The organism is Alloalcanivorax venustensis ISO4, assembly GCF_015356855.1.
Lineage (GTDB): Bacteria > Pseudomonadota > Gammaproteobacteria > Pseudomonadales > Alcanivoracaceae > Alloalcanivorax > Alloalcanivorax venustensis.
On record NZ_ARXR01000018.1, the window covers coordinates 1 to 54505 of the forward strand.

Sequence of the window (54505 nt, forward strand, 5' to 3'; positions counted from 1 at the left end):
GCGCCGCCAGGCCGCGACCCGCGCCGGCGAGGCGCCCCGCCCCGCGTCCGAGCCCGCCGGTTCCCGCTCCTGAGTCTTCCGGTGGCGCCTCAGGCCGCCGCCACCGGGCGGCGGTCGAACAGGCGGGCCATGCCGTAGCCCACCAGGAACATCACCAGGTTGCCGATCAGGCCGGTGTAGTAGAGATCGAACGGCGCGCTCAGCGCCGCCGGCATCAGCCCTTTGTTGGTGAGCACCGTCCAGCCGGTGAACAGCAGCGTCATGCCGATGCCGCACCAGGCGGCGCGTGCGTCCCCGACGCGGGTCAGGAAGCCGAGCAGATACAACCCCAGCATGCCGCCGCCGAACAACGACACCAGAATCGTCGAGGTGTCCTGCAGGGTGTGGGTGCTGGCGCCGTTGAGCCAGAGCGCGCCGAGGATCATCAGCACCGTCACCAGGGCCGCCACGGTGCGCGCCACCGTCAGGTAGTGTTTATCGCTGAGCCCGGTGCGCAGGTGGCGCCGGTAGAGATCGACGATCGACACCGTGCTCACCGAGTTGATGCTGGAGTCCAGCGAGCTCATCGCCGCCGCCAGCGCCGCCGCCACCACCAGGCCGGCGATGCCGGACGGCAGATACTCGGTGATGAACCAGGGCATGATCGATTCGGCCCGGGCCTCGCCGGTGAGCACCGCCGCGGCGGTGGGGTCCGGGTAGTGCTGGAAGAACACCCACAGGGCGGTGCCCAGCAACATATAGAACGCCCACACCGGCAGCGCGGTGAACAGGTACACCCACAGGCCCCGGCGCGCCTCTTTCATGGAGCGCGAGGCGCAGTAGCGCTGCACGGTGTTCTGGTTGCTGGAGTATTCCGTCAGCCAGTTGGTCAGGCCGATCAGCAGCATCATGGTGACGGTCTTTTCACTCAGCGACGGCTGCCAGCGCACCGGCTGCGGCGTGCCGTCGTCGAACTCCGCGAGCGCGAACTTGCCCGCCGCCGAGGCTTCCCGGAACACCTGCCCCAGGCCGCCGGGCAGCGCTTCCACCACCACCCAGATGCACAGCAGCCCGCCGATCATCAACACCACGGTCTGCAGCACGTCGGTCCAGATCACCGCGTCGATGCCACCGATAATGGTGTACAGGCCGACGAACAGGCCGGCGCCGATGATCGCGGTGGTGGGCGTCACGTCTACCAGCTGCTGGATCAGCAACGACAACAGCCACAGGATCATCGCCAGGCGCACCAGCTGGGCGACGATGAACGCCAGGGCGCCGTACACCCGCACGCTGGGGCCGAAGCGTTGCTCCAGAAACTCGTAGGCGCTGGTCATGTTGCCGCGCCGGAAGAACGGCAGGAACACATAGGCGGCCACGAACAACGCCACCGGCAGCGCCAGGTTGGGCAGATAACGCAGCCAGCCGGTCTTGAACGCGTCCGCCGGGTAGGCCAGGAAGGTGATCGAGCTGATCGAGGTGCCCACCAGGGACAGGCCGATCACCCAGCCCCGGAAGCGCCGCCCGCCGACGAAATACTCCTCGGTGCTGGTATTGCGGCGGGCGAAGTAGAACCCGATCAGCAGCACCACCGCCAGATAGGCCAGCAGCACGCCCCAGTCGAGCAGCGACAGGGTCATTGCTGAATGTACACGTCGTCGGCCTGGTCGCCGCGTTCGGATTCGCGAATCACGAAGCGCACTCGGGTGCCGGTGCGCAGGCTGCGGCGCCCGCCGTTCCGCACCGCCTTGAAGTGGACGAAAATCTCTTCGCCGCTATCGTCGAGAATAAAGCCGAAGCCTTTATTGGGGTTGAACCACTTCACCTCGCCCTGGCGGCGGCCGTCCCGGGCGAGACGGCTCCAGGGCGCCAGCGGCAGCAGGTACACCAGCACCGGGGCCCACAACCAGGCGCCGTCCAGCGTGAACACCGGTGCCCCGTGGCTGGCCACCAGCCCGGCCAGATAGAAGAACACCGCCACATGCAGGGCGGAGCGCGTGCGGCCGCCGGCCAGGCAGACCAGATTCACCGCCGCCGCCAGCAGCAGGCCCAGGCCGGTTTGTTGGCTGAGCAGGGGAGAGACCAGCAATGTTTGATCGCCGCCGTGCACGAAAAGAATAAAGGCGTGCGGGGCGAACAGCAGCCAGGCACCGGGTAACGCAAGCAAAAGGGCGGCCAGGACGTAGAACGCCGCCAGGGGTTTTGAAACTTTCATTGATCGACTGACCTTATTGGTAACGCGAAAAAAGAGACTGCGAACAGGCGAGCGGCTTCGGGAGGCTCCCGCATTATCGTTATCGCCGCCCGGTCATTGTAACGAAGCGGCACGGTAATCTCATGTTCACGTTGGCCTCGCCTGGCCGCCCCGCGGTCAGTATCCTGTCGCCATGGAGTTTCCCTTTCTCACCGACGCTTTTCTCAACGCCCTGCAAGACACCGGCGCCGCCACGCCAAGCCGTGGTTGGGGGCCCTGTCACCTGCGTGACGGCGACGCCCTGATGCCGATCTACGCCCGCGACGGCTCGCGCGGCGAGTACGTGTTCGATTTCGCCTGGGCGGACGCCTACCAGCGTAACGGGCTGGCCTATTACCCCAAGCTGGTCACCGCGATTCCGTTTACGCCGGTGGTCGGCCCGCGCTGGCGTGGCGACTGGCGGCCCCAGCAACTGTGGGAAGGGGTGCGCGAGCGGATCCGCGAGCAGGGTGCCAGCGGCTGGCATCTGCTGTTCCCGGATCAGGCCGCGCGGGAAGCCCTGCAAGAGCTGCCCCTGGTGGAGCGGCAGGCCTGCCACTTCCGCTGGTTCAACCGGGGCTATCGTGATTTCGACGAGTTCCTGGCCGGCTTTAACTCCCGCAAGCGCAAAAGCGTGCGCCGCGAACGGCGGCGGGTGGCCGAACAGGGGCTCACCGTCACGCGCCTCACCGGCGCCGACATCGACCCGCAAAGCTGGCGTTTCTTCTTCCACTGCTACGCCAACACCTACCTGGTGCGCGGCCAGCTGCCCTATCTCAGCGAGGCGTTCTTCCGGCGCCTGGCCGAACAGCTCGGGGATCAGGTGCTGCTGGTGGTGGCCAGCGACGGCGACGAACCGGTGGCCGCCGGCCTCTATCTGTTCGACGACCGGGCGCTGTACGGCCGCTACTGGGGCAGCGTGCGTGAGTACGACGCGCTGCACTTCGAGGTCTGCTACTACCAGGGCATTGAGTTCGCCATCGAGCGGGGCCTGGCGGAATTCGACCCGGGCGTGCAGGGCGAGCACAAGATTCTGCGCGGCTTCGAGCCGGTGCTCACCTACTCTTTGCACTGGCTGGCGGAGCCCGCCTTTCAGGATGCGGTGGCGGACTTCTGCCAGCGCGAGGCGCGCCATGTGCACGCCTACCGGGAGGAGGCGCGCGGCCTGTTGCCGTACCGGACGGACGTCCTCTAAGCGGGCTGTGCGGCGAGCCCGGGCGCCTGGCCGCGCTGGATCATCAACGCCATGGTGACCGGATCGCAGGGATCGTGGCGGTCGTGGTAGGAGCACTTGGGGCCCAGCTCGGCGGTGACGTCGTCCAGGGCGTCGTCCTCCGGCAGGTCCAGGTTGGCCAGGTATTCCAGCACCCGGCCTTTCTCGTCCACCAGGGTGCCCATGTAAAGACGCTGGTCGCATTGACGCACGCTGGCGAACAGGGCGGTTTCCACACGCACGCCTTGCCGGCTCAGCCAATCGGTAAGCGCCGGGTCCAGGCGGCCTTCGCGGATAGCCAGGGTGGTTTCATGAACCGCTTGCCAGGTGTTGCGGTGGCTGTTCTTGGTGATCTCCATGGATGTGTGTCTCCCAGTGTCCCTCGTGACGGTTCCCCCGAACCGTCGTCCCCCGGCTCCCCCAGAGCCGACAATGCGAACTCTATCACAGTTTAAAAACTAGCCAACCCTGGGAGATAGCCCCCTTTCTAGCGGCTATCGTCGGGTTTGGGTATCAGCCTTTCGATGGAAAAAGCGGCGGCATGGGGCTGTCGAGCAGGGTGCACAGGGCACGCAGCAGCTCGGCCTCCGCCACCTGCACCTGGCCGTCGGCGAGCACCAGGTCGGCGGCGGCGTCGATCAGCGGCGCCTTGAGCAGGGGTGTCAGGCGCGCCAGCCGCGTGATCGCCGAGTCCAGACGGTTGGGCGTGCAGCGCTCCGGCGCCAGCAGCAGGCGGCCGGCCGGGAGGAGGCCATGGGTGGCACGCTGGAAGCCGCTCAGGGCGGTGCCCCGGGCCGAGTCGCCGGCCCAGGCCAGGGCGGAAAACACCACCTGGATGTCGTTGGCCACCGCCGCCAGGCGGTGGATGTCCGGGCGCGGCAGGGCACGGCGCGGTGCCCCCAGATGGCGCTCGGCGATGGCGGTCAGCGCCCAGCACAGCAGGTCCTGGTCGCGCCGCCGCGCGGTGAGCGTCCGCAGCTGCTTGAGGATCACCGGGCGGCGCTCCGGTGGGGCCTGGCGCAGGGTGGCCAGGGCCAGATCGAGCAGCGGCAGGCGCAGCCGGGTGCCCAGTGCCGAGACCTGATCGACCAGCGCGGCGCGGCGGCCACGGCGCAGTGCCGGTGGCGGGCGAACGTCGCCCAGCGCCAGGGCGTAGAGCACGCATTCCGCCCCTTCCTGGGCGTGCAGGGCCTGGTACAGGCCGGCGGGCAGGGTGTCCACCAGCGTCCGGGCGTAGCCCAGGTTGTCATCGTCCAGGCGGCCGATGCGTTCCGAGGGAACGGGCGCGGGTGACGGCGATGAGTCGGTCCGGGCGCGCACCCGGGCGCGGGCCGCCCAGTGGGCGCCCAGGGCATGCAGCCGCTGGTCCAGGGTGGGGTGGGTGGCGAGCAGGCGGCGCAGGCGGAACGCCAGGGTTTCCGCGAAGCCCATGTGGCTGAGGTCCTCGGCGTGCACGCTGCGCAGGTGCGAGCCGTTGCCGTTGCGGATCTTGATCAGGGCGCCGGCCAGGCCCGCCGGCTGCCGGGTGAACTGCACCGCGCTGGCGTCCGCCAGCCGCTCCCGCTGGCGGGAAATGGCCGCCTTGATCAGGCGCCCGAAAAACAGCCCCGCGTAGCCGATGGCCATCAGCACCAGGCCGGCGAGAATCAGCAGGCCGCCGTTTCGGCGACGGTCGCTGGTGGGCGACATATGAAGCAGGAACTCGCCCAGCTTGCCGACCGTGAGAATGCCGGCCAGTGCCGCCATCAGCCGCAGGTTGATGCGCACATCGCCGTTCAGAATATGGCTGAATTCATGGGCCACCACGCCCTGCAGCTCGTCCCGGTCCAGTTGCGCCAGGGCGCCCTCGGTGACCACCAGCACCGCCCGCGACGGCGTGGGCCCGGCCACGAACGCATTGATGCCGGTCTCGCCGGGCAGCACATAGGTGCGCGGCATAATGGTGCCGGCGGCCAGGCTCATCTCCTCGACCACATTGCGCAGGCGGCGCTCCGCCGGGTCGCCGCTGTGGCTGGCGATTTCCCGGGCGCCGAGCATTGCCGCCAGGCTCTCGCCGCCGTGGCGAAGTTGCCAGGCCTTACGCAGGGAACCCGCCAACAACAGCCCCAGGGTGCCCAGCGTGACCCACCAGAAGGCGTCGCCGGCGAACCAGCCGCCGGCGGCCGCCCCCGGCAGCGGCCACCATTGCCAGGCCAGCCAGCAGGCCAGGTTCACCGCCGCCACCACGGCGGCCAGGGCGAGCAGGAAGTAGAGCGCCAGCAGCAGCGTGCGCCGCCTGGCCCGTTCCTGATGTTGAAAGAAGTTCATCGGCGCGGCGTCAGAAGGTGACGTTCACCGCCTGACGCGCCCGCGGGTCGTCGATCTCCAGCAGCTCCGCTGCTCGGAACGGCCCGAACAGGCCGCTGACCAGGTTGTTGGGAAACTGTTCCCGGTAGGTGTTGTAGTGCATCACCGCGTCGTTGAAGGCCTGGCGGGCGAAGCCGATGCGGTTTTCCGTGCTGCTTAACTCTTCCATCAGATCGGCCATGGTCTGGTTGGCCTTGAGGTCCGGGTAGCTTTCGCTCACCGCCAGCAGCCGCGACAGGCTGCCGGAAAGCAGGGATTCAGCCCGCCCGAGGCGGCCGATGGCGGCGCCGTCCTCGGGGTCGGCGGCGGCGTCGCGGCGCGCGCCCTCCGCCTGGTTGCGGGCCTCGGTGACCCGCGACAGGGTTTCCCGCTCATGGTCCATGTAGGCCTTGGCGGTTTCCACCAGGTTGGGTATCAGATCGTGGCGCCGTTGCAGCTGCACGTCGATCTGCGCGAAGGCGTTCTTGAAGCGGTTCTTAAGGCTCACCAGCCGGTTGTAAATAACCACCAGCCCGACGCCGATGGCGATCAGTACGCCGAAAAACAGCCAGGTCCCCATGGTTCCCTTCCCCTTTATTTATTAGCCATGGGATTGGATACCGGGGCGGGTTTCCCGTCAAGCCGCCAGTGGGTGAACCGGGATGTAGTGGTCCACCAGCAGGGCGGTGAACAGCACGAACAGGTAGACGATGGAATAGCCGAAGGTTTTCATCGGCAGCTTCGGGTCCTTGCTGAAGCGCAGACGCACCGCGTGAACCAGGAAGATGCCGCTGAGAATCACCGCGCTGACCAGATAGATCAGCCCGCTCATGCCGGTGAGGTAGGGCAGCAGCGAGCAGATGAACAGCAGAATGGTGTAATAGAGCACCGATTCCCGGGTGAAGGGAATGCCGTGGGTCACCGGCAGCATCGGCACGTCGGCCTTGGCGTATTCGTCGGCGCGGTGGATCGCCAGGGCCCAGAAATGCGGCGGCGTCCACACGAAGATAATCAGCACCAGCAGCCAGGCGTAGGGGTGCAGTTCGTTGGTGACCGCGGTCCAGCCCAGCAGCGGCGGGATAGCGCCGGCGATGCCGCCGATCACGATGTTCTGCGGAGTGGCCCGCTTCAGGTACAGGGTGTAAACGAAGGCGTAGCCGACGAAGCCGAACAGGGTGAGCCCGGCGGTGAGCGGGTTGACCAGAAAATAGAGCATCGCCATGGACGCCAGCGCCAGCGCCACCGCGAAGGTGATCGCCGCCTTCGGCGACAGCTTGCCGGCCACCAGCGGCCGCTTCTCGGTGCGCTTCATGATCGCGTCGATCTTCTGATCCATGATCTGGTTGATCGCCGCGGACGCCATCATCGCCAGGTAGAGCCCGGCAAAGGCGGGAATAAAGGTGGACAGCGGCACCATGCCCGGCGGGTCCGTGGCCAGGAACATGCCGGCCACCGCGGTGACCATCAGCAGCATCACCACGCCGGGCTTGGTCAGCGCCAGATAGTCACGCCAGTGGGGCGTGCCGGTGCCGTTGTTCTGTTCGCTTACGGCGGATTTCTCGCTCAAAGCGCACTCTCCTCGGATTGCGGGTGGCGTGCGGCGCACTTCACATTGATGGCACGGATAAACAATACCAGCGACACCAGCAACACCACGGCGCCGAAGTTGTGGGCCACGGCCACCGCCAGCGGTACCGCGAACACCACATTACTGATTCCCAGGCCGATCTGCACGGTCAGCAGCCCGAGTATGGTGAGCGCGAAGTTGCGGAAGAACACGCTGCGCGCGCGCAGCAGGATGCGGCCCACCAGCAGCAGCCCCAGCACCGTGACCAGCAGGGCGCCGAAGCGATGCATCACATGGATGGTGGTGCGGGCGTCGTTCTGCAGCACGCCGAACTCATAGTCCGGTTTGTCGTGCTCGTGGCCCCAGAACACAAAGGCGTCCTCGAAATTGAGGTGGTCGGTCCAGCCGTCCTCGCACACCGGCAGCTCGGTGCACACCACCGCCGCGTAGTTGGCGGTGGTCCAGCCGCCCAGGGCGATCTGCAGCACCAGCGCCGCCAGGGTGATCGAGGCCAGCGGCTTCATGCTGCGCACGTCGCAGTCGTTGAGGAAGCTGGGCCAGCGGTACAGGCGCGCCGCCAACAGCGCCAGCAGGGTGAAGGTGGTGAAGCCGCCAAGCAGGTGCAGCATCACGATGGTGGGCTGCAGCCCCATGGTCACCGTCCACATGCCGAGAATGCCCTGGAAGATCACCAGCGCCACCAGGAACAGCGGCAGCTTCACCGGCTGTTTGACGCGCTTGCGGTTGGCCACCCCGAGCGCGGCGATGATCAGGATCATCAGGCCCAGGGCGGAGGCGAAATAGCGGTGCACCATTTCCGGCACGGTTTTGTGGGCCTCGCGCAGGGCGCCCGGGGCGACCTCATTCTGTTCGTTAACGTGGGAAATCGCCTTGCGCACGTCCAGATGGCCGTAGCAGCCGGGCCAGTCCGGGCAGCCCAGGCCGGCGTCGGAGAGCCGGGTCCAGGCGCCCAGGATAATCACGCCGGCGGCCATCAGCAGGGCCAGAACGGTCAGGCGGCGCATCCAGATTTGCGAGCGCGTCGGCGCGTCGTTGAGGTCGGAACGGTGTGCGTTGAGATGCATGGTTATCGGGACCTTAGATCAGGGAGCCTTTGAGGGTGCGCTCAAGATCCAGGCGGATGTTCTCCGCCTCTTCCAGGGTGGCATCCATGCTGTCGTGGGTGGGGTAGCGCAGAAATATCTGGCCGTCCGGGCTGACCACGAAGATGTCCCCCACCGGTTGCTCCGACGCCGGCGCCAGCGCTTCACGGACGGCTCGCGGGTCGCCGTCCACTTCCACGGTGCCGGCCACGTTGTCGTCCAGGAAGGCGCGTAACTCGGCATTGGCCGGCGCGGTGTGAACGACCACCCGGCGCAGCCGCTCCATATTCTCGCCCAGCGTCTGCTGGACCTGGCGCATCTGATAGTAGAGGCCGTTCTTGCAGGCCTTGCCGCATTCGGCGCCGGCCACGTACATCAGGGTCCACAAGCCGGCGGTGTCTTCCCCGTCGTAGGGCTCGCCGTCGCCGTCGCGCAACGCCAGCGTGCCCAGCTGGATGTGTGGAATCAGCAGTTCGCCCTTGTTCTCCCGGGGCAATTCCCAGGGATCCACGAAGTAACGGCCGGCAATAAAGAAGAGAACAAAGGGGCCGACGATGGCCAGCAGGGTCAGCCTGTTTTTGGTGCGTGGAGACATCAGTTCAAGCGTCCGGTTGGTGCCGACGGCGCCCGCGCAGGCGCGCGATCAGATACATGATCAGGGCGGCCACCGCTAAACCCAGCCACTGCAGCGCGTAGGCCTGGTGGCGTTGCGGGCTCATCACCGTGGTGACGTCCTGCCAGGGCCGCGGCAACGCCGCGGCGTCGCCGAGCGGTTGATCGGGGGCCACCCGTATCTCGAAGGGCGCTAATTCTACCCCAAGTCGATGGCCGATGGCTGCAAAATCCACCTTTTGTACCCGCAACGGCCACTGATTTTCCGGCAGCGGCGTGTCCTTGAGCACGAAGGTCTGCGCCGAGGGCCGGTAAACGTTGCCGGTGAGTGTCACCGGGCCGTCCACCCGGGGCACTTCGGGCAGCCGGGCGCGATCCGCGCCGCGCGGCAGCCAGCCCCGGTTGATCAGCACCCAGCGGCCCTGGTCCGTGCGCAGCGGCGTGAGCAGAAAGTAGCCGGCCACGCCCTGGTAGGTCCGGTTGTCGAGCAGCACGGAGCGCCGGTTATCCAGCTCACCGCGGACTTGGACCGGACGGTGTTGCGGATCGTCCAGGTCCAGCGCCCGCTCCAGGGAGACCGGGGCGGCCCGGGCCTTGGCCGCCTGATCCGCCAGCCACTCGCGTTTTTCCCCCGCGCGCTGCCACTGCCACCAGGCCAGGTTCAGGCAGACGACGATCACCAGCAGGGTCAGAGCCAGTCCCAGCAGCGACCGGCGCGCATTGCGGTTTGGCATATCTTTACGTGCACTCACGGGGGCGATGGCTACAATGGGCGCGTATTGTAACCGACAACCGTAGTCCGTCGAGGTGAATTATGTGGTGGGTCAAGCTGATCGTGATCGTTCTTCTTATCGCTGCCGTGGTGTCGCTGGCGCGGGCCCTGATGTCGCTGGTGCGCAACGAGGGCAAAAGCGGTAAGACCATGCGAGCACTGGCCTGGCGGGTAGGGTTCTCGGCGATGGTGTTCGTGTTCATTCTGGTGAGCATGATGATGGGCTGGATTCAGCCCCACGACGTTAATCCCACCACCCGGGGCGGGGTGCCCATCGAGCAGCAATAACGGAGCCCCCGTAAAACAAAAAGCCCCGGCTTGTGACCGGGGCTTTTTGTTTCCAGGGTGGTGTGGCGCGGGTTACAGCCAGTACACCACCACGAACAGGAACAGCCATACCACGTCCACGAAGTGCCAATACCAGGCCCCCGCTTCCCAGGCGAAATTATTCTCTTCGTTGAAGTGACCCTTGATCACGCGCAGCAGGGTCACGAACAGGAAGAGGGTACCGATGGTCACGTGGGCGCCGTGGAAACCGGTCAGCATGAAGAACAGGCTGCCGTAAATGCCAGCGTCCAGACGCAGGCCCATTTCGGTGTAGGCGTGGATGTACTCTTCCACCTGCAGCCCCAGAAAGAAGATGCCCAGCAGCACGGTGATGCCCTGGAAGGCGATCAACCGGCCGCGCTTGCCTTCCAGCAGCGCGTGGTGGGCGATGGTCAGGGTGATGGAGCTGGTCAGCAGAATGGCGGTGTTGATCGCCGGCAGGCCCCAGGCGCCCATCGCCTGGGTGGTGGTGCCGTCCGGGGTTCTCACCAGCGGCCACATGGACTGGAAGCTCGGCCACAGCAGCTCATGGGTCATGGCGTTGCTGCCGGCGCCGCCCAGCCAGGGCACGATCAGCCAGCGGGTGTAGAACAGCGCCCCGAAGAAGGCACCGAAAAACATCACCTCGGAGAAGATGAACCACAGCATGCCCTGACGGTAGGAGATGCCCAGCTGGTTGCTGTGCAGGCCGCCCACGGACTCCTTGATGGTGTCGCGCCACCAGATGGCGATGATGAACAGCAGGGTGGCCAGGCCGACGAAGAACAGCGGCATGCCCCAGCTGCCCTGGAAGGTATCCGGGTCAGTGGCCTGCTGAATGAAGTTGGCACCGCCCACGGCGGTGAGGAACAGGCCCACGGAGGCCGCCAGGGGCCAGGGGCTGCTCTCGGGTACGTAATACTTTTCCGTTGCCATGTTGAAAATGTCTCCTGTACAACCGGCCGTTAATTGTTCGTCGCGGCGACGCGGTCGGTAACGTCAAAAATGGTGTAGGACAGCGTCAGCGTATTGATATGACGCGGCAATTCCGGATCCAGGTAAAAAATCATCGGCATTTCCTTGCGCTCGCCCGCCGCCAGTGACTGCTGGTCGAAGCAGAAGCACTGAGTCTTGTGCAGGTAGCGCGCGGCTTCCCCGGGGGAAACCGAGGGAATGCTTTGCGTGATGATGTCGCTGGACTTGGGATTGCTGGCGAAAAAGTTCACCAGCGTGATCTCTCCGGGGTGCACTTCCACCCGGCGCGTCGCCGAAGTGAAATCACCGTTGACGCCCTCACCCCGCTGGGTGATGAATTCAACGGTGACGGTGCGGTCTTCCACCACCTGTGACGGGCCTTCGGTGCTCGCCGTTGTGGACGTTTTTCCATTCAGACCGGTGATATCGCAGATCACATCGTAAAACGGCACCATGGCGAAGGCGAAACCGAACATCGCCACCGCCCAGATAAGCAGCTTTCTGAGCGTGCGTTGGTTGCGCTGTTGCAGGTTGTGTTCGCTCATGGTGCCGTCCGAACTCCGTTACTTGACTACCGGCGGGGTGTCATAGGTGTGGAACGGCGCCGGTGACGGCACTTCCCACTCCAGACCTTCGGCGCCTTCCCAGGAACGGGCCGGGGCCTTCTCGCCTTTCTTCATGGCGCACAGTACGCACACCGCCAGGAACAGCAGCTGCGACAGACCGAACCAGAACCCGCCGATGGAGATCCAGAAGTTGTAGTCCGCGAACTGCAGCGCGTAGTCGGCGTAGCGGCGCGGCATGCCGGCCAGACCCACGAAGTGCATCGGGAAGAACAGCAGGTTCACGGAGATCAGGGAGCTCCAGAAGTGCAGTTCGCCGAGCAGTTTGTTGGGCATCACGCCGGACCACTTGGGCAGCCAGTAGTAGGCGGCGGCGAACATGCTGAACACCGCGCCGGATACCAGCACATAGTGGAAATGCGCCACCACGAAGTAGGTGTCGTGGTACTGGAAGTCCACCGGGGTGATCGCCAGCATCAGGCCGGACAGGCCGCCGCAGGTGAACAGGATCACGAAGGCGATGGCCCATTTCATGGGCAGCTCGAAGGTCATGGAGCCGCGCCACATGGTGGCCACCCAGTTGAACACTTTCACGCCGGTGGGCACCGAGATCAGCATGGTCATGTACATGAAGAACAGGGTGCCGGCCAGAGGCATGCCCACGGTGAACATGTGGTGAGCCCAGACCACGAAGCTGAGCAACGCGATGGAGGCGGTGGCGTAGACCATGGAGGCGTAACCGAACAGCGGCTTGCGCGCGAAGGTCGGGATGATCGCCGAGATAATGCCGAACGCCGGCAAAATCATGATGTACACCTCGGGGTGCCCGAAGAACCAGAACACATGCTGGAACAGCACCGGGTCACCGCCGCCGGCGGCGTTGAAGAAGCTGGTGCCGAAGTGACGGTCGGTGAGCATCATGGTCACCGCGCCGGCCAGAACCGGCATCACCGCGATCAGCAGGAAGGCGGTGATCAGCCAGGTCCATACGAACAGCGGCATTTTCATCAGCGTCATGCCGGGCGCGCGCAGGTTGAACACGGTCACGATCACGTTGATGGCGCCCATGATGGAGGAGATACCCATCATGTGAACCGACAAAATGAACAGATCGGTGGAAGCCGGGCCGTACTCGGTGGAGAGCGGCGCGTAGAAGGTCCAGCCGAAGTTCGGCGCGGCCGGGTTGCCGGCGCCGAAGGCGCTCATGAACACCGAGCTGAGCAGGATCAGAAACGCGAACGGCAGGATCCAGAAGGACCAGTTGTTCATGCGCGGCAACGCCATGTCCGGCGCGCCGATCATCAGCGGAATCATCCAGTTGGCCAGACCCACGAAGCCCGGCATAACGGCGCCGAATACCATGGCGAGACCGTGAACCGTGGTCATCTGGTTAAAGAATTCCGGGTCCACGAACTGCATGCCCGGTTCCAGCAATTCGGTACGGATCACCATGGCCAGAAGGCCGCCGGCCAGGAACATGGCGAAGCTGAACCACAGGTACAGGGTGCCGATGTCCTTATGGTTGGTGCTGAACAGCCATCGCTTCAGGCCTGTGGGGGCGTGGTGATGATGGTCATCGTGTGCTGCGGCGGTACTCATCGCTCTCCCCTCCCTACTCGTGGTCTTGAACGTCTTGGGGTTGAATCAAATCACCGGTGTCGTTACCCCAAGCGTTACGCTCATAAGTAACCACGGCGGCGATTTCCCTTGGCGACAGCTGGGCGCCGAAAGCGGGCATGGCTGCGCGACCGTTGATCAGCACGTCGATGTGCTCATCAAGGTGTTCTTCGTTGGTGGCGAAGTCGCTGCCCGCGAAGGCAACGCCGACACCGCCTTCGCCGTTGTTGCCGTGGCAAACGGCACAGGCGCCGGCGTAGGTCTGCTCACCCAGTTCCAGGGCCTCGTCGAGGTCGGCGAACGGGGTCAGGTCCGGTGCCGCGGCGGCTTCTTCCTTACGCTCGGCCAGCCAGGTCTTGAACTCTTCCTGGCTCACCACCTCGGCCTCGATGGGCATGAAGGCGTGGTTCTTGCCGCACAGCTCGGCGCACTGACCGTAGTAAGTGCCTTCCTTGCCTTCAGGCACGATCGCCCAGGTTTCGTTGACGAAGCCGGGGATGGCGTCTTTCTTGCCGCCGAGATCCGGTAGCCAGAACGAATGGATCACGTCCGCGGCGGTGATCAGGAAGCGCACCTTCTGGCCTGACGGCAGCACCAGCGGCTTGTCCGCCTCCAGGTTGTAGTTCTTGTCCTTCTCGGGGAACTCGCTGCCCACGGCGTCCTGCGCGGTGCCGTAGGGGAACAGACCGCCGGCCAGGACCGGGTTGTTGATCTGTTCGGTCGGCGTAGCCAGGTTGGACATATAGGACACGCCGATGTTGTTGTCGTCCTCGTAGGTGAGGTACTCGTATTCCCACTTCCAGCGGTGGCCGGTGACCTTCACCGTGAGCTCCGCCTTCGAGGAGTCATCCAGCTCGATCAGCACCCGGGTGGCGGGCACCGCCATCGCGATCAGGATCACGAAGGGCACCACCGTCCACACCACTTCCAGGAGCACGTTCTCGTGGAAGGTGGAAGGGTTGGGGTTCTTGGACCGGCGGTGGCGGATCATGGAAACCAGGATGAGCCCGAACACCAGCAGACCAATAATGGTCACAATCCACAAAACAGTGGTATGAAGGTCGTAGACTTCCTGGCTGACGCCGGTGACACCGGGTCGCAGGTTTTCGTTGGAACGTTCAGTCCAATCGCTGGCCACGGCCATTCCGCTGATCATCAGCGAAGTGAGGCCGACCGCCGCGCGGTGGAACAGAGTTGACTGCATGCGTTAGCTCCCTGTTTTCCCCAGCGTGAACCCCCCGGAAGAAGGGGCCGCGCCTATTCTTGCCGTCACCGGCACCTGGAAAGCGAGTTTCAGGAATAGGGCTAGGTAACCCTGGTGATGCCGTGGTGCCCCGCCGGGCCCTCCCCGAAACGGGCGGGCGGCCAAGGGGGTGGCCTTGAGCCCGCCTAGCTTTTCAGGAAAATACGCGCCAAAACAATCACTTACAACGAGTAAGGGAAAGGGAGGCGTGTCTCCGGACTGCGGCAAAATGCCCCACGGCATTGTGGGCGGTAACTCTAGCCATTCAAGGGGGCAAAGTCCAGCCGGAAAGCCGCCTGGAACGGGCCTTTGGGGAGATACCGCCGAGCCGAATTGTGCTAGACTGCGCGCCCTTTCAACTCTCGGTTATATCCTTGCACATGTCGAAAAGCCGTCAAATTTACAGGGTTATTTTCCTCAATCAGGGCCAGATCTACGAAATCTACGTGGGTGAGATCTTCCAAAGTGATCTGTATGGCTTCCTGGAGGTGGAGGAATTTCTGTTCGGCGAGCGGGCCCAGGTGGTGGTGGATCCTTCCGAGGAGAAGCTCAAGAACCAGTTCGCCGGCGTGCACCGCTCGTTTATCCCGGTCAATGCCATCATCCGGATTGACGAGGTGGAGAAAGAGGGGGTAGGTAAAATTACTGAGGCGGGGAGCAATGTGACCGCGTTCCCGCTGCCGTTCGGCCCTGGTGGCGGCAAAAAATAGCCCCTATATAAAAAAGAAGGGCGTCCGCTTGCCGCTGAACGCCCTGAGGGTTGCCTGATTGTACTGGGAGACTTCAGAGGTTTAGTGTTCCGCCGCGCGGGAAAGTTCCCGCGCTGTTCCAAATTCGAGGGGCGATCAGCGTCCTTGCGCTATTGAGCCGTCATCCTTAGGCATTCTCGCCCGGGCGAAGCGCATCCTGCTTCCCTGGCCGCTCCTGGTCGGCCCTTCGCCCTTGACGAAGTGCATCCTTGCTCCCTGGCCCTCCTGTTGGGCCCTTCGTCCGCTACCGACGAGTGCATCGCCGATAACGTGAAGTATGAGTGGTGACGGCCGCCGGCGTTCACCCCTCTGGAGTACGGCTGTGAACCAGCGCACGCGGGTTTTTCGTATTTAACACAATCAGCGCGAATCCCCGGGTTCCGGGCGGGTGGGGAGCAGCACGCTGCTGTTTTCCGCGACGCTGTCGCCGCTGTCGTCGTGGCGGTTTTCCTTCTGGCTTTCGGGCAACCAGGGCGCGGTGTTGCCGGCCCCGTGGGCGGGCAGCCACAGGGCGGTGGTGATGGCGAGCAGGCCTTTAATAGCAAGCTTGGTCATGGTGTCGGCTCCCTGAATCGGCGTGACGGGGCGGTGCTTCCCCATTTTGAGAACCGAATGCTGGCAGGGTTCCGCGAAACATCCATGAAAGCCGGCTCAGTTATTGAGCTGGAACACGTCCATGATGGTCTGGGTGGCGTCCAGGATGCGCACCACCTCGTTGTCGATCACCACATCGGAATAGCCGCCCGGCGTGCGCAGCACCGAATCCGGCAGCGGGTAGCCCTGGTAGTAAAGGTCGTCCGGCAGGCGCCGCCCCTCGTTGAGCTTTTTCTGCCAGCCCGGCGGCAGGGACTGTCCGCGCGCCACTTTCTTCTGCAGCCCCGGTGGCAGGTCGCCGGCGCGGTAGCGGTTGCCGAATTCCCGCAGTGCCCGCCGTTCTTCGTCGTTGAACTGCCGGTATTGCCGGTGCTGTTCGCCGCCGGCGGCGTTCTGGGAGGCTTTCGCGCCGCCGGCCCAGGGCGGCGGCGCCGCGATGGTGGACAGCGGGGTGAGTGCCAGGGCACCGATCATCAGCGCTAACGGGCGATAGTTCATAAAAGTCCCTCTTTACTGGTGTGATCCTCAGTAGACCACGGTTGGCGGCGCGGATTCCGTGATGTTATCGCGTTCGTCGCTTGCCATCTGTAACCGGACCTATACGGTAAAGGGCGCTGTTTTGATGCGTTTTCGGGACCGTAACGGAGAGTATGGGAGAGCAACCATGAGCGAAGTGATCAATACAACGGTGGACTACCAGGTGGACGGCAAGGCCTTTCAGGGCCATCTGCTGTACCGGCGCGGCGCCACGCCCGGCCGGGGTCTGCTGATGGCGCCCAATTTCTTCGGGGTCACCGAGCGGGCGCTGGACCAGGCCGAGCAGTTGCTCGACGACGACAGCGTGATTTTCGTATTCGACCCGTTCGGCGTGGAAGGCCGGCCCCAGACACCGGAGCAGGCCATGGCCGCCATGGGCGCTCTCCGGGAAGACAACGATGCCCTGCGCGCCCGGCTCGCCGAAGCGCTGGCGGTGCTGACCCGGGAAGCCGGTGCCCTGGGCGTACCCGCCGGCCGTCTGGCGGCGTTCGGTTTCTGCTTCGGCGGCGCCTGCGTGCTGGAGCTGGCCCGGTCCGGCGCGGACCTGCGCGCCTTCGTCAGCTTCCACGGCCTGCTCGACACCCCGAGGCCCGCCGCCGGCCCGATCAAGGGCGCGGTGCTGGTGCTCAACGGCGCCGACGACCCCATGGTCAGCGACGAATCCCTGGTGGCGTTCAAGAAGGAAATGGATGCGGTGAACGCGGATTGGCAGCTCACCCACTTCGGCGGGGCGGTGCACTCCTTTACCGCGCCCAACGCGGACATGCCCGGGCGGGCAATGTACGACGCCAAGGTCGCCCGCCGCGCGTTCGCGGCCATGGACGACCTGTTCGGCGAGGTGTTCGGCTAGCCCTCAGGTTTCTAGGTGTTGAGGGTCGCCATGTCGATGACGAAGCGGTACTTCACGTCGCCGTCTTTCATGCGCTGGTAGGCCTCGTTGATGTTGTGGATGTCGAGCATCTCCACATCGCAGCTGATGTCGTGCTCGGCGCAGAAATCCAGCACTTCCTGGGTTTCCGGCATGCCGCCGATCAGCGAGCCGGCCAGGATGCGCCGCTTGCCGATCAGGGCACCGGCGTGCACCGGCGGCTCCACCGTGTCCAGCAGCCCCACCAGGATGTGCTTGCCGTCGTAGGCGAGGGCGTTCAGGTAGGGGTTGAGGTCGTGGCGCACCGGCACGGTGTCGAGGATGAAATCCAGCTTGCCGGTCATTGCCGCCATCTGGTCCGCGTCGGTGGACACCACCACGTGGTCGGCGCCCTGTTTCTTCGCCTCGTCCACCTTGCTTTCCGAGCGGGTGAACAGGGTCACCTCGGCGCCCAGGGCCTTGGCGAATTTAACGCCCATGTGGCCGAGGCCGCCCATGCCCACCACGCCCACTTTATCGCCGGCTTTGACGCCGTAATGGCGCAGCGGTGAGTAGGTGGTGATGCCGGCGCACAGAATCGGCGCGGCGGCGGCCGGGTCCAGTTTTTCCGGCACCCGCACCACGAAACGCTCGCTGACCACCACCGATTCGGAGTAGCCGCCGAAGGTGACGCTCTTGTCGTGGCGGTCGCGGCCGTTATAGGTGCCGGTCATGCCTTCCACGCAGTACTGTTCCAGACCGTCTTCGCAGGCCTCGCAATGGCGGCAGGAGTCCACCATGCAGCCGACACCCACCAAGTCGCCGACCCTGAAGCCGCTGACTTCGTCGCCCACGGCGGTGACGCGGCCGATGATTTCATGGCCGGGCACCACCGGGTAAAGGGTGCGGCCCCAGTCGTTTTCGGCGAAATGAATATCGGTGTGGCAGACGCCGCAGTAATCGATCTTGATCGCCACGTCATCCGGGCGCGGTGCGCGCCGCTGGATGGACATGGGGTGGACGCCGGAATCGGCGCTTTGCGCGCCGTAGGCTTTAATCTCGCTCATGGTCCTGTCCCTCATTACGTTCTACGAAGCCCGGCTTGTGGGAGCGGGCCTCGCCCGCGAAAGGGAGCGACGCTTCCGGCAGGATACCAGAAACCTTTCTAATACCAGCCCTGAAAAGCTCTCTGGAATCCTGCCGGCCGGCTTTGCCGGCCTTTCGCTTGCAGGGCAAGCTCCCACAAACCGGGCTTCGTAGAAAGGCCCGGTAAGGAGACCCGGGCGTTTCAGGCGAGCACCTGCTTCAGGAAAGCGGCGATGTCCTGAATTTCCTCCAGGCACACCGCGTGCTCCATGGGGTAGGTTTTGTAGGTCGCCGGGTAGCCCTTGCCTTCCAGCGCCTGGGCCGCCTGGCTGCCGCCTTTTTCCGGCACCATGGGGTCAAACTGACCGTGGGCCACGAACACCGGCAAGGCCCGGTTGGCCTCGCTCAGGGCGACGCTGTCCTGGGTGGCGAAATAGGTGGACAGTGCCATCAGGCCGGCCAGCTTTTTCGGGTGGCGCAGGGCCACTTCGTAGGCCACCGCGCCGCCCTGGGAAAAGCCGGCGATGACGATGCGCTCGCTGGGCACGCCGCGCTCGATTTCCCGTTCGATCAGGGCGTCGATCTGGTCGGCGGAGCGGCGGATGCCGTCCACGTCGGTGGGACCTTCGCCGCCCAGGCCGACGATGTCGTACCAGGCCGGCATCACCATGCCGCCGTTGATGGTCACCGGAATCTGCGGCGCGTGGGGAAACACGAAGCGCGTCGGCAGGTCCGCCGGCATACCCAACTCCGGCACCACCGGCTCGAAGTCGTGGCCGCTGGCGCCCAGGCCGTGCAGCCAGATCACGCTGGCGACGGCGGGCTGTTGCGGTTCGATTTCCACACAGGGCAAATAACTCATTCTAGTCTCCGGCTACGATCACCCGCACCGCCTCCAGGCGGTAGCGGGCGTCCTGCAAGTGGGTTTCCAGGGCGGCGGTCTGCCGCTCCAGGAAGTCGATCTCTTCGTCGCGCACCAGCGGGTTCTTTTCCCGCAGCGCTTTCAGGCGGCGCAGTTCCAGGTCCTGCTGCTCGCGCATGGCGGCCAGGGCGGTCTGGATGATCTCGTCCGCTTCGCCGCGCGCCTTGTTTTCGTCGTCCTTGAGCAGCTGTTCCAGCAGGGCTTTCTGGCTGGCGACGATCTTGCGCGCCAGCGGCTTTTCCAGCTTGTGGCACTGCTTGCACAGTGCCTCATGGCTGATCGCCGCGGACAGATCCCGGCCGCGGCCGTCCACCAGCCGGCGGATGGTGGTCACCGGCAGAAAGCGGTCCGCCTGCAGGTGCTTGGGCGCCACCGTTTCCACCGTGTAGGCCAGCTCCAGCAGCAGGGTGCCGGCTTTCACCTTGGGGTTCTTCAGCAGGCTCACCGACGCCTTGCCCCGGTGGGAGCCGAGAATCATATCCAGGGCGCCGGTCACCAGCGGGTGTTCCCAGGTGAGGAACTGCATGTCGTCGCGGGCCAGGGCGGTGGCGCGGTCATCGGTCACCGTCACGCCGTCATCGGGCAGCTCCGGAAACGGCTCGCGCATGTGATTGCCCGGCTTGAGAATCCACGCCTGTTCGGAGTGCTCTTCCTGATCCACGCCGTAGTGGTCGAACAGGCGACCCAGGAACGGCCAGGGGCTGTGGGCGTCCGCCTCGCGCAGTTTGTCCTTGAGGGTTTCCGCCCGTTCGGCGTCGAACGACGCCAGCTCCAGCAGGCGGTCGCGGCCGCTCTCCAGCAGCTCGCGCAGGCGCGCCGCCTCGGTACGGGTGGCCTCGATCAGGCGCTGCCGGGTGTCGGCGTCGCCGGGCAGGGCCAGCGCCGCCTCCAGGGTGTCCTGGGTGCGCAGGCGGATTTCGTGGCCCGCCGGGTTGGTCTGCTCGAAGGCGTTCATGCCCTGGTGGTACCAGTGGAACAGCACCTCCTGGCCATGGTTCTCGAAGTAGGGCACATGGATGCGGATTTCTTCGCTCTGGCCGATGCGATCCAGGCGGCCGATGCGCTGCTCGAGCAGATCCGGGTTCAGCGGCAGGTCCAGCAGCACCAGGTGGTGGGCGAACTGGAAGTTACGGCCCTCGGAGCCGATCTCGGAGCAGATCAGCGCCTGGGCGCCGTCCTCGCTGTCGGCGAAGTAGGCCGCCGCCCGGTCCCGCTCGATCAGATCCATGCCTTCGTGGAACACCGCCACGCTCATGCCCAGCTTGTAGCCGCAGTAGGCGTGCAGGTCGATGGCGGTGTCGCGGCGCGCGCAGATCACCAGCACTTTCTCGCCGCGCTGCGCCTTGAGGAATTTTTCCAGCCAGTTGACGCGCGGGTCCTCGGCGCACCAACGATCGTCCGGGAAGCCCGCCTCCGGGTACAGACGCAGCTCCGCTTCGTCGTCGTCCACTTCGTAGTTGCCGGGCAAGGGCAGGGGATAGCCCTCGACCTTGCGCGCCGGGAAGCCGGCGATGTTGTGGCGGGTATTGCGGAACAGAACCCGGCCCGGGCCGAAGCGGTCCAGCAGCTCCGCCAGTACGGTGTCGCGGTGGTCTTCGTCCACGGTCTCGCCGGGCAGCAGGGCGGCGGCCCGGTCTTTCAGCGCCGCCGGCCAGGTGTCCCGGTCGTGCAGCTCGCCGGCCAGTTCCGCCACTTCCCGGTACTGGCCCTGTTCCTCGACGAAGGCGTCCAGGCTCGGGTAGCGGTCCGGGTCCAGCAGCCGCAGGCGCGCGAAGTGGCTCTCCACGCCCAGCTGTTCCGGCGTGGCGGTGAGCAGCAACAGGCCGGGGCTGGTGCGCGCCAGCCGCTCGACGCGCTGATAGGCTTCCGACGGCGCGTCCTCGGACCACTCCAGATGGTGGGCTTCATCCACCACCACCAGGTCCCACTCGGCGGCGGCCAGGGTGTCGATGTCGCAGCCTTCCAGGAAGGCGGTGCTGCACAGGATCAACTGCTCGGACAGGAAGGGGTTGTCCACCACTTCCGGCGCGTCCGCCTCGCCCAGCTCCTCGGCGATCAGGTCGGCGAGCATGTCCTTGACGCTTTCCGCGCTGGGTTTGCCCAGGGCTTCCAGGCGCTCTTCGTCGAAGATCGAGAAACGCAGGTTGAAGCGCCGCGCCATCTCCACGAACCACTGGTGCACCAGGGCGTCCGGTACCACGATCAGCACCCGGCCGGCGCGGCCGGTCTGCAGCTGTTGATGGAGAATCAGACCCGCTTCGATGGTCTTGCCCAGGCCCACTTCGTCGGCCAGCAGCACCCGGGGCGCGTAGCGCCGCGCCACCTGGTCGGCGATGTACAGCTGGTGGCCGATCAGGTCGATGCGCGGGCCGCGCAGGCCCTCGATCTCGGAGCCTTCGCGCTGGGCGCGGGCGCGCAGCGCCGACAGCCGCAGCTCGAACCAGCGGTTCGACGACAATTGATTGGTGAGCAAACGGTCCATGGCGCCGCTGAGGCGCAACTGATGGCCCAGCAGGGATTCCGGCACCGGCTGCACATTGTCCGGCTCGCCGGCGGGGTGGGCGTGGTACACCATCAGCCCGTTGTGATCCTCGGCGCTTTGCACCACCAGCTCCAGGCCGTCGCCGGTGGTCAGGGTATCGCCCTCGTCGAAGGTGATGCGTGACAAGGGCGCGTTGTTCTTGGCGTAGGTCCGCTCTTCTTCCACGGCCGGATAGAGCACCGTGACCAGACGGTAATCCACCTCCTTGATCAGGCCGAGGCCCAGTTCGGTCTCGGATTCACTGAGCCAGCGCTGGCCGGGGGTAAAGTCGGTCATAGATATCCTGTGGCCGGTGGATTCGGGAGCGGAATTATACGGATTCGGGGCCTTCAGTGCGATCAAAGCCGCCCGCTTCCTCGAAGAACGCCCGGGTGGCGTCGTCGGCGGGGAAGTAATGTTCGATGCGCAGCTCCTCCACCACCACGTCCACCGCGGTGCCGAAACAGGCCAGGGTGGAAAAGGTGCGCAGGCGCCGCCCGGCGATATCCAGCTCCAGGGTGAGCATCGGCTCCACGCTGGCCGGCGTGTGTTCCAGCAGGGCGTCCACGTCCGCCAGTTCGCTCAGCCGTTGATAGAGCGCGCGCAACACCGTATCCGGGCGGGTATCCAGATCCCGCCGCAGACGCCGCAGCAGGAAGCCGGCCACCGTCTCCCAGTTGGCGATGAACGGGCGGAACCCCTCCGGATGGAACACCAGCTCGACCATGTTGCCGGTCTGCGGCAGCGGGCCGCCCTCGGCCACCACCGCCTGGATCAGCGCCTGCTGCGCCGGGTTGGCGAGCAGCAGATTCCAGTGCGCATCCAGCACCGCCGCCGGATAGGGCGAATGGTTTTCCAGCATCACCTCCAGGGCCCGGCGCACCGGCGCCATGGCCGGATCGTCCAGCCGCGTTTCCGAGAAGCGCGGCGGATGGCCGGCGGCCACCAGCAGGTGATTGGTATCGCGGCAGCTGAGATCGAGCGCCTCCGCCAGCCGCTGCAACAAGCCGGCGCTGGGCTGCGCCCGGCCGGTTTCCACGAAGCTCAGATGGCGGCTCGACACCTCCGCCCGCATCGCCAGATCCAGCTGGCTCAAACGCCGGTTGCGGCGCCACTCCGATAACAAATGTCCCGCCTGCACTGTCGCCTCCCATTACCTCACGGGTAATTGTTTCGCTTCCCCGCAACGGGGATTCTGACTCTATCAGAAACCTGAAGGAGAAAGACCATGCCCTGGAAATCACTCAAACACGCCCTGCTCTTCAACGCCGTCGGCACCGCCCTGCTGGGCGCGCTGCTGATCGTCGACGGGGGTATCATCGCCGGCCTGCTCGGCGCCCACGCCGGCGCCATCCCGCCGCTGGTCTGCACCGTGGCCGGCGTCGTCTGCCTGCTGTTCGCCGCCGATCTGGCCTTCGTCGGCACCCGCAAGCCGATCCCCCAAGGACTGGCCAAGCTGCTCACCCTGGCCGACGCCGCCTTCGTGGTCGCCCTCCCCGTGGCGATGATCGTGGCGGCGCCGCTGCTCTCCAGCCTGGGCCAGTTCCTGCTCGCCGACCTGGCCCTGCTCACCGCCTTCCTGATCTGGTGCCAGTGGCGCGGCCTGCGCCAGCCCCAACCCGCCCCGGCCAGTTCCTGACCTTGGCGCCGGTTTGTGGGAGCGGGCCCACCCGATCCCGGCGCTCCTTGGGAGATTCGCCGCCAGGGTTTCGTAGAAAGGTCCGGGCGGCGTTTCTGACCCGTGGCGGTTCCGTTTCCAAGTGAGCGGGGCAATGGTGGTGCCTGGAGGGAGCTGTTTGGCCAGGGATGGCCAAACTAACAGCGGCCAGGGATGGCTTGAGCGGTCCCGGAAGGCACCACCATTGCACCGCGTCTCCGATACGGAGCACCACAGCCCGCACAACCGAATTGACACCACCCGGAAAAAATTCGAGTAACCTGTACCGGTCCACAGAAACACAAGGGTATTACCATGGGCGACGTGGTCCCCTTCCAGAAACCGGCCAAAAAGAAACCCAAAAAGGGCCTGTGCCAGCACGGCTTCCACAAATGGAAAGTGGTCAAGAACACCCGGTTCGACAGCCAGCAGGGCAAACTGGTCACCCGTTACCAGTGCGAGCGCTGTGGCAAACAGAAAGTCGAAGCGCGCTAGGAGAAACACCGACATGTTGGAAATGAAAACCGAGTGCGAACATTGCCACGACGCGCTGATCGAGCAGGGCGAAGTCTATATCTGTTCCTACGAGTGCACCTTCTGCGTGGACTGTTGCACCGCCCTGGGCGGGCTGTGTCCGAACTGCGGCGGTGAGCTGGTGCGCCGGCCGCGCCGTCCGGAAGGGGCGGAGACCGCGTGAGCGCGGCCGCCGCCGGCGCCGGCCATCAGGTCGATACCGCCAGCGGTTACCGGGTGCCGGTGACCTGGTACGCGGGCGCGCCGGACACACCGACGGTGGTGCTGCTGCCGGCGCTGGGCGTGGCGGCGCGCTTTTACGACAAGCTCGCCGCCACCCTGGCCGGGAGCGGGCTCAATGTGGCGGTGATGGAGCAGCGCGGCCAGGGCGACAGCGCGTTGCGGCCCGGCCGTGGTCAGAACTGGGGCTTCGCCGAGGTGCTCGACAACGACCTGCCGGCGCTGCTGGATTGGGCCGAAGCGCGGCGGCCCGGCGCGCCGCTCCACCTGATGGGCCACAGCCTGGGCGGCCATTTCGCCGCCATCACCGCCGGGCGCTTTGCCGAACGCATCCACGGTTTAATTCTGGTGGCCACCGGCAGCCCCTGGTGGAAAGCGTTCGAAGGCGCGCGCACCCGGCCCGACGCCAAAAGCGTGCGCCGGCTGATCCGGCTGATTCCCGCCGCCGGCCTGCTGCTCGGTTACTTCCCCGGCGAGCGCATCGGCTTCGGCGGCAACGAGGCGCGCGGCGTCATGAACGACTGGCGCACCCTGGCGCAGCACAACCGCTACCAGGCCCGGGGTCTGGACGAAGACCTGGACGCCGCCGTCGCCGCCTATACCGGGCCGGTGCTGGCGGTGCGGCTGGCGGACGACGCCCTGGCCCCGGAAGCGTCAGTGAAAGCGGTGACGGACAAATTCCGCAACGCCCCGCTCCGCCAGCAGGTGATTACCGCCGAACAACTCGGCGACCGCGCCGATCATTTCCGCTGGGCCCGTCAGGCCCGGCTGGTGGCCGATCTGGTCACGCCCTTTGTTGCCGGCCCGCGATAGCGGTAATCTTCCCCCTTCGCCCGGCAACCACCCGACCGTAACCGTATGGCCCGCTATTCCGCCGTCACCACAACCGTCCCGCCCGGAGCCCGCCCGTGAGCGGCCCCATCCTGATCTTCGATTCCGGGGTCGGCGGCCTGTCCGTGGTCAAGGCGCTGCGCGAGCAGATGCCCGGCGCGCCGCTGGCCTACGTGTGCGACAACGCGGCGCTGCCCTACGGCACCAAGGCGGACGCCTGGCTGGTGCGGCGCATCGTCCAGGTGTGCCGGGCGGCGGTGGCCGCCAGCGGCGCCCGGGTGCTGGTGGTGGCCTGCAACACCGCCAGCACCCTGGCGCTGGACGCGCTGCGCGACGCCCTGGCCATCCCGGTGGTGGGCACGGTGCCCGCCATCAAGCCCGCCGCCGCGCTCAGCCGCAGCGGCGTGATCGGCCTGCTGGCCACCTCCGCCACCGTCACTCGCCCCTACACCGACAAGCTGATCCACGACTTCGCCGGCCACTGCACCGTGGTGCGGGTGGCCGCCGACGGCCTGGTGGAGCAGGCCGAGCGGCTGCTCGCCGGCGAGCCGGTGGACGACGCCGTCATCGACGCCGGGCTGGCGCCACTGTGGCGCGCGCCGACGCTGGACACCGTGGTGCTCGGCTGCACCCACTTCCCGCTGCTGCGCGACCGGCTCGACGCCCGCGCCCCGCGCCCGCTGCAATGGGTGGACTCCGGCAGCGCCATCGCCCGGCGCGTGGCGCAGGTAGCCGGCGCGGCGGAGGAAAACCGGCCTGAACATCTCGCTCCGGCCTGGGCCACCGACCCGCGCCCCGCGGGGCTGACCCACGGTTTCCGCGCCTTCGGTTTTGCGCCGCCGGTCGCTCTGTCGGTACCGCTGCCCCAGCCGGTCTGATCGCTTCCCGGTTGCTCCATCTTGTGCGCAAGGATGCTTTTGAATACTGTCCAAAAGAACAGTTCTCAGAGTGGAGAGGTATCGTGAAACCAAGAATGAGTTTATTGACGCTCGGTGTGCGGGATCTGGCGCGTTCGGTGCGGTTCTACGAGCAGGGTCTGGGATTGCCGCGCATGCCGTCGCCGCCGGAAGTGGCGTTCTTTACGCTGAACGGCACCTGGCTGGGCCTCTACGGCCGTCAGGCGATGGCCGAGGAAGCCGACGTGGCCGATGACGGCGGCGGCTTCGCCGGCTTCACCATCGCCCACAATGTGCATTCGGAGCAGGAGGTGGATCAGGTGCTGGCGCAGGCCGAGGCCGCCGGCGCCACCATGGTGAAACCCGGACACAGAGCGCACTGGGGCGGCTACCTGGGCTACTTTTCCGACCCGGACGGCTTCCTGTGGGAGGTGGCCCATAACCCGGAGTTCTGGGTCGGTCCGGAAGACAACTAATCCGCTACCTCAATATCAGTCACGCCGCACGGGGCCGGTCAGCCATTGCTGGATCGCGCCGCGCGTGTCGGCGCTTTTGATGAGGCCCAGGTGGCCGACCCCTTCCAGCACCTTTACGTCGGCGTGGTCGGTGTGCTCGCGGAACAGGGGCGCGTAGGCGTCGCTGTTGAAGCTGCTGTCGGCGCTGCCGGCCAGCACCAGGGTGGGCGCGTTCAGCGCGGCGATGTCGGTGCCGTAGTCGTCGCGCGGGTGCATCGACGTCTGCATACGGTAGCTGTAGGCCAGGGTCTCGGTGCCGTCGCGCACGGCTTCCGGCATGTTGAATTCGATCACGGTGAGGTCGTTCAGGCCGGTGATGCCGACGCCGTTGAGCAGGCCCAGCAGGATCAGCCGGAGTACTTTCGGGTCGGCCCAGTCCGAATTGCTTTCCGCGCTGGTGGGGGCACTGTGATGGATGTAGGGCGCCAGCAGGATGTAGCCGTCCACCGGCACCTGCGGGTCGCCGCCGGCGTGGCGTATCGCCAGGCCGCCGCCGCTGGAGTGGCCGGCCAGCAACAACGCCGCCTCGGGGTGCGCCCGGCGCACCAGGCCCAGGAAGTCGTCCAGGTCGTCCTCGAGCTGGCCGATGTAGTCCACGTCACCGCGCCGCACCGGGTCCGGGCCGTGGCCGCGCAGGTCCGGTGTGTAAACGCGCACGTCGCCGCTTTCCGCCAGGCCGGCGGCCAGCGGTTGCAGGTAGCCGCTGTGGTAGCCGGAGCCGTGCAGCAGCACGATCACCCGCGCCGCGTCGCCGCTGCCGGCGTATTCCCGGTAGTGCAAGGGCGTGCCGTCGCGGGCCTGGTACTTGTGCAGCGCCGGCGGCGGTGCGCCGCCGGTGACCTGATCGAAATCCATGCCGCCGTCCTGCTGACTCCAGAGCGGCGTGGCGAGCAAGAGGAGCAGGGCGCCGGTCAGTGCCGGCGCCCATGGAGGGGTGCGGCCGGTGCGCCACATAAGAGCCTCGTCGTCGTGCGTCTGGTGTCCGCACTGTGCGTTGTCATCGCGGTGGTCGCAAGGCCCGGGCCGTTCAACCCAGGATCATCACCGCCTGGCCGGCGTTGATCTGCTGGCCCTCCTGGCGGGCGATGTGCACCACCTTGCCGGCTTCCGGCGCGGCCACTTCGATTTCCATCTTCATGGACTCCAGCACCGCCACCACCTGGCCTTCTTCCACGCGGTCGCCTTCGGCCACGGTGAGCTTCCAGATGTTGCCGGCAGTGGGGGATTCCACCGGAGTGCCTTCCGGCAGGCTGTCCGCTTCCTCGGCGTTCAGGTCCTGCTGGGATTCGAAGTTGATCTGGCCGCTTGCCACCCAGCGTTGCAATTCCTCGTCGAAGGCCCGGTTGCGGGCGTCGGTGAAGGCGCGGATGTCGGCGTCGTTGTCTTCCAGGAAGCGCTGGTACTCGCCCAGGTTGAAGGTGGTCTCCTCGACCCGGAACGGGTAGCGGCCCTTGGGGAAGTCGCGGCGGATTTGTTGCAGCTCCTCGGCGCTCACTTCGTAGAAGCGGATCTGGTCGAAGAAGCGCAGCAGCCAGGGCTGGGTGAACGCCTCGGTGCGGTGGAAGCGGTTCCACATCTGCATGGTGCGGCCCACGAACTGATAGCCGCCGGGCCCTTCCATACCGTACACGCACAGGTAGGAGCCGCCGATGCCCACCGAGTTTTCCGCGGTCCAGGTGCGGGCCGGGTTGTACTTGGTGGTCACCAGCCGGTGGCGCGGGTCGTAGGGGGTGGCCACCGGCGCGCCGAGATAGACGTCGCCCAGGCCCATCACCACATAACTGGCCTCGAACAGAATTTTCTTCACCTCGTCGATGCTGGCTAGGCCGTTGATACGGCGGATGAACTCAATGTTGCTGGGGCACCAGGGTGCATCCTTGCGCACCGACTGGGTGTATTTCTCGATCGCCAGGCGGCAGGCTTCGTCGTCCCAGCTCAGCGGCAGGTGGACGATGCGCGAGGGCACTTCCAGGTCGTCCTGCTTGTCCAGGGTCAGTTCGGCCCGTTTCAGGATCTCCAACAATTCCTGGCGCGGCAGCACGGACGGCTCGAAATGCACCTGCAGGGAGCGGATGCCCGGGGTCAGTTCGAGAATGCCGTCGAGCTGTTGGTGTTCCAGCCACAGCATCAGCGCGTGGGCCCGGAATCGCAGCCGCAGGTCCAGTTCCAGCGGGCCGTATTCCACCAGCAGGTAGCGGTCGCCGGCGGCGCGGTAGACCACCTCCGGGCCGTCTTCCTGTTCTTCCAGCCGGTCCAGGACCGGCGTGGTCACGGCGGCCGGGGCCGGGTCCAGCGTCGGCGCCTCGAGGGCGGCCAGGCAGGCGTCCTGTTCCGCCGCCAGGCGGTCGGCGTCGTCCAGGCTGAGCGGCACGAAGCGAATGCGGTCGCCGGCCTTGAGCTGGCCCAGTTTCCAGCGGTCCGCCGAGATCACCGTGGCGGGGCACACGAAGCCGCCCAGCGACGGCCCGTCCGGCCCCAAGATCACCGGCATGTCGCCGGTGAAATCCACGGTGCCCACGGCGTAGGCGTTGTCGTGAATGTTGGACGGGTGCATGCCCGCTTCGCCGCCGTCGCTGCGCGCCCATTCCGGTTTCGGGCCCACCAGGCGGATGCCGGTGCGGCTGGAGTTGTAGTGCACCTGCCAGTCGGCGCTGAAGAAGGTGGCCATGTCGTCGTCGGTGAAAAAGTCCGGCGCGCCGTGGGGGCCGTAAATCACGCGCAGCTCCCAGGTGTCGCCCAGCGCCGGTTTCAGGCTGTCCGGCACCGCCACCGGGGCCGTGTCCGCCGCCGGGGGGCCGAAGTGCAGCACGTCGCCGGTGCGGATGGCGCGCCCGCCGTGGCCGCCGAACTGCCCCAGGGTGAAGGTGCTGCGCGAGCCCAGGTAGGGCTGGCACTGCAGGCCGCCGGCGAGGGTCAGGTAGGCGCGGGCGCCGTCGCCGCGCACCTTGCCCAGCTTGAGGGTCTGGCCGGCGGCGACGGAAACCGCCTGGTAGTTGGGCACCGGCTCGCCGTCCAGGGTGGCGCCCATGTCGGCGCCGGTAAGGGCGATGCGGGTGCCGTGGTTAAAGCGCAGGGTGGGGCCGTTGAGGGTGAATTCCAGCCCAGCGGCGTCCTCGTCGTTGCCCAGCAGGCGGTTGCCGAGGCGGAAGCTGAGCGCGTCGAACGGGCCGGACGGCGGCACGCCGATGGGCCAGTAGCCGCGCCGGCCCGGGTAGTCCTGCACCGTGGTCAGGGTGCCGCCGGCGAGCACGTCCAGGGTGGTGGGCTGGTAGTCGAAACCGTTCAGGTAGCGGGTGGTCATTTCGCCGTTCTGGAACGCCCGGTCGGCGAGGATCGCCAGCACATAGTCGCGGTTGGTTTCGATGCCCTCCACGCAGGTGTGTTCCAGGGTGCGTTGCAGGGCGGCCAGCGCCGCGTCGCGATCCGCTTCGAAGACGATCAGCTTGGCCAGCATTGGGTCGTACAGCGGCGAGACCGTCAAACCGGGTTCGATCCAGTGGTCGATGCGCAGCTTCTCGCCGTCGGCCTCGGGAAACTCGGCGGTGGTGAGCAGGCCGGCGCTGGGCTGGAAGTCCTTGTTGGGGTCTTCCGCGTACAGGCGCGCCTGCAGCGCGTGGCCGCGCGGCATGAGGCCCTCGCCCAGGCCCGCCAGCGGCGGCAGCTCGCCGGCGGCCAGCTGCACCATCCAGCGCACCAGGTCGATGCCGAACACCTGCTCGGTGACGCCGTGCTCCACCTGCAGGCGGGTGTTCACCTCCAGAAAGTAGAAGCGGTTGCTGTCCTGGTCGAGGATGAATTCCACTGTGCCGGCGTTGCGGTAATCCACCGCCGCCACCAGGCGGCGGGCGGTGTCGTGCAGGGTGGCGCGCACCTCGTCCGGCAGGTTGGGTGCCGGGGTTTCTTCCAGCACTTTCTGGTGGCGGCGCTGGGCGGAGCAGTCCCGCTCGCCCAGGGCCAGTGCGCCGCCGGCGCCGTCGCCGAACACCTGCACTTCGATGTGGCGGGCGCGCTCAATGTATTTTTCCAGGAACACGCCGTCGTTGGAGAAGTTGTTGGCGCTCAGCCGGCGCACGCTGTCCCAGGCTTTTTCCAGGCCGGCGTCGTCGTGGCAGATCTGCATGCCGATGCCGCCGCCGCCGGCGGTGCTTTTGAGCATCACCGGGTAGCCGATCTCGGCGGCGGCTTTGAGCGCCGCCGCCGGGTCATCCAGCAGGCCGGTGCCGGGCAGCAGCGGCACGTCGTTGTCCTCGGCCAGGGCGCGGGCGGTGTGTTTCAGGCCGAAGTCGCGCATCTGTTGCGCGGTCGGCCCGATAAAAGCGATGCCGTTGTTTTCGCACCGCTCCACGAATTCGGGGTTTTCACTGAGAAAGCCGTAGCCGGGGTGCACCGCGTCGATGCCGTGCTCGGCCATCAGCGCGAACAGCTTGTCCTGGTTCAGGTAGGTCTGCGCGGCGTTGCCGTCGCCCAGGTACAGCGCCTGGTCCGCCAGGGCCACGTGTCGGGATTCGGTGTCCGCGTCGGCGTAGATCGCCACGCTGGTGACGTCCAGATCCTTGAGGGTACGGATGATGCGGGTGGCGATGGCGCCGCGGTTGGCGATCAAAACCTTGTTGAACATGACGTCGGCTCTCTTGCGAGGGCGGGCCGTCCCGCCGTTGTGTTTCCTTGCGCCGGGGTCGTCCCCGGGGGCGTTTTCGGTGAACGCCGTTACCAGATCAGCACTTCAATGGGCGTGGGGTTGTAGCCGTTGCACAGGTTATTGAGCTGCGGGCAGTTGGAAATCAGCACGGTGGTGTTCATCAGTGCTTTCAGTTCCACGTATTTGCCCGGCGCGGAGATGCCGTCCTCGAAGGTGAGCCCGCCGTCGGCGGTCACCGGCACATTCATAAAGAAATTGATGTTGTGGGTGATGTCCCGTTTGCCGAGGCCGAACTCTTCGTGCTCGTTGACCGCCAACATCCAGCTGTCGCGGCAGGCGTGCATACAGCGCTTTTCCAGGTCGTAGCGCACGGTGTTGCTCTCGGTGGCGCAGGCGCCGCCCAGGGTGTCGTGGCGGCCGCAGGTGTCGGCGGTGATTTCCAGCATCGGGTTGTTGCGGTTGGAGCGCAGCACCGTGCCGGCGGTGAGGTAGACGTTGCCCTGTTCGCGGATGGTGTCCACGGCGCTGTAACGTTCGGCGCTGTCGTCGGCGTTGAAGAACAGGGTGTCGGCGGCCTGGTTGCCTTCCAGATCCAGGATTCGGACCGTCTCGCCTTTTTTCACCACTTTCAGAAAGTAGTCGCCGGCGGGGACGGTCTCCCGGAAGGTGGCGTCTTCGGGTTTCAGAATGCTTTCTTTGATCATCTTGTCCTCCTTACGGCTCAGGCTTCGTCCAGGTAGTACAGCCGGTTGTTTTCGAAGGCGCGGCCGTTCTCCGGGCGGAAGTTCAGGCAGTAGTCGTCCGCCGTCACCGGGTCGGCCTTGAGCATTTCCACGTGCACCGGCTTCTTCGGGTATTCCGTGGCCGGGTTGAGCGGGTGCGGGCAGGTGTGCATCACCACCAGGGTTTCCATCTCGAAACGCAGCGTGACCTGGGCGCCGGGTTTCGCCGCGGAGGGGTCGAAGCACATCTTGCCGTCGTCGTCGGTGGCCACCTTGCTGAACAGATTGAGGTTGGCGGCCAGGTCCCGTTCGGTGAGGCCGTACTTGGCCAGCTCGGTGAGGAAGCTGGTGTGGCCGCTGAGGTACCAGTCGTTGTGGTGGTCCTGGTAGCGGTGTTCGCCGTACTTCTCCTTCACCTGTTGCGGGTGCAGGTTGCCGCACACGGTGTCGTGCCAGCCGAAGCTGTCCTCGACGATGGAGGCGAACACCCGGCCCATGTCCGAGTACAGGCAGTTGCCGCGGGTGAGCTTGAAGGTGTGCTGGCCCTTGAGGCTGTCCGGGGCGTTGTAGCGCTCCAGCTTTTCCTCCGGGTTGTAGAACAGCATGCCCACGTTGGCGCCGCCTTCCACGTCGGTGAGACGCAGGGCGGTGCCGCGCCGCATCCGGAAGGACCAGTGCGCGCCGCCGGGCAGGGTGTATTGGTAGAGCGGGGTTTGCATGGGGTTGCTCCTCGTTCTCTGGTTACGGGGTCGGTATCAGGCGCCCAGCACCCGGGCGGTGGAATCCACGCTCTGGGTGATCGACTGCAGGGTGCCTTTGTCGCTGTTGCCCACCGGCAGGTCGTAGGTAATGCGCGCGCCGTAGCTGCCGGGGGTCTGCGGGTCCAGCCGCTCCTTGTCGAACACCCACATGCGGGTGCCGAGGAAAAAGCCCTCCGCCAGGTCGTGGGTGATCATGAACACGGTCAGGTCCTGTTTGCGCCACAGGTCCAGCACCAGCTCGTGCATGTCCCGGCGGATGCCCGGGTCCAGGGCGCCGAAGGGTTCGTCCAGCAGCAGAATGCGCGGCTTCTTGATCAGCGCCTGGGCCAGCGCCAGGCGTTGCTGCATGCCGCCGGACAACTCGTGGGGGTATTTGCCCAGGGCCTGGTCCAGCCCCACGGAAGCGAGCATTTCCTCGGCCTGCTCGCGCAGGGCGCGGCGTTTGCCGCCGAACACCCGGCCCAGCCAGCGGCTGCTTTCCAGTTCGCCGGCCAGCATCACGTTTTCCACCGCGGTGAGGTGGGGCAGTACGGAATAGCGCTGGAACACGATGCCCCGGGTCTCGTCCGGCTCGTCGGGGATCGGTTTGCCGTCCAGCAGCAGTTGGCCCCGGGTCGGGCTTTCGGTGCCCAGCATCATTTTCAGGAAGGTGGTCTTGCCGCAGCCGGAGGCGCCCACCACGGTGACGAACTCGCCTTCTTCCACCTTGGCGTTCAGGCGCTCCAGGACCACGTCCTGGCCGTACTCCTTCCAAAGATTCTTGATCTCGATGGCAGCCATATCGGTCTCCTTATTGCGCGCCGTGGAACCAGGGGTAGCGCCACTGGGAGTAACGCTTGAGGGCGAAGTCGAGAGCGAACGCCAGGAAAGTGATCCAGGCCACGTAGGGCAGAATCACGTCCATGGCCAGGTAGCGGCGCACCAGAAAGATGCGGTAGCCCAGGCCTTCGGTGGCGGCGATGGCTTCCGCGGCGATCAGGAACAGCCAGGCGGAGCCCAGGGACAGACGCACGGAACTGAGCAGGCGCGGCATGATCTGCGGCCACACCAGCCGGGTGATGATCTGCCAGGTGTTGGCGCCCAGGGTCTGCATCTTGATGATCTGTTCGGTGGGGATTTCCTCCGCCCGCTGCTGCAGGTCGCGGATCAGAAAAGGGGTGATGCCGATGATGATCAACATCACCTTGGCCAGCTCGCCGAGCCCGAAAATGATGAACAGGATCGGCAGAATCGCCAGCGGCGGCACCAGCGACATGCCGGTGACCAGCGGTGAGATGCCGGCCCGGAACAGCGGCAGCGAGCCGGTGGCGATGCCCACCACCAGGCCGATCAGAGCACTGATCGCCACGCCGATGCCGAGCCGCTGCAGGCTGGCCAGGGTGTCCACCAGCAGGGTGTATTCGCCGCTGCGTTTGCTGGGCTCGAAGGCCATGCGTTCAATGGCGTCGGAGAAGCTGCTCAGGGAGGGCAGCAATTTGTCGTTGGGGTTCGCGTCCAGCCGTGCGTCGGAGGCGACCAGGTACAACACCGCCAGGATGACGAAGGGCAGCAGCCCGAGGGCCCAGCGGCCCACCGGTCCGGCCTGGCGGTTGATCAGTTTCTTCATGGCGACCTCCTTGGTTACAGGCGATGAGGAATCCAATGACAGGGCGTCATCATGTCCTCCCGGGCTTTTGTCCCGCCGTGTAACCTCCCCGGCGCGCCGGGCGAAGGTCGACCGCTCTCGGACCAGGCATCGGCGTTGCCGACCGGAACCCTAGCGATCCATTGATAGCAAATTGTCGAGTCGTGATGGCAAAACCGGCCATTCGATTCCTGACATCCATACAGCAAAACCGATGCCAGGGTGGCCAAGGTGTTGTTTTGTAAGGGCTGGCGCCCGGAGGCGGGGCGTGGCGGGATCGTTTTGGGGCAGGCGAGTGCGCTTTATTGGTGCCCGGCGCCCCAGGGTGGGGCGCCGGGGTGGGGATCAGGGTTGCTCGATAAAGTCCATCAGGGCTTCCCAGCTCACCAGATCGGCCTCTTTGTCGTAGGCCAGCGGCAGCTCGAACCGTTTGCCGGTTTCGTCCGCCTTGGGGTTGGTGAAACCGTGCTGCACGCCCGGGAAGCTGAGCAGCTGGAACTGGGCGCCGGCCTGGGTGAGCTCTTCCACCAGGGCGCTCACCTGATCCGCCGGCACCATCGGGTCGGCCTGGCCGGTGGCCACCAGCACGCGGGCGTCGATGTCGCCTTCGCCGGCGCGCTGGTTGGTGCCCAGGGTGCCGTGGAAGCTGGCCACGCCGGCCAGGTCGTTGCCCTTGCGCGCCTGTTCCAAAACCACGCCGCCGCCGAAGCAGTAACCCACGGCGAAGATGCGGTCGTCGTCCACGTACTGCTGATCACGCAGTATGGTTTTGGCGGCGTTGAAGCGCGCGGTCAGTTTTTCCGGTTCCGACAGCGCCTGCTCCATGAACGCCTTGGCGTCCTTGGGGTGGCTGGCCACCTGGCCGTCGCCGTACATATCCACCGCCAGGGCCACATAGCCCTCCTCGGCGAGCAGACGGGCGCGGTTGCGGGCGTAGTCGTTGAGGCCCCACCATTCGTGCACCACGATCACGCCGGCGGTGGTGCGGTCCAGGTCCTCGTCCATGAACAGCACGCCCTTGCCCAGACCACCGGGCAGTTTCACGGTCTTTTCCGCCACGTCCGCGATGGCGATACCGCTCAGCATCAGCAGGCCCAGCACAATACTCAGTCGTTTCATGGTCGCATCCTTCTTGGTTGGTGGTGATCTCACTCGTCCCACACCCAGCGCAACGGTTCGCCGAAATCGTCATAGATCAGTTTGCGCCGCGGCCGGCGCTTGTGCGTGGGGCGGGTGGTTTTGCGTTTGCGCGCGTCAATCGCCGCCGCCACCGCTGAAATGTCCGTGCGGGTGGCGCGTGGCGCCTGGGAAAACGGAAAAGCACGCTTTCCCTGGGGCTGCGCCGGGTCATTGCCGGAAACGCCGTGCGGCACTTCCTTAATGCGTCCGCCGTGGGAGAGAAAACGCTCCATATCCCGTTGCAGGCGCCGGCGCTGCTGTTCCTTACTATTGCGGACTTTCATCGGGTCGGGGGGATCGGGCAAGTAGCCTTCCACCATAGCAGTGCAAGGCAGGGGCGAGAAGACGCCGGGCCCCGATGGGCCTAAAAGGTATAGACAGTGGCGCCGGCGGCATCGGGAAGGGGCAGGCCCTGGTTGGCGCGGATACCGGTGGGAACATTCCGGCCGGAGGGCCAACTGTCCTGGGACTCGGTTTCTTCATCGGCGGCGTCCAGGGAGGGCAGCCGCGGCGGCTCGCCGGCGCTCGCCATGCCCGCCACCAGCATAAGCAGCCCCAGCACTGAATATCGGATCATAACCACCTCCCCCTTGATGTGTGCGGGAATAGTGGTCGGCGCCGGGTCAAGGCGGCGCGAAGGCGGCCGCCGCCGGCGTTTTCAGCGGGGTCGCCTCGCGCCCGGGGAGGCTTACAGGCCTTTGTCGAGGGTCTCCGAAGGTGCGGGCGTATCGCCGGCGCGCAGCGGGTTGCAGTTCTTGATCACCACCTTGCCTTCCAGCACGTTACCCCGTGAATATTCCTGGAAGATGCAGCGGTTGGTCTCCGGGTCGTAGTTTTCGATCCACAGGTTGTCGCCTTTCCAGGTGGCCGCCACGTGCTGGTGCCCTTCTTCCACGGTCACGTTCATGGTGCCGCCAAGGCGCTTGACGAAAATCTGTTCCAGCCAAAAATAGTAGAGCAGGGTGCTTAACAGCCAGATCACCACGGCGGTAATGAGCGCCGGTTTCCACTTGCCCATGCGCACACCGATGCCGAACAGGGCCAGGAAGATAACGGCCGCCACCAGCAGCCAGTAGAGGTAGGTGATCATGCGAAGCTCCTTATTTCAGGCTATTGTTGTTTCGATGCAAAAACACATGTTGATGATAGCAATTCCCCGAAAAACAGGTGTAAAACCGTGAAACAGAGCACGGCGCCGGCGGCCGGCGACTGGTGGGTGTACATGCTGCGCTGCGCCGACGGCTCCCTGTACACCGGTGTCACCACGGACGTGCTGCGCCGCTGGCAGGAACACAACGACGGCCCGCGCGGCGCCCGCTACACCCGTGCCCGGCGGCCGGTGGCCCTGGTGATGTGCGTGGCGGTGCCCGGGCGGGCCGCCGCCGGCCGGCTGGAGGTGCGCCTCAAGGCCCTGTCCCGCCCGCGCAAGGAAAAACTGATTCAGGCGGTCACCGGGGTTTCGGTTGCTAATCCACCGGGGAATTGCTTGACTGCGTCCACTTCTGAATTGGAGAACCCGGAATGAACTTTTGGCGTGCTTTCATGCTGATGTGGCTGGCGGTATCGCTGGCCGGCTGCGGCATCAACAATATTCCCACCTACGACGAGCAGGTGAAGGCCGCCTGGTCCCAGGTGCAGAACCAGTACCAGCGCCGCGCCGACCTGGTGCCCAATCTGGTCAACACCGTGCAGGGCTTCGCCGACCAGGAGCGCGAAGTGCTGGTGGAGGTCACCGAGGCCCGCTCCAAGGTGGGCTCGATTCAAATGGACGAGAGCATTCTCGACGACCCGGAGAAATTCCAGCAGTTCGAGCAGGCGCAGAGCCAGCTCGGCTCCGCGCTGCAGCGGCTGATGGTGGTGGTGGAGCGCTACCCGGACCTGAAATCCAACCAGAACTTCCTGACCCTGCAGGCTCAGCTGGAAGGCACCGAGAACCGCATCGCGGTGGCGCGCCGGGATTACATCCAGGCGGTGCAGCAGTACAACACCGAGATCCGCACCTTCCCGGGCCGCCTCTGGCACAGCGTGCTGTACAGCGAGCTGGAACAGCGCGAAAACTTCGAAGCCACCACGGAGAACGCCGACCAGGCGCCCTCCGTTAACTTCGAATGAGTACCGCGCTGACCCCCAACCGTCTCGGCGCCGCGCTGCGGCTCGGCGCCCTGCTGATGCTGGCGGCGCTGGCGCTGCCGGTGTCCGCCGCCCCGGACTTCCCGGAACTCACCGGGCGCGTGGTCGACAACGCCGAACTGCTGTCGCCGGCCCAGGAACAGGCGCTCACCGAGCGGCTGGCCGCCGAAGAGCAGCAAAGCTCCAACCAGATCGTGGTGGTCACCCTGGCGGACCTGCAGGGCTATGACATCGCCGATTACGGCGTGCGGCTGGGCCGGGAGTGGGGCATCGGCCAGGAGGGCACCGACAACGGCGCTCTGCTGATCATCGCGCCCAACGAGCGCAAGGTGCGTATCGAAGTGGGCTACGGGCTGGAAGGGGCGCTCACCGACGCCACCTCTTCCAGCATCATCCGCAACGACATCCAGCCCGCCTTCCGGCAAGGGGATTTCGCCGGCGGCATCAACGCGGCGCTCACCTCAATTTTCGCCGCCATCCAGGGCGAATATCAGGCCCCGGCCGGCGGCGGCGACGCCGACCGTAAAGAAGCCTCCAGCCTGCAGGCGCTGCTCTACCTGATCGGCCTGGTGGTGTTCACCTTCTTTCTGTCGTTCGGTGGCCTGGGCCGCAAAGGCGGCCGCCGCGGCGCCGCCGGCCTGATGTTCCTGCCCATGGGCATGGGCGGCTTCGGCGGCGGAGGCGGCGGAGGTTTCGGTGGCGGCGGCTTCGGCGGCGGCGGTGGTGGTTTCGGAGGCGGTGGCGCCTCGGGAGGTTGGTAATGTTATTGAACGAAGAGAACCAGAAACGGGTTGCCCGGGCGATTGCCGCCATTGAAAGAGACACCGACGCCGAGGTGGTCACCGTGCTGGCCCGCCAGGCCGACGACTACCGCTACATCCCGATGATGTGGGCGGCGCTGCTGTCGCTGCTGGTGCCTCTGGCGCTGGCGTTCATGCCGGTGGGACTGGACGCGCTGGAAACACTGCTCGCCCAGTGGACCGTGCTGGTGGTGCTGGCGGTGCTGTTCCGCTGGCCGCCGCTGATGATGAAACTGGTGCCCAAGCGCGTGAAGCACTGGCGCGCCGCTAACCTGGCCCGGCGCACCTTCCTCGACCAGGGCCTGCACCACACCCGTGGCGGCCACGGCGTGCTGATCTTCGTCAGCGAAGCGGAGCACTACGTGGAGATCCTCGTCGACCGGGGCGTGGCCCAGCATGTGCCGGACGAAACCTGGAAGAAGATCGTCGACACCTTCACCGCCCACGTCCGCCAGGGCGAGGTGCTCAACGGCTTCCTGGAGTGCATCGCCTCCTGCGGCGACCAGCTGATCATCAAGGTGCCCGCCACCGAAAAGAAAAACGAGCTGCCCAACCACCTGGTTATCCTTTAACCGGCTGCCCCTAACCGGGCACCCTGGTGCGGGTGGGCCTTTTGGGAGCGGGCCCCGTCCGCGAAAGGGAGCGAAGCTCCCGGCAGGATCCCAGAGATGTCTGACAGCAGCACCATCAGCCTCTGGGATCCAGCCGGCCGGCAAGCCGGCCTTTCGCTTGCAAGGCAAGCTCCTACAATCCGAGCTTCGTAGAAAGGTCCGGGCGCTCTCTCTGAAAGGGTGGAGCTGACCCGTGGCGGTTCCGCTGCCAAGTGAGCGGGGCAATGGTGGTGCCTGGAGGGAGCTGTTTGGCCAGGGGGGGCCAAACTAACAGCGGCCAGGGATGGCTTGAGCGGTCCCGGAAGGCACCACCATTGCACCGCGTCTCCGATACGGAGCACCGAACACTGGAAAAAGAGGCCTCTGGTATCCTGCCGGGTGGCTCAAAGCCACCCTTTCGCGGGCTGGGCCCGCTCCCACAAGATCTGATCCCAGAAGAGGGGCGCACAAAAAAGGCCGCCCGGTAGGCGGCCTTCTTCGTAGATGGTAGCAAGGGGCGGACTTGAACCGCCGACCCCAGCATTATGAGTGCTGTGCTCTAACCAGCTGAGCTACCTTGCCATCGAACTCTGGAACCCGGGGTTCCTTCAAGGCCGCGAATTGTCCGCGAGCGCCCCGGCGCTGTCAAGAATCCAGAGCCCGTTTCCCCGGCGCGGCCGGTCCGGCCGACGAATTATTGTGCAGCCGGCGCTTCGAGCGTCGGGCCGGGCGGCATTTACATGAGAATAATTATCAATTATTGTTGAGATAATACTTGACCGATTTAGTCGGTTTTTAATACGCTAACCGAATATTCACGTACCAAAGGTGTGGGTATGCGTCTGACCACCAAAGGCCGCTACGCGGTCACCGCCATGCTGGATCTGGCTCTTCACGCGGATGCCGGCCCGGTATCCCTGGCGGACATTTCCGAGCGCCAGGGCATTTCCATTTCGTATCTGGAGCAGCTGTTCGCCAAGCTGCGCCGTCGGCAGCTGGTGACCAGCGTTCGCGGTCCCGGCGGCGGCTACCGTCTCAGCCGGCCGGGCGGCCAGATTGACGTGGCGGCGGTGATCGAGGCGGTGGACGAATCCGTGGACGCCACCCGCTGCGGCGGCCAGGGCGATTGCCAGGAAGGGCACACCTGCCTGACCCACCATCTATGGTGCGATCTGTCCGATCAGATCCAGGACTTCCTGTCCGGCATCAGCCTGGGCGAGCTGGTCGCCCGCCATGAGGTGAAAGCGGTGGCCCAGCGTCAGGACGCGCACCAGAGCGCGTACCAGAACCGGGTACCGATCAGCACGCTTTAACCTACCTTTCGAGAAGCAGTCACCGACCATGTCGCAAGCGGTTTATCTGGATTACGCCGCCACCACCCCGGTGGACCCCCGGGTGGTGGAGGTGATGATGCGCCACCTGGGCCCGGAGGGCACCTTCGCCAATCCGGCATCACGCAGCCATCTGTACGGCTGGCTGGCGGAAGAGGCGGTGGAGAACGCCCGCCGCCAGGTGGCGGACGCGCTCAACGCGGACCCCCGTGAAATCGTCTGGACCAGCGGCGCCACCGAGGCCGACAACCTGGCCATCAAGGGTGTGGTGGAGCAGCGCGGCGGCGGCCATGTGATCACCGCCGCCAGCGAACACAAGGCGGTGCTCGACCCCTGCGGCTGGCTGGAGCGTTCCGGTGTGCCGGTGACCTACCTGGCGCCGGGCGCGGACGGCCGCATCGACCCCCAGGCGGTGGCGGACGTCCTGCGCGAGGACACCGTGCTGGTGTCGATCATGCACGCCAATAACGAGACCGGGGTGATCAACGACATCGACGCGATCGGCGCGATTTGCCGTGAGGCCGGCGTGCTGTTCCACAGCGACGCCGCCCAGACCGCCGGCAAGCTGCCCCTGGACGTGCGCGCCACGCCGGTGGATATGCTGTCGCTGAGCGCGCACAAGTTCTACGGCCCCAAGGGCATGGGCGCGCTGTACGTGCGCCGGCACCCGGATGTGCGCCTGAGCGCGCAGATCCACGGCGGCGGCCACGAGCGCAACATGCGCTCCGGCACCCTGGCCACCCACCAGATCGTCGGCATGGGCGAAGCCCTGGCGTTGGCCGTGGCCGAGCGCGACGCCGAGCAGACGCGCCTGGCGGGGCTGCGTGACCGGCTCTGGGACCAGATCGCGACGCTGCCCGGCGTGCATCTAAACGGGCGCGACGCGCCGCGCCTGGCCGGCCATCTGAACGTGGCGTTCGAGGGCGTGGACGGCGAGATGCTGCTCACCGCGCTCACCGAGGTGGCCGTCTCCACCGGCTCGGCCTGTACCTCCGCCTCTCTGGAGCCGTCCTACGTGCTCAAGGCCATGGGTTTGGCCGATGACCTGGCCCATGGCGCGATCCGGCTCTCCCTGGGCCGGTTCACCGGCGAGGACGAGGTGGACCGGGCCGGGCAGAATGTGACGGAGGCCGTCACCCGGCTCCGTGACGCGGCCCGCAGCCGCGCCTGAAACGCCCGCCTGTCGGGGCGCCGGGGCGCTCCGTCCCACCCGGGGGCTGGCCCGCCCCTTGCTTTGTCTACGTGAAGACGAGAGGAGCAACGCATGCATGGGGTGATTCTTTATCACCTGCGGCAATTCGCCGTGGAACGGTTCGGTCCGGATTGCTGGGACAACGCCCAGGCCGCCGCCGGACTGGCAGACCAGGTCTACGTGCCGGTGCGGCTCTATCCGGACGGTGACATGGACGCCCTGGTGGCGGCCCTGGAGGACGAGACCGCGCTGCACCGCAACGATCTGCTCGAAGCGTTCGGGAAATGGGTGATCCCGCCGCTGATCAATATGTACCGGGCGCTGATCCCGCGCCACTGGAACGCCCGGGATTTCCTGCTCAACGTGGAAGAACAGGTGCATCAGAAGGTGGTGCGTCTGAAAGACCCGGAAGCCCGGCCGCCGCGCATCGAGGTGCGGGAGCTGGCCCCCGGCGTGCTGGAAATCGGCTACCGGTCACACCGGGACATGAGCGCGCTGGCGCTCGGCGCGGTGCACGGCGTGGCCGGGTATTTCGGGGAAGCCGCGGAAGTGATGGAGGACGCGCCCGGGGAAGGGCAGCGCCGTTTCGTGGTGCGTCTGGTGCCGGCGCAGCGCAAGGCGTCGCTGTCGGCGGTCTAGTCAGGCCGCCAGGGCGGCGGCCTCCTGCTTGATGCGCCCGACCATGGCCAGCAGGCCGTTGCCGCGGGTGGGGCTCAGATGGCGCAGCAGGTCGAGCTGCTGGAAGAAGTCGTCCATGTCGTAGGCGGCCACTTCCGACGGGGTCTTGCGATTCAGCGCCGCCAGGATGATCGCCGCCAGGCCGCGCACGATCACCGCGTCGGATTCCACCGCCAGGTACAGCCGGTCCTGATCTTCGTCGTAGTCGGTGAGCAGCCATACCTGGCTCTGGCAGCCGCGCACGAAGCGCTCTTCGGTGCGCAGGTCCTCGGGCATCGCCGGCAACTGCTTGCCCAGGTCGATGATATAGCGGTAGCGCTCTTCCCAGTCGTCCAGAAATTCCAGGTCTTCGTGAATCGCCTCGGCGGTCACGTCTTCACCCAGTTTGATCTGGCGGATATCGAATTCACTCATTAAAACAATCCCAATTCGAGTTGGGCTTCCTCGGTCATCATGTCGCGGCTCCAGGGCGGGTCGAACAGCAGCGCCACTTCCACCTCATCCACGTTGGGCACCTTGGCCAGCCGGTCTTCCACGTCGCCGACCAGCACCGGGCCCATGCCGCAGTTGGGCGCGGTCAGGGTCATGCGCACCTGCACCACGTTTTTGTCCTCGCGGCGGATCACGTCGCAGCCGTATACCAGACCGAGGTCGAGAATGTTCACTGGGATTTCCGGGTCGAAAATGGTGCCCAGCGCGGTGTTCAGGTCCGCCTCGCGCACGCTGCCGTCCGCCTCCGGCGGATCGAAGTCCAGCTCCAGCGGCGCCTGGCCGATGGCGTCCGCGTCGGTACCGTCGATGCGCGCCATATTGCCGTTCAACGTCACCGTGTAGGTGCCGCCGAGCGCCTGGCGCAGGTTGACGAAGCTGTTCTTGTGGATGGTGATGCGCGTGCCGTCCGGCACCAGGCGCGCCGGCACGTCGCGGCTCACCACCACGGTGCGCTGTTCAGTGGATGCGTTGGCCAAATCAGACCTCGTCCATGTCTTCGACGGTGAAGCTCTCGCCGCAGCCGCATTCGCCGGTGGCGTTGGGGTTGCGGAACTTGAACAGGCTGTTGACGCCTTCCTTCACGTAGTCGATTTCCAGGCCGTTGAGCATTGCCAGCCATTTCTCCGGCACGTACAGCGGCACGCCTTCCACGTCGAAGTGCTTGTCGCCGGCCACCGGCTGGTCGACGAATTCCAGCTCGTACATGTAGCCGGAGCAGCCGGATTCATCCAGGTCGAGACGAATGCCGCCGGCCGCCGCGCGCTCGAGTTCGCGCTGCGCCTGCTTGCGGGCGGCCTCGGTCATCTTGATCTCGACCTGGCCGGGTACGAATGTCTGTACCGTCATAGTGATCGCCTCCGGAGAGTTCTGAATAACGCCCCTATAAAAAGGAGCGGACCTTGTGCAGTGCCTGGAACAGCTGGTCCACCTCTTCCAGGGTATTATAAATCGAGAACGACGCCCGCGTGGTGCCGGGGATGCCGAGCCGGTCCATCAGCGGCATGCAGCAATGATGGCCGGTACGCACCGCCACGCCCTGCTGGTCCAGCAAGGTGCCGACATCGGCCGGGTGGGCGCCGTCCAGCAAGAAGGAAAGTACACCCACCTTGGTGGCGGCGTCGCCGATGATTTTCAAGCCGTCGAAGGCCCGCGCCTGCTCGCTGGCGGAGGCCAGCAGCGCGTCCTCGTGGGTGGCCAGGGCGGTGCGGTCCTGCTGCTGCAGCCAGCGGGTGGCGGCGCCCAGGCCGATCACGCCGGCGATATTGGGCGTGCCCGGCTCGAATTTGTAGGGCAGCTGGTTCCAGGTGCTCTTTTCGAAGCTCACCGTCTCGATCATCTCGCCGCCGGTCTGGTAGGGCGGCATCGCGTCGAGCAGCTCGCGGCGGCCGAACAATACGCCCACGCCGGTGGGGCCGAACATCTTGTGGCCGGAAAACGCGTAGAAATCGCAGCCGATCTGCTGCACGTCCACCGGGTAGTGGCCCACCGCCTGGGCGCCGTCCACCAGGGTCCAGGCGCCGGCTTCGCGGGCCGCCTTGACCAGTTCCGCGACTGGCGTCACCGAGCCCAGGCTGTTGGACACCTGGGACAGCGCCACGATGCGGGTGCGCTCGCTGAGCAGCTGGTGGAAGGCGTCGGTGTCGACGCTGCCGTCCTCGCGCAGCGGCGTCACCTGAAGCGTGGCGCCGGTGCGCTCGCACACCTGCTGCCAGGGCACGATATTGGCGTGGTGCTCCAGCGCGGTGATCAGAATCTCGTCGCCGGCCTGGAGCCGCTCGCGGCCCAGGCACTGCGCCACCAGGTTGATGCCTTCGGTGGTGCCCTTGGTGAGGATCACTTCCTCGCGGGCGGCGTTGATGAATGCCGCCAGGTCCGCGCGGGCCGCCTCAAAGCCGGCCGTGGCGTGGTCGCTGAGATAGTGCGCCGCCCGGTGCACGTTGCTGTTCACGGTGCGGTAGTACTCACTCACCGCGTCGATCACCACCTGCGGTTTCTGGGTGGTGGCGGCGTTGTCCAGGTACACCAGCGGCTTGCCGTTGACCTCCTGGTGCAGCACCGGGAACTGCGCGCGCAGGGCGTTCACGTCCAGGCTCATGCGGCCTCCTCGTCGGCGCCCCGGCTCTGGCCCAGCTCACCGGCCAGCCAGGGCTGGGCCCAGTCGGCCACGGTCTGGTCGGGCAGGCCCATCACCAGCTCGTTGACGAAGCCCAGGCTGAGCATGCGCTTGGCTTCCGCCAGCGGCACGCCGCGCGCCTGCAGGTAGAACTGCTGGCCGGCGTCCAACTGGCCGACGGTGGCGCCGTGGGCGCACTTCACGTCGTCGTTGTAGATTTCCAGCTCCGGCTTGGTGTAGATCTCGGCGCCCGGGTTGAGCAGCAGGTTCTTGTTGCTCAGCTCCGCCAGGGTGCCGCTGGCACCGGGGTGAATATGAATCCGGCCGTTGAGGATCGCCTTGCCTTTCTCGCCGGCGAGGCCCCGGTACACCTGGTTGGAGGTGCAGTCCGGCACCCGGTGCTCGACACACAGCTGGTTGTCGATGTGGGTGCGGTCGCGGGCCACGAAAATGCCGTTCATGTTCAGTTCAGCGCCGCTCTTGTCGATAAAGGCGCGCACGTCGTTGCGCCGCAGCCGGTTGCCGGCCATCAGCTGGTAGCTGTCGATGCGGCTGACGCCGCTCTGGCGCAGCAGCAGGGTGCCGATGTGCAGGCTGTCGCGGGCCTCGCTCTGCAGCCGGTAGTGGCTGAGGTGGGCGTTGTCGCGGGTCTCGATGGCGGTCACCGCGTTGGTGAGCACCGGGCCCCGGCCCAGGTACTGCTCGATCAGCGTCATGCGGCTGCCGGTGCCGAGCACCACTTCCAGGCGCGTGTTGCAGTGCGCCGGCTGGTCGCCGTCGGCGTAGTGGATCACCTGCACGGTGCCGGCCACGTCGGTGTTGGCGGCCACTTCCAGGGTAATGGCGTCGTCCAGCGCCGCGCCGTTGTAGAGCGCGAACGGCGTGGTCAGGCCCTCCAGCCGGGACGCTTCCCGCTTCAGGGTGACGCCGTCGGGCAGGGCGCTGCTGCTTTCATCCAGCCGGCCGTTGACCAGCACCAGGCGGTAGTCGCCCAGCTCGGGCAGATCCGCCGGGGTGGCGGCGGCCGCGGCGCGCCGGTTCAGGTGGCCGTCGGCCAGCGGCTGCAGCGAGGTGTATTTCCACTGCTCGGTCTTGCGGCCGGGGAACACCGCCGCCTTCAGCGCCGCCAGGCTGCTGTCGCGCAACGCCGTCAACGCCGGGTTTTCCGCGTTGCTCTCCGTGGCGTCCTGGACATTCGCCAGCGCCTGGCGTTTGAGGTCCTCCGGGGAAAGCAATGCACTCATGCGCTTTGGTCCTTACCGTCGTTGCGGTCGCCGGTGAGCCAGCCGTAGCCGTGTTCTTCCAGCTCGTGGGCCAGCTCCTTGCCGCCGGACTTGATGATCTGGCCGTTGGAGAGCACATGCACGAAGTCCGGCACGATGTAGTCCAGCAGGCGCTGGTAGTGAGTCACCAGCACGATGCCGCGCTCCGGGCTGCGCAGGGAGTTGACCCCCCGGGCCACGGTTTGCAGGGCGTCGATGTCCAGGCCGGAGTCGGTCTCGTCGAGCAGCGCCAGCTTTGGCTCCATCAGCAGCATCTGCATGATTTCATTGCGCTTTTTCTCGCCGCCGGAAAAGCCTTCGTTGACGCCGCGCTTCAGGAATTGCGGGTCCAGGTCCACCTGCTTGCAGGTTTCGCGGGCCTTGCGCAGCAGGGTCACCGAATCCCACTCTTCCTTGCCCTGGGCCTTGCGGGTGGCTTCCAGCGCCGCCTTGAGGAATTCCATGTTGGACACACCGGGGATCTCCACCGGGTACTGGAACGCCAGGAACAGCCCCAGCTGGGCGCGCTCCTCCGGCTCCAGATCGGCGAGGCTCTTGCCCTCGAACAGGGCGTCGCCGCCGGTGATCTCGTAGTTGTCCTTGCCGGCCAGCACATTGGCCAGCGTCGATTTGCCGGAGCCGTTCGGGCCCATGATGGCGTGCACCTCACCGGCGTTCACGGTCAGGTTCAGGCCCTTGAGAATGGGTTCGCCGGCTACGGCGGCGTGCAGATCACGAATTTCCAGCATGTGTAAAACGCCTTTCGATTGACTTGATCCGTGGCGCCCGATGGGCGGCTCACGATAAAACGCTTTCCTCGCCATCCCTGGCGCGACGCCGGTGCCTTTGAGGCCGCCCGGCCCGGCCTTCCCTGGCCGGTCGTAAATCGCGCTGCGAAGCAGTGCTTCGGTCGCGATTTACCCAACCGCTCCTTCCAGGCTAACTTCCAGCAACTTCCCGGCTTCCACCGCGAACTCCATGGGCAGTTCCTTGAACACTTCCTTGCAGAAGCCGTTCACGATCATGGAGATCGCCTTCTCCGGGTCGATGCCGCGCTGCCGGCACAGGAACAGCTGGTCGTCACTCACCTTGGAGGTGGTGGCCTCGTGCTCGATAGTGGCGCTGGGGTGCTTGGACTCGATGTACGGAAAGGTGTGCGCGCCGCAGGTGTCGCCCAGCAGCAGCGAGTCGCACTGGGTGAAGTTGCGGGCGTTTTCCGCGCGCGGGCCCATGCGCACCAGGCCCCGGTAGGCGTTGGAGCTTTTGCCCGCCGAGATGCCCTTGGAGACGATGGTGCTGCGGGTGTTCTTGCCCAGGTGGATCATCTTGGTGCCGGTGTCCGCCTGCTGGGCGTGGCGGGTCAGCGCCACCGAGTAGAACTCGCCCACGGAGTTGTCGCCGCGCAGCACCACGGACGGGTACTTCCAGGTGATCGCCGAGCCGGTTTCCACCTGGGTCCAGCTGATCTTGGCGTTGTCGTGGGCGACGCCGCGCTTGGTCACGAAGTTGTAGATGCCGCCCTTGCCGTCCTTGTCGCCGGGGTACCAGTTCTGCACCGTGGAGTACTTGATCTCGGCGCCGGGCAGGGCCACCAGCTCCACCACCGCCGCGTGCAGCTGGTTCTCATCGCGCTGCGGCGCGGTGCAGCCTTCCAGGTAGCTCACGTAGCTGCCCTCGTCGGCGACGATCAGGGTGCGCTCGAACTGGCCGGTGTTGGCCTCGTTGATGCGGAAGTAGGTGGACAGCTCCATGGGGCAGCGTACGCCCTTGGGGATGTAAACAAAGGAACCGTCGGTGAATACCGCCGAGTTGAGGCCGGCGAAGAAGTTGTCGCCCTTGGGCACCACGGAGCCCAGGTACTTCTTGACCAGTTCCGGGTGCTCGTGCACCGCCTCGGAGATCGAGCAGAAGATCACGCCCGCCTCCGCCAGCTTGGCCTTGAAGGTGGTGCCCACGGAGACCGAGTCGAACACCGCGTCCACGGCCACCCCGGCGAGCATTTCCTGCTCGTGCAGCGGGATACCCAGCTTCTTGTAGGTGTCCAGCAGTTCCGGGTCCACCTCGTCCAGGCTCTGCGGCCGGTCCTCCATGCTCTTGGGCGCGGAGTAGTAGGAGATGGCGTTCAGGTCCACCGGCGGGTAGGTGACGTGGGCCCAGTTGGGCTCGGCCATCTCCAGCCAGTTGCGGTAGGCGTCCAGACGCCACTCCAGCAGCCATTCCGGTTCGCCTTTCTTGGCGGAAATGACGCGGATCACGTCCTCGTTCAGGCCCGGAGGCAAGGTGTCGGACTCCACCAGGGTGGTGAAACCCGCCTCGTACTCGGAGCTGATCACTTTGTCGAGTTCGGCTTGCGTGCTCATAATTAGCGGAATACCAGAGTAAATTACTCAGGTATTATACGGTATATGACGGCGAGGGGGAATCCGGGGTGTGAAAGCGCGGCCCATGGCCCCGATAGGGCCGGCAACGGTATCATATTTCGCCCTTCGTGCGTATAATCCGCCGGTTTCAGGAACCCCCAACTGGAGTGATCAGACAGATGGCTGTTGAGCGTACCCTCTCTATTATCAAGCCTGATGCCGTGGGCAAGAACGCGATCGGCGAGATCGTTGGCCGTTTCGAAAAGGCCGGCCTGAACGTGGTGGCCATGAAGATGCTGCACCTGAGCAAAGAGCAGGCCGAAGGCTTTTACGCCGAGCACAAAGAGCGTCCCTTCTTCGGCGACCTGGTCGGTTTCATGACCAGCGGCCCCGTGGTAGTACAGGTGCTGGAAGGCGAAGACGCGGTCAAGAAAAACCGTGATCTGATGGGTGCCACCAACCCGAAAGACGCCGAAGCCGGCACCATCCGTGCCGATTTCGCGGAAACCATCGACGAAAACGCTGTCCATGGTTCTGATTCCACCGAATCCGCCGCCCGTGAAGTGGACTACTTCTTCGCCGACGAGGAAGTCTGCCCGCGCACCCGCTAAGGGCTGCAAGGAGCGAAGCAATGAGTGCCCCCGACAAGGTAAATCTGCTCGGTCTCACCTATCCCGAGATGGAAGCCTTCTTCCTGGACATGGGCGAGAAGAAATTCCGCGCCCAGCAGGTGATGAAGTGGATCCACCACCACCAGGTGGATTCGTTCGAGCAGATGACCGACGTGGGCAAGGCCCTGCGTGAAAAACTCGTCCGTGTGGCGGAAATTCGCGGCCCGGAGGTGCTCCACGAGGGCATCTCCCGGGACGGCACCCGTAAATGGGTGTTCGAGGCCGACAACGGCGGCGCCGTGGAGACCGTCTTTATTCCCGACGGTCGCCGCGGCACCCTGTGTGTCTCTTCCCAGGTGGGTTGTGCCGTGGACTGCAGTTTCTGCTCCACCGGCAAGCAAGGCTTCCAGCGCGACCTCACCAGCTCGGAAATCATCGGCCAGGTGTGGCAGGCGAGCCGTTCGTTCGGCCCGCGCAAGAACCTGGGCGAGCACCCGATCACCAATGTGGTGATGATGGGCATGGGCGAGCCGCTGCTGAACTATAAGCCGGTGCTGGCCGCCATGCGCCTGATGCGTGACGACCTGGGCTACGGCATCAGCAAGCGCCGCATCACGCTGTCCACCTCCGGGGTGATTCCCAAGATTGATCAGCTCAGCGCCGACCTGGACGTGTCCCTGGCGGTGAGTCTGCACGCCCCCAACGACGAGCTGCGCGACGAACTGGTGCCGCTCAACCGCAAATATCCGCTCAAGGAGCTGATGGCGGCGTGCAAGCGTTACAGCGACAACATCACTCATCGCCACAACACCATCACCATGGAATACGTGATGCTGCGCGATGTGAACGACAAACCGGAGCACGCCCGCCAGCTGGTCAAGCTGCTGCGCGGCATTCCGGTGAAGGTGAACCTGATTCCCTTCAACCCGTTTCCCCACGCGGGCTATGAACGCTCGCGCAAAAGCGACATTCTGGCATTCCACAAATTCCTGAATGACAATGGCGTCATGACCACCGTGCGCACCACCCGCGGCGACGATATCGACGCCGCCTGCGGCCAGTTGGTGGGCGAAGTGAAAGACCGTACCCGTCGCAGCGAACGATGGAAGGAATCCATTTTCCATCGCTCGGAACAGCCCGACAGCAAAACAGCATCCGTGCAATGAACCCAATGCTTCGACAGCTCGTTCTGATTCTGGTGGCCACCGTGGCGGTGGCCGGCTGCACCACCACGACCACCGGCGGCGGGCCCGCCGCCGACCCCAAGGAAGCGGTGCGCACCCGGGTCGCCGCCGGTTTGCAGTATCTGCAGATGGGCGACCCGTCCGAAGCCCGCCGCCATTTCTCCCGCGCGCTCTCCATCGACGACGACAGCGCCGCCGCCCACAACGCCATGGCGCTGCTGTACAACTACGAGCGCGACGCGGAGAAAGAGGAATACCACTACCGCAAGGCGCTGTCCGCCGACCGCAACTACGCCCCGGCACTGAACAATTACGGCACCTTGCTGTACACCCAGCGGCGCTACGAAGAGGCCCTGGAGAAATTCAAGCGCGCCGCCAACGACCCCAACTATGAAGGCCGCGCCAGCGCCTTCAGCAACATGGGGCAAAGCTACGCGGCGCTGGACCGGCCCGGCGACGCCAAGGACGCGTTCATCCGTGCCCTGCGCCTCAACGGCCGCTCCACCCACGCCACCCTGCAACTGGCCAAGCTCTATCATGAGGAAGGCCGTCATCAGATGGGCTGGGATTACTACAAACAGTACGAGCGCCGCATCGGCCGGCAGAGCGCCGAAGGGCTGTGGACCGGCATTCAACTGGCCGCCGCCCTCGGCTTACAGGATCAGCAGTCCAGCTATGAGCTGGCCCTGCAGAATCTCTATCCCGGTACCCGGGAGCACAAGCTCTGGCAGGAATGGCGGAGCGCGCAGGAGGGACGTCAATGAGCGCCAACGAGACCGTATTACCCGGCGAGAGACTGCGCCGGGCCCGGGAAGAGAAGGGTCTCAGCCAGGAGGAAGCCTGCAAGCATCTGCGGCTGTCCACTTCCTATATGCGGGCCCTGGAACAAGACGATTACGAGCGCCTGCCCGAAGCCCCCTTCATCAAGGGCTATCTGCGTAACTACGCCCGGTTTCTGGGTCTGCCGGCGGAAGAGCTGGCCCGGCAATTCCAGCAGCGCGTGGACGAAATGCGCCAGGATGAGCGCGAGCGCGAGCAGGCCGCCCTGGACGAAGCGCCCAGCAACCGCGAATGGCGCCTGCCGGCCCTGGCGGTGCTGGTGGTGGTGCTGCTGGTGGCCGTGGGCTGGTGGCTGTGGCCCCGCGACGACATGAGCGCGCCGGAACCGTCCGTGGACGACGGCGGCCGTGGCGGCGAGGAAACCTTCGACAGCCCGGCGCCGCCGCAGGCGCCGGAGCCGGCCATGCCGGAAACCATCGAACCCACCGACCCGGTGGACGACAGCCTGCAGCCGCTGCCGGAAAGCGACGGCGACAGCGACCAGGGCGGCGAGCCGCCCTCCGAACAGTCCAACGACGGCTCCTCCGGCGGTGAACCCGCGTCCCGCCCGGAGCTGGCGGAACAAACACCGCAAAGCCAGGCCTCGCAGACCGAGCTGGCCGCCGCCCCCGGCGAAGACGGCATCGACAGCCTGGCCCTGGAATTTTCCCGCGTTTGCTGGATCAAAGTGGTGGACGCCACCGGCGCCACGCTCACCCAGGGCCAACAGAACGCCGGCGGCAGCGTCAATCTGGACGGCGAGGCGCCGTTCCGCGTTACCCTGGGCGACGCGGCGGCAGTGAGCGCGGTACGCATCAACGGTTCCGCGATCAGCCTGCCCAGCCAACGCTCCGGTGACGTGGTCCGCGTCACGCTGCCCTAGTCGTTTCAGGAGTTAGCATGGAACCGGAAGTCACCATCAAGCGCCGTAAATCCCGTCAGATTCACGTCGGCTCCGTGCCGGTGGGCGGCGATGCGCCGATCTCCGTGCAGAGCATGACCAACACCGACACCTGCGATGTGGACGCCACCGTCGCCCAGATTCGGGCTCTGGAAGGTGTGGGCGCGGACATCGTGCGCGTTTCGGTGCCCACCATGGATGCCGCCGAGGCCTTCGGCAAAATCCGCAAGCAGGTGAGCCTGCCGCTGGTGGCGGACATCCACTACGACTACAAGATCGCCCTGAAAGTGGCCGACGAAGGCGCCGACTGCCTGCGCATCAACCCGGGCAACATCGGCCGAGAGGACCGGGTGCGCGCGGTGATCGAATCCGCCCGCGACCACGGCGTGCCGATCCGCATCGGCGTCAACGCCGGCTCGCTGGAAAAAGAACTGCAGCGCAAGTACGGCGAACCCACCAGCGACGCGCTGGTGGAATCCGCCCTGCGCCACGCCGAGATCCTCGACCGCTACGACTTCCAGGACTTCAAGGTCAGCGTCAAGGCGTCCAACGTCTTCATGACCCTGCAGGCCTACCGCAAGCTGGCCAGCCAGATCGAGCAGCCCCTGCACCTGGGCGTCACCGAGGCCGGCACCTTCCGCTCCGGCACGGTGAAATCCTCGGTGGCCCTGGGCGGGCTGCTGATGGAAGGCATCGGCGACACCATCCGCGTGTCCCTGGCCGCCGATCCGGTGGAAGAGATCCGCGTCGGCTTCGACATTCTGAAAAGCCTGAACCTGCGCAAGAAGGGCGTGAACATCATCGCCTGCCCGAGCTGTTCACGGCAGAACTTCGACGTCATCAAGACCGTCAACGAGCTGGAAGCGCGCCTCGAGGACATCAACGAATCCGTGGACCTGGCGGTGATCGGCTGCCTGGTCAACGGCCCCGGCGAAGCCCGCGAAGTCGATGTCGGCCTCACCGGCGGCACGCCCAATAACCTGTCCTACGCGGACGGCCAGAAGAGCCACCACATCAAGTCCGAGAACCTGGTCGACGAGCTGGAGCGCATGGTGCGCGCCAAGGTGGCCCGCCAGCGCGAGGACGAAGAGAAAGGCGTGATCCTGCGAAGCGAATAACGCCCCGCAAGACGTTAAATAAGGAGAACCGGTGAGCAACAAGATCACGTCGATCCGTGGCATGAACGACGTTCTGCCCGAGCAGACCCCTCTGTGGCAGTGGTTGGAAAAGCGTGCCCGGGCGGTGCTGGCGGCCTACGGCTACCAGGAGATTCGCCTGCCCATCGTCGAGCGCACCGAGCTGTTCGCGCGCGGCATCGGCGAGGTCACCGACATCGTCGAAAAAGAGATGTACACCTTCGCCGACCGTAATGACGACAGCCTGACGCTGCGCCCGGAAGGCACCGCCGGCTGCGTGCGCGCCGCCGAACAGCACGGGCTGCTCTACAACCAGACCCAGCGGCTCTGGTACACCGGCCCCATGTTCCGCTACGAGCGGCCCCAGGCCGGTCGCAGCCGTCAGTTCCACCAGATCGGCGTGGAAACCTTCGGCATCGCCACCCCGGACATCGACGCGGAAGTAATCCTGCTCACCGCCCGGTTGTGGAAAGAGCTGGGCCTGAGCGACCAAGTCACCCTGGAGCTGAACACCCTCGGCGACAACGACGACCGCGCCCGCTACCGCGAGGCCCTGGTGGCCTTTCTGCGCGAGCACCGCGACCGGCTCGACGAGGATTCGCAAAACCGCCTGGAACGTAACCCGCTGCGCGTGCTCGACAGCAAGGACCCGGGCACTCGTGAGGTGCTGGAAACCGCGCCGCGCCTGGCCGACCATCTGGGCGACCAGGCCCGCGCCCACTTCGACGGGCTGCGCGCGTTGCTGGACGCCGCCGGCGTGCCCTACGTGATCAACCCCAACCTGGTGCGCGGGCTGGATTACTACGGGCGAACCGTGTTTGAGTGGACCACCACCGCGCTCGGCGCCCAGGGCACCGTCTGCGCCGGCGGCCGCTACGACGGCCTGGTGCAGCAGCTCGGCGGCAAACCGACCCCGGCAGTGGGCTTCGGCATGGGCCTGGAACGGCTGGTTTTATTGCTTGAGCAAACGCGTCCGGAACTGCCGGCGCCGGTGGCGATCTATATTACCGCCATGGGCGACGTGCAGACCCAGGCGCTGGTGCTGGCCGAAAAACTGCGCGACGCCCTGCCCGGTGTCGGCATTCAGTGTCATTGCGGCGGCGGTGGCTTCAAAAGCCAAATGAAGAAAGCCGACCGCAGCGGCGCCCGCTTCGCCCTGATCCTGGGGGAAGACGAAGTGGCCGCCAAACAGGTGGCGGTGAAACCGCTGCGTGATCAAAGCGAACAACAGCAACTGTCCGAGGACGAGGTCGCCCAATGGCTGGCCGCGCGCCTCGCGCCAAAAAGCGAATAAGGAGACATTGGGGTGGCAGATTACATCCGGGACGAAGAAGAACAGGCGGAACGCCTCAAGGAATGGTGGCAGAAGAACGGCACCGCCACGATTGTGGTGATCGTGCTGGCGATCGGTTCCATGATCGGCTGGCGCCAGTGGCAGGAGCACAGCAGCGGCCAGGCGGCGGAAGCGTCCAAGGTGTACGAATCCCTGGTCGCCGGCCTGGGCCAGGGCGGTGATGCCGACCAGGTGCGCAGCGCCGCCGACACCCTGCTGGAAGACTTCGAGT

The 54505-nt window shown here is 65.8% G+C and carries 60 protein-coding genes, 1 tRNA gene and 1 riboswitch (1 of these 62 cut by a window edge); of the genes, 24 read left to right on the top strand and 37 right to left on the bottom strand.

Annotation, left to right across the window (positions count from 1 at the left end; genetic code table 11):
- Positions 1-89: 89 nt before the first annotated feature.
- Both ISO4_RS10920 and ISO4_RS17260 read right to left on the bottom strand, forming a co-directional pair.
- Positions 90-1619 carry a sodium:solute symporter gene (locus ISO4_RS10920; RefSeq protein ID WP_194856231.1) on the bottom strand — a complete coding sequence of 510 codons (1530 nt, stop codon included), beginning with the start codon at positions 1617-1619 and terminating at the stop codon, positions 90-92.
- Positions 1616-2194 carry a cold-shock protein gene (locus ISO4_RS17260; protein WP_194856232.1) on the bottom strand — a complete coding sequence of 193 codons (579 nt, stop codon included), beginning with the start codon at positions 2192-2194 and terminating at the stop codon, positions 1616-1618. The genes ISO4_RS10920 and ISO4_RS17260 overlap by 4 nt, the downstream gene beginning before the upstream one ends.
- Before the next feature lie 172 nt (positions 2195-2366).
- Here ISO4_RS17260 and ISO4_RS10930 point away from each other — a divergent pair, with 172 nt between their 5' ends.
- Positions 2367-3407: a GNAT family N-acetyltransferase gene (locus ISO4_RS10930; protein WP_194856233.1), complete on the top strand. Its 1041-nt coding sequence runs from the start codon at positions 2367-2369 to the stop codon at positions 3405-3407.
- On the opposite strand, the gene ISO4_RS10935 is transcribed toward ISO4_RS10930, so the two are convergent.
- The 7 genes from ISO4_RS10935 to ISO4_RS10965 all read right to left on the bottom strand — a co-directional run bounded on the left by ISO4_RS10935 (position 3404) and on the right by ISO4_RS10965 (position 9766).
- Entirely contained in the window at positions 3404-3784 is a 381-nt protein-coding gene (locus ISO4_RS10935) for a hypothetical protein (RefSeq protein ID WP_194856234.1), read from the bottom strand. The genes ISO4_RS10930 and ISO4_RS10935 overlap by 4 nt on opposite strands.
- A 154-nt stretch (positions 3785-3938) precedes the next feature.
- Positions 3939-5732, bottom strand: a complete 1794-nt coding sequence (locus tag ISO4_RS10940; RefSeq protein ID WP_194856235.1) for a M48 family metallopeptidase — start codon at positions 5730-5732, stop codon at positions 3939-3941.
- A 10-nt stretch (positions 5733-5742) separates the two neighbouring features.
- Positions 5743-6330, bottom strand: coding sequence for a LemA family protein (locus ISO4_RS10945; RefSeq protein ID WP_194856236.1), 588 nt, complete (start codon positions 6328-6330; stop codon positions 5743-5745).
- Positions 6331-6387: 57 nt separating this feature from the next.
- On the bottom strand, positions 6388-7317 hold the full coding sequence (cyoE, locus tag ISO4_RS10950) for a heme o synthase (protein ID WP_194856237.1): 930 nt from the start codon (positions 7315-7317) through the stop codon (positions 6388-6390).
- Positions 7314-8402 (bottom strand): COX15/CtaA family protein, encoded by a 1089-nt coding sequence (locus ISO4_RS10955; protein WP_228548065.1) that lies wholly within the window; start codon positions 8400-8402, stop codon positions 7314-7316. The genes cyoE and ISO4_RS10955 overlap by 4 nt, the downstream gene beginning before the upstream one ends.
- 13 nt (positions 8403-8415) lie before the next feature.
- Entirely contained in the window at positions 8416-9015 is a 600-nt protein-coding gene (locus tag ISO4_RS10960) for an SCO family protein (protein WP_194856238.1), read from the bottom strand.
- 4 nt (positions 9016-9019) lie between these two features.
- Positions 9020-9766, bottom strand: coding sequence for an SURF1 family protein (locus ISO4_RS10965; protein ID WP_194856239.1), 747 nt, complete (start codon positions 9764-9766; stop codon positions 9020-9022).
- An 80-nt stretch (positions 9767-9846) separates the two neighbouring features.
- Here ISO4_RS10965 and ISO4_RS10970 point away from each other — a divergent pair, with 80 nt between their 5' ends.
- A complete protein-coding gene (locus tag ISO4_RS10970) occupies positions 9847-10092 on the top strand; it encodes a twin transmembrane helix small protein (RefSeq protein ID WP_194856240.1) in 246 nt (81 codons plus the stop codon).
- 72 nt (positions 10093-10164) lie between these two features.
- Here ISO4_RS10970 and ISO4_RS10975 read toward each other — a convergent pair whose 3' ends face one another.
- The 4 genes from ISO4_RS10975 to coxB are packed head-to-tail and all read right to left on the bottom strand — an operon-like array spanning position 10165 to position 14469.
- Positions 10165-11046: a cytochrome c oxidase subunit 3 gene (locus ISO4_RS10975; RefSeq protein WP_194856241.1), complete on the bottom strand. Its 882-nt coding sequence runs from the start codon at positions 11044-11046 to the stop codon at positions 10165-10167.
- A gap of 29 nt (positions 11047-11075) precedes the next feature.
- Positions 11076-11630: a cytochrome c oxidase assembly protein gene (locus ISO4_RS10980; protein ID WP_194856242.1), complete on the bottom strand. Its 555-nt coding sequence runs from the start codon at positions 11628-11630 to the stop codon at positions 11076-11078.
- Between the two features lie 18 nt (positions 11631-11648).
- Positions 11649-13247, bottom strand: coding sequence for a cytochrome c oxidase subunit I (gene ctaD, locus ISO4_RS10985; RefSeq protein WP_194856243.1), 1599 nt, complete (start codon positions 13245-13247; stop codon positions 11649-11651).
- A 13-nt stretch (positions 13248-13260) separates the two neighbouring features.
- Positions 13261-14469 (bottom strand): cytochrome c oxidase subunit II, encoded by a 1209-nt coding sequence (gene coxB, locus ISO4_RS10990; RefSeq protein WP_194856244.1) that lies wholly within the window; start codon positions 14467-14469, stop codon positions 13261-13263.
- A 419-nt stretch (positions 14470-14888) separates the two neighbouring features.
- On the opposite strand from coxB, the gene ISO4_RS10995 reads away from it, so the two are divergent.
- Positions 14889-15218: a DUF1820 family protein gene (locus tag ISO4_RS10995; protein WP_067611420.1), complete on the top strand. Its 330-nt coding sequence runs from the start codon at positions 14889-14891 to the stop codon at positions 15216-15218.
- 399 nt (positions 15219-15617) lie between these two features.
- Here the strand turns inward: ISO4_RS10995 and ISO4_RS11000 are convergent, their stop codons facing one another.
- Together ISO4_RS11000 and ISO4_RS11005 are read right to left on the bottom strand one after the other, a co-directional pair.
- A complete protein-coding gene (locus ISO4_RS11000) occupies positions 15618-15812 on the bottom strand; it encodes a hypothetical protein (protein WP_142950035.1) in 195 nt (64 codons plus the stop codon).
- A 96-nt stretch (positions 15813-15908) separates the two neighbouring features.
- Positions 15909-16349 carry a hypothetical protein gene (locus ISO4_RS11005; protein WP_194856245.1) on the bottom strand — a complete coding sequence of 147 codons (441 nt, stop codon included), beginning with the start codon at positions 16347-16349 and terminating at the stop codon, positions 15909-15911.
- 166 nt (positions 16350-16515) lie between these two features.
- Between ISO4_RS11005 and ISO4_RS11010 the strand changes: the two genes are divergently transcribed.
- On the top strand, positions 16516-17238 hold the full coding sequence (locus ISO4_RS11010; protein ID WP_194856246.1) for a dienelactone hydrolase family protein: 723 nt from the start codon (positions 16516-16518) through the stop codon (positions 17236-17238).
- Between the two features lie 11 nt (positions 17239-17249).
- Here ISO4_RS11010 and ISO4_RS11015 read toward each other — a convergent pair whose 3' ends face one another.
- The 4 genes from ISO4_RS11015 to ISO4_RS11030 form a co-directional block, all read right to left on the bottom strand.
- Positions 17250-18302, bottom strand: a complete 1053-nt coding sequence (locus tag ISO4_RS11015; protein WP_194856247.1) for an NAD(P)-dependent alcohol dehydrogenase — start codon at positions 18300-18302, stop codon at positions 17250-17252.
- 221 nt (positions 18303-18523) lie between these two features.
- Complete coding sequence (locus ISO4_RS11020; RefSeq protein ID WP_194856248.1) at positions 18524-19183, bottom strand: alpha/beta hydrolase; 660 nt, start codon at positions 19181-19183, stop codon at positions 18524-18526.
- Between the two features lies 1 nt (position 19184).
- Complete coding sequence (gene rapA, locus ISO4_RS11025) at positions 19185-22061, bottom strand: RNA polymerase-associated protein RapA (protein ID WP_194856249.1); 2877 nt, start codon at positions 22059-22061, stop codon at positions 19185-19187.
- Between the two features lie 34 nt (positions 22062-22095).
- Positions 22096-22905 (bottom strand): helix-turn-helix domain-containing protein, encoded by an 810-nt coding sequence (locus ISO4_RS11030; protein ID WP_142950109.1) that lies wholly within the window; start codon positions 22903-22905, stop codon positions 22096-22098.
- 87 nt (positions 22906-22992) lie between these two features.
- Here ISO4_RS11030 and ISO4_RS11035 point away from each other — a divergent pair, with 87 nt between their 5' ends.
- From ISO4_RS11035 to ISO4_RS11060, 6 genes are all read left to right on the top strand, one after another.
- Positions 22993-23403 carry a hypothetical protein gene (locus tag ISO4_RS11035; RefSeq protein ID WP_194856250.1) on the top strand — a complete coding sequence of 137 codons (411 nt, stop codon included), beginning with the start codon at positions 22993-22995 and terminating at the stop codon, positions 23401-23403.
- A 333-nt stretch (positions 23404-23736) separates the two neighbouring features.
- Positions 23737-23916, top strand: a complete 180-nt coding sequence (locus ISO4_RS11040) for a hypothetical protein (protein ID WP_142950111.1) — start codon at positions 23737-23739, stop codon at positions 23914-23916.
- Positions 23917-23929: 13 nt separating this feature from the next.
- A complete protein-coding gene (locus ISO4_RS11045) occupies positions 23930-24118 on the top strand; it encodes a DUF1272 domain-containing protein (RefSeq protein ID WP_194856251.1) in 189 nt (62 codons plus the stop codon).
- Positions 24115-24987 (top strand): alpha/beta hydrolase family protein, encoded by an 873-nt coding sequence (locus tag ISO4_RS11050; protein ID WP_194856252.1) that lies wholly within the window; start codon positions 24115-24117, stop codon positions 24985-24987. The genes ISO4_RS11045 and ISO4_RS11050 overlap by 4 nt, the downstream gene beginning before the upstream one ends.
- A gap of 95 nt (positions 24988-25082) precedes the next feature.
- Complete coding sequence (gene murI, locus ISO4_RS11055; protein ID WP_194856253.1) at positions 25083-25883, top strand: glutamate racemase; 801 nt, start codon at positions 25083-25085, stop codon at positions 25881-25883.
- A 95-nt stretch (positions 25884-25978) separates the two neighbouring features.
- Positions 25979-26377, top strand: coding sequence for a VOC family protein (locus tag ISO4_RS11060; RefSeq protein ID WP_228548066.1), 399 nt, complete (start codon positions 25979-25981; stop codon positions 26375-26377).
- Positions 26378-26392: 15 nt separating this feature from the next.
- Here ISO4_RS11060 and ISO4_RS11065 read toward each other — a convergent pair whose 3' ends face one another.
- The 10 genes from ISO4_RS11065 to ISO4_RS11110 form a co-directional block, all read right to left on the bottom strand.
- Positions 26393-27370, bottom strand: a complete 978-nt coding sequence (locus tag ISO4_RS11065; protein ID WP_228548067.1) for an alpha/beta hydrolase — start codon at positions 27368-27370, stop codon at positions 26393-26395.
- A 73-nt stretch (positions 27371-27443) separates the two neighbouring features.
- Positions 27444-31034 (bottom strand): urea carboxylase, encoded by a 3591-nt coding sequence (gene uca, locus ISO4_RS11070; protein WP_194856255.1) that lies wholly within the window; start codon positions 31032-31034, stop codon positions 27444-27446.
- 89 nt (positions 31035-31123) lie between these two features.
- Positions 31124-31759, bottom strand: coding sequence for an urea amidolyase associated protein UAAP2 (locus ISO4_RS11075; protein WP_194856256.1), 636 nt, complete (start codon positions 31757-31759; stop codon positions 31124-31126).
- A 17-nt stretch (positions 31760-31776) separates the two neighbouring features.
- Positions 31777-32496, bottom strand: a complete 720-nt coding sequence (locus ISO4_RS11080) for an urea amidolyase associated protein UAAP1 (RefSeq protein ID WP_194856257.1) — start codon at positions 32494-32496, stop codon at positions 31777-31779.
- Between the two features lie 36 nt (positions 32497-32532).
- A complete protein-coding gene (locus ISO4_RS11085; protein WP_194856258.1) occupies positions 32533-33318 on the bottom strand; it encodes an ABC transporter ATP-binding protein in 786 nt (261 codons plus the stop codon).
- Between the two features lie 10 nt (positions 33319-33328).
- A complete protein-coding gene (locus ISO4_RS11090) occupies positions 33329-34144 on the bottom strand; it encodes an ABC transporter permease (protein ID WP_142950120.1) in 816 nt (271 codons plus the stop codon).
- Between the two features lie 54 nt (positions 34145-34198).
- Positions 34199-34309: riboswitch (guanidine-I (ykkC/yxkD leader) on the bottom strand.
- A gap of 198 nt (positions 34310-34507) precedes the next feature.
- Positions 34508-35281: a dienelactone hydrolase family protein gene (locus ISO4_RS11095; protein ID WP_194856259.1), complete on the bottom strand. Its 774-nt coding sequence runs from the start codon at positions 35279-35281 to the stop codon at positions 34508-34510.
- Between the two features lie 29 nt (positions 35282-35310).
- Entirely contained in the window at positions 35311-35646 is a 336-nt protein-coding gene (locus tag ISO4_RS11100; protein WP_228548068.1) for a hypothetical protein, read from the bottom strand.
- A gap of 59 nt (positions 35647-35705) precedes the next feature.
- A complete protein-coding gene (locus tag ISO4_RS11105) occupies positions 35706-35918 on the bottom strand; it encodes a hypothetical protein (RefSeq protein WP_194856260.1) in 213 nt (70 codons plus the stop codon).
- A gap of 111 nt (positions 35919-36029) precedes the next feature.
- On the bottom strand, positions 36030-36431 hold the full coding sequence (locus ISO4_RS11110; protein ID WP_194856261.1) for a hypothetical protein: 402 nt from the start codon (positions 36429-36431) through the stop codon (positions 36030-36032).
- Between the two features lie 87 nt (positions 36432-36518).
- Here ISO4_RS11110 and ISO4_RS11115 point away from each other — a divergent pair, with 87 nt between their 5' ends.
- Genes ISO4_RS11115 through ISO4_RS11130 form a run of 4 tightly spaced genes read left to right on the top strand, consistent with a single transcriptional unit; the run spans position 36519 to position 38843 of the window.
- The gene (locus tag ISO4_RS11115) at positions 36519-36866 is read left to right on the top strand and encodes a GIY-YIG nuclease family protein (protein WP_255442690.1); all 348 of its coding nucleotides are present in this window, start codon (positions 36519-36521) and stop codon (positions 36864-36866) included.
- On the top strand, positions 36863-37453 hold the full coding sequence (locus ISO4_RS11120; RefSeq protein WP_194856262.1) for a LemA family protein: 591 nt from the start codon (positions 36863-36865) through the stop codon (positions 37451-37453). The genes ISO4_RS11115 and ISO4_RS11120 overlap by 4 nt, the downstream gene beginning before the upstream one ends.
- The gene (locus ISO4_RS11125; RefSeq protein ID WP_194856263.1) at positions 37450-38232 is read left to right on the top strand and encodes a TPM domain-containing protein; all 783 of its coding nucleotides are present in this window, start codon (positions 37450-37452) and stop codon (positions 38230-38232) included. Before ISO4_RS11120 ends, ISO4_RS11125 begins: the two co-directional genes overlap by 4 nt.
- A complete protein-coding gene (locus ISO4_RS11130) occupies positions 38232-38843 on the top strand; it encodes a TPM domain-containing protein (protein WP_194856264.1) in 612 nt (203 codons plus the stop codon). Before ISO4_RS11125 ends, ISO4_RS11130 begins: the two co-directional genes overlap by 1 nt.
- A gap of 523 nt (positions 38844-39366) precedes the next feature.
- Here ISO4_RS11130 and ISO4_RS11135 read toward each other — a convergent pair.
- A tRNA-Met gene (locus tag ISO4_RS11135) sits at positions 39367-39443 on the bottom strand.
- Positions 39444-39697: 254 nt separating this feature from the next.
- On the opposite strand from ISO4_RS11135, the gene iscR reads away from it, so the two are divergent.
- From iscR to ISO4_RS11150, 3 genes are all read left to right on the top strand, one after another.
- A complete protein-coding gene (gene iscR / locus ISO4_RS11140; RefSeq protein WP_142948484.1) occupies positions 39698-40174 on the top strand; it encodes a Fe-S cluster assembly transcriptional regulator IscR in 477 nt (158 codons plus the stop codon).
- Positions 40175-40202: 28 nt separating this feature from the next.
- Positions 40203-41363 (top strand): IscS subfamily cysteine desulfurase, encoded by a 1161-nt coding sequence (locus ISO4_RS11145; RefSeq protein ID WP_194856265.1) that lies wholly within the window; start codon positions 40203-40205, stop codon positions 41361-41363.
- 93 nt (positions 41364-41456) lie between these two features.
- Positions 41457-42023 (top strand): heme NO-binding domain-containing protein, encoded by a 567-nt coding sequence (locus tag ISO4_RS11150; protein ID WP_194856266.1) that lies wholly within the window; start codon positions 41457-41459, stop codon positions 42021-42023.
- Here ISO4_RS11150 and ISO4_RS11155 read toward each other — a convergent pair whose 3' ends face one another.
- The 7 genes from ISO4_RS11155 to sufB form a co-directional block, all read right to left on the bottom strand.
- The gene (locus ISO4_RS11155) at positions 42024-42476 is read right to left on the bottom strand and encodes a SufE family protein (protein WP_067606433.1); all 453 of its coding nucleotides are present in this window, start codon (positions 42474-42476) and stop codon (positions 42024-42026) included.
- Positions 42476-43030 (bottom strand): putative Fe-S cluster assembly protein SufT, encoded by a 555-nt coding sequence (sufT, locus tag ISO4_RS11160; RefSeq protein WP_142948487.1) that lies wholly within the window; start codon positions 43028-43030, stop codon positions 42476-42478. Before sufT ends, ISO4_RS11155 begins: the two co-directional genes overlap by 1 nt.
- A 1-nt stretch (position 43031) precedes the next feature.
- The gene (locus tag ISO4_RS11165; protein WP_142948488.1) at positions 43032-43400 is read right to left on the bottom strand and encodes a HesB/IscA family protein; all 369 of its coding nucleotides are present in this window, start codon (positions 43398-43400) and stop codon (positions 43032-43034) included.
- 34 nt (positions 43401-43434) lie between these two features.
- On the bottom strand, positions 43435-44649 hold the full coding sequence (locus tag ISO4_RS11170; RefSeq protein ID WP_323745373.1) for an aminotransferase class V-fold PLP-dependent enzyme: 1215 nt from the start codon (positions 44647-44649) through the stop codon (positions 43435-43437).
- The gene (gene sufD, locus ISO4_RS11175; RefSeq protein ID WP_194856267.1) at positions 44646-45911 is read right to left on the bottom strand and encodes a Fe-S cluster assembly protein SufD; all 1266 of its coding nucleotides are present in this window, start codon (positions 45909-45911) and stop codon (positions 44646-44648) included. Before sufD ends, ISO4_RS11170 begins: the two co-directional genes overlap by 4 nt.
- Positions 45908-46678: a Fe-S cluster assembly ATPase SufC gene (gene sufC, locus ISO4_RS11180; protein ID WP_194856268.1), complete on the bottom strand. Its 771-nt coding sequence runs from the start codon at positions 46676-46678 to the stop codon at positions 45908-45910. Before sufC ends, sufD begins: the two co-directional genes overlap by 4 nt.
- Positions 46679-46846: 168 nt before the next feature.
- Positions 46847-48289 (bottom strand): Fe-S cluster assembly protein SufB, encoded by a 1443-nt coding sequence (sufB, locus tag ISO4_RS11185; protein WP_194856269.1) that lies wholly within the window; start codon positions 48287-48289, stop codon positions 46847-46849.
- A gap of 179 nt (positions 48290-48468) precedes the next feature.
- Between sufB and ndk the strand changes: the two genes are divergently transcribed.
- The 7 genes in view from ndk to ISO4_RS11220 are tightly spaced (at most 31 nt apart) and all read left to right on the top strand, a layout consistent with a single transcriptional unit that may run on beyond the window.
- Positions 48469-48900, top strand: a complete 432-nt coding sequence (gene ndk, locus ISO4_RS11190; RefSeq protein WP_142948493.1) for a nucleoside-diphosphate kinase — start codon at positions 48469-48471, stop codon at positions 48898-48900.
- Between the two features lie 20 nt (positions 48901-48920).
- Positions 48921-50066 (top strand): 23S rRNA (adenine(2503)-C(2))-methyltransferase RlmN, encoded by a 1146-nt coding sequence (gene rlmN / locus ISO4_RS11195; protein WP_194856270.1) that lies wholly within the window; start codon positions 48921-48923, stop codon positions 50064-50066.
- Between the two features lie 5 nt (positions 50067-50071).
- Positions 50072-50848 (top strand): type IV pilus biogenesis/stability protein PilW, encoded by a 777-nt coding sequence (gene pilW / locus ISO4_RS11200; protein WP_142948495.1) that lies wholly within the window; start codon positions 50072-50074, stop codon positions 50846-50848.
- Positions 50845-51786, top strand: coding sequence for a RodZ domain-containing protein (locus tag ISO4_RS11205; RefSeq protein ID WP_194856271.1), 942 nt, complete (start codon positions 50845-50847; stop codon positions 51784-51786). Before pilW ends, ISO4_RS11205 begins: the two co-directional genes overlap by 4 nt.
- 17 nt (positions 51787-51803) lie before the next feature.
- On the top strand, positions 51804-52922 hold the full coding sequence (gene ispG, locus ISO4_RS11210; protein WP_142948497.1) for a flavodoxin-dependent (E)-4-hydroxy-3-methylbut-2-enyl-diphosphate synthase: 1119 nt from the start codon (positions 51804-51806) through the stop codon (positions 52920-52922).
- A gap of 31 nt (positions 52923-52953) precedes the next feature.
- Positions 52954-54234 (top strand): histidine--tRNA ligase, encoded by a 1281-nt coding sequence (gene hisS / locus ISO4_RS11215; protein WP_194856272.1) that lies wholly within the window; start codon positions 52954-52956, stop codon positions 54232-54234.
- 12 nt (positions 54235-54246) lie between these two features.
- On the top strand, positions 54247-54505 hold the 5' end (the start) of the coding sequence (locus ISO4_RS11220) for a YfgM family protein (RefSeq protein ID WP_194856273.1). 377 nt of this gene lie beyond the right edge of the window; 259 of the gene's 636 nt are visible here — the first part of the coding sequence; the start codon lies at positions 54247-54249; its stop codon lies beyond the right edge, outside the window.

Coding starts and splice junctions, on each gene's coding strand:
- ISO4_RS10920 (WP_194856231.1), bottom strand. CDS start 1,619: ATGACCCTGTCGCTGCTCGACTGGGGCGTGCTGCTGGCCTATCTGGCG.
- ISO4_RS17260 (WP_194856232.1), bottom strand. CDS start 2,194: ATGAAAGTTTCAAAACCCCTGGCGGCGTTCTACGTCCTGGCCGCCCTT.
- ISO4_RS10930 (WP_194856233.1), top strand. CDS start 2,367: ATGGAGTTTCCCTTTCTCACCGACGCTTTTCTCAACGCCCTGCAAGAC.
- ISO4_RS10935 (WP_194856234.1), bottom strand. CDS start 3,784: ATGGAGATCACCAAGAACAGCCACCGCAACACCTGGCAAGCGGTTCAT.
- ISO4_RS10940 (WP_194856235.1), bottom strand. CDS start 5,732: ATGAACTTCTTTCAACATCAGGAACGGGCCAGGCGGCGCACGCTGCTG.
- ISO4_RS10945 (WP_194856236.1), bottom strand. CDS start 6,330: ATGGGGACCTGGCTGTTTTTCGGCGTACTGATCGCCATCGGCGTCGGG.
- ISO4_RS10955 (WP_228548065.1), bottom strand. CDS start 8,402: ATGCATCTCAACGCACACCGTTCCGACCTCAACGACGCGCCGACGCGC.
- ISO4_RS10960 (WP_194856238.1), bottom strand. CDS start 9,015: ATGTCTCCACGCACCAAAAACAGGCTGACCCTGCTGGCCATCGTCGGC.
- ISO4_RS10965 (WP_194856239.1), bottom strand. CDS start 9,766: ATGCCAAACCGCAATGCGCGCCGGTCGCTGCTGGGACTGGCTCTGACC.
- ISO4_RS10970 (WP_194856240.1), top strand. CDS start 9,847: ATGTGGTGGGTCAAGCTGATCGTGATCGTTCTTCTTATCGCTGCCGTG.
- ISO4_RS10975 (WP_194856241.1), bottom strand. CDS start 11,046: ATGGCAACGGAAAAGTATTACGTACCCGAGAGCAGCCCCTGGCCCCTG.
- ISO4_RS10980 (WP_194856242.1), bottom strand. CDS start 11,630: ATGAGCGAACACAACCTGCAACAGCGCAACCAACGCACGCTCAGAAAG.
- ctaD (WP_194856243.1), bottom strand. CDS start 13,247: ATGAGTACCGCCGCAGCACACGATGACCATCATCACCACGCCCCCACA.
- coxB (WP_194856244.1), bottom strand. CDS start 14,469: ATGCAGTCAACTCTGTTCCACCGCGCGGCGGTCGGCCTCACTTCGCTG.
- ISO4_RS10995 (WP_067611420.1), top strand. CDS start 14,889: ATGTCGAAAAGCCGTCAAATTTACAGGGTTATTTTCCTCAATCAGGGC.
- ISO4_RS11000 (WP_142950035.1), bottom strand. CDS start 15,812: ATGACCAAGCTTGCTATTAAAGGCCTGCTCGCCATCACCACCGCCCTG.
- ISO4_RS11005 (WP_194856245.1), bottom strand. CDS start 16,349: ATGAACTATCGCCCGTTAGCGCTGATGATCGGTGCCCTGGCACTCACC.
- ISO4_RS11010 (WP_194856246.1), top strand. CDS start 16,516: ATGAGCGAAGTGATCAATACAACGGTGGACTACCAGGTGGACGGCAAG.
- ISO4_RS11015 (WP_194856247.1), bottom strand. CDS start 18,302: ATGAGCGAGATTAAAGCCTACGGCGCGCAAAGCGCCGATTCCGGCGTC.
- ISO4_RS11020 (WP_194856248.1), bottom strand. CDS start 19,183: ATGAGTTATTTGCCCTGTGTGGAAATCGAACCGCAACAGCCCGCCGTC.
- rapA (WP_194856249.1), bottom strand. CDS start 22,061: ATGACCGACTTTACCCCCGGCCAGCGCTGGCTCAGTGAATCCGAGACC.
- ISO4_RS11035 (WP_194856250.1), top strand. CDS start 22,993: ATGCCCTGGAAATCACTCAAACACGCCCTGCTCTTCAACGCCGTCGGC.
- ISO4_RS11040 (WP_142950111.1), top strand. CDS start 23,737: ATGGGCGACGTGGTCCCCTTCCAGAAACCGGCCAAAAAGAAACCCAAA.
- ISO4_RS11045 (WP_194856251.1), top strand. CDS start 23,930: ATGTTGGAAATGAAAACCGAGTGCGAACATTGCCACGACGCGCTGATC.
- ISO4_RS11060 (WP_228548066.1), top strand. CDS start 25,979: ATGAGTTTATTGACGCTCGGTGTGCGGGATCTGGCGCGTTCGGTGCGG.
- ISO4_RS11065 (WP_228548067.1), bottom strand. CDS start 27,370: ATGTGGCGCACCGGCCGCACCCCTCCATGGGCGCCGGCACTGACCGGC.
- uca (WP_194856255.1), bottom strand. CDS start 31,034: ATGTTCAACAAGGTTTTGATCGCCAACCGCGGCGCCATCGCCACCCGC.
- ISO4_RS11075 (WP_194856256.1), bottom strand. CDS start 31,759: ATGATCAAAGAAAGCATTCTGAAACCCGAAGACGCCACCTTCCGGGAG.
- ISO4_RS11080 (WP_194856257.1), bottom strand. CDS start 32,496: ATGCAAACCCCGCTCTACCAATACACCCTGCCCGGCGGCGCGCACTGG.
- ISO4_RS11085 (WP_194856258.1), bottom strand. CDS start 33,318: ATGGCTGCCATCGAGATCAAGAATCTTTGGAAGGAGTACGGCCAGGAC.
- ISO4_RS11090 (WP_142950120.1), bottom strand. CDS start 34,144: ATGAAGAAACTGATCAACCGCCAGGCCGGACCGGTGGGCCGCTGGGCC.
- ISO4_RS11095 (WP_194856259.1), bottom strand. CDS start 35,281: ATGAAACGACTGAGTATTGTGCTGGGCCTGCTGATGCTGAGCGGTATC.
- ISO4_RS11105 (WP_194856260.1), bottom strand. CDS start 35,918: ATGATCCGATATTCAGTGCTGGGGCTGCTTATGCTGGTGGCGGGCATG.
- ISO4_RS11110 (WP_194856261.1), bottom strand. CDS start 36,431: ATGATCACCTACCTCTACTGGCTGCTGGTGGCGGCCGTTATCTTCCTG.
- ISO4_RS11120 (WP_194856262.1), top strand. CDS start 36,863: ATGAACTTTTGGCGTGCTTTCATGCTGATGTGGCTGGCGGTATCGCTG.
- ISO4_RS11125 (WP_194856263.1), top strand. CDS start 37,450: ATGAGTACCGCGCTGACCCCCAACCGTCTCGGCGCCGCGCTGCGGCTC.
- ISO4_RS11130 (WP_194856264.1), top strand. CDS start 38,232: ATGTTATTGAACGAAGAGAACCAGAAACGGGTTGCCCGGGCGATTGCC.
- iscR (WP_142948484.1), top strand. CDS start 39,698: ATGCGTCTGACCACCAAAGGCCGCTACGCGGTCACCGCCATGCTGGAT.
- ISO4_RS11145 (WP_194856265.1), top strand. CDS start 40,203: ATGTCGCAAGCGGTTTATCTGGATTACGCCGCCACCACCCCGGTGGAC.
- ISO4_RS11150 (WP_194856266.1), top strand. CDS start 41,457: ATGCATGGGGTGATTCTTTATCACCTGCGGCAATTCGCCGTGGAACGG.
- ISO4_RS11155 (WP_067606433.1), bottom strand. CDS start 42,476: ATGAGTGAATTCGATATCCGCCAGATCAAACTGGGTGAAGACGTGACC.
- ISO4_RS11165 (WP_142948488.1), bottom strand. CDS start 43,400: ATGACGGTACAGACATTCGTACCCGGCCAGGTCGAGATCAAGATGACC.
- ISO4_RS11170 (WP_323745373.1), bottom strand. CDS start 44,649: ATGAGCCTGGACGTGAACGCCCTGCGCGCGCAGTTCCCGGTGCTGCAC.
- sufD (WP_194856267.1), bottom strand. CDS start 45,911: ATGAGTGCATTGCTTTCCCCGGAGGACCTCAAACGCCAGGCGCTGGCG.
- sufC (WP_194856268.1), bottom strand. CDS start 46,678: ATGCTGGAAATTCGTGATCTGCACGCCGCCGTAGCCGGCGAACCCATT.
- sufB (WP_194856269.1), bottom strand. CDS start 48,289: ATGAGCACGCAAGCCGAACTCGACAAAGTGATCAGCTCCGAGTACGAG.
- ndk (WP_142948493.1), top strand. CDS start 48,469: ATGGCTGTTGAGCGTACCCTCTCTATTATCAAGCCTGATGCCGTGGGC.
- rlmN (WP_194856270.1), top strand. CDS start 48,921: ATGAGTGCCCCCGACAAGGTAAATCTGCTCGGTCTCACCTATCCCGAG.
- pilW (WP_142948495.1), top strand. CDS start 50,072: ATGCTTCGACAGCTCGTTCTGATTCTGGTGGCCACCGTGGCGGTGGCC.
- ISO4_RS11205 (WP_194856271.1), top strand. CDS start 50,845: ATGAGCGCCAACGAGACCGTATTACCCGGCGAGAGACTGCGCCGGGCC.
- ispG (WP_142948497.1), top strand. CDS start 51,804: ATGGAACCGGAAGTCACCATCAAGCGCCGTAAATCCCGTCAGATTCAC.